Consider the following 57,671-nt stretch of genomic DNA (forward strand, 5'->3'; position numbering starts at 1 on the left):
CCGACGACGCCGATGGGCTTGTAGTGGAGTTCGGCGTACGTGTCGCCGTCGTCGACGATGACTTCGGGGGTGAGTTCGGTGGTGGCGGTGGCGCGCAGCCACGCGGCGCAGGCGCCGACCTCGAAGCGGGCGTTGGGTCCGTTCAACGGTTTGCCCTGTTCGCGGGAGAGGAGCCGGGCGAGTTCCTCGGCGGAGCGTTCGATGGCGTCGGCTGCCTTGAGCAGCGCGGCGGAGCGGGCGTCGTGGCCGGCGGCGGCCCAGGCCGCCTGCGCGGCGACCGCGGCCGCTACCGCCGTTTCGAGGTCCTCAACGGTGTGGACCGGTGCCTGCCCGACGACGGCGCCGGTGGCCGGGTCGAGGATGGTCCGGCTCTCCTGGCCGGGACCGGCAGTGACGGACGCGAGGAGGGCATCATAAGTTTCCAACAGGTACTCCTTCAGTGCTTGTGGTTGTCGCGAGGGTACTCCGTGGTGTTGAGTACCGTGAGCCGGGAGTTGAAGGGCAGGATCACAGGTTCGGCCGCTGGTTCGTCCCAGCCGAACATCCGCCCGATGGAGCGCTGCTCCCGCAGGTCGATGAGCAGGACGGCCTCAACCGTCATGACCTTTTCGGTCCAGAAGAATAGGTAGAGGTCCTCGGCGACGTCGAAGGCCATGCAGCGGTCCGTGTCGGCGAGACCGGCCTCGCCCCCTCGGAGGCAGTGCCACGTGAAGGTGCCCGCGTTCAGGTAGATGTGTTCATACGTTTCGACGTCGCTGTAGCGGTAATAGATGCGTTTGCCCACCAGTGCCGTCGAACGCAGGTGCACAGGCGCGGAACCGTTCACGTTTCCATGACTGAATCGTGTGGTGCTGCGGACCTTGCCGCCTTCGTTGACGAACGAAGTGACGGCTGTTGTGACGGCGCCGGTGTTGCTGTCGTAGATGATGGTCACGTTTTCGGCCGCGAGGTCTTCGCCGGTGACGAAGTCGATGATGAAGATCCCTGGCCGTGCCTCGATGGCCTTGTACCTGGCCGCACCGGCCTGGTCCAGGCCGCCGTCGGCTCGGGACCAGGTCAGGGAATGCGCGTCATGGAAGGTGCAGGTGGTTGGCCTGGCCCCGTCACCGGGAAGGTGCAGTACTTTTCCGGTCAGGGCGCTGGATGCGGGCAGGGTCTGGTTTCCGAATCCGTCGAGCATGGTGGACACGGAGGGCCATTCGTTTTCCGGTACGTAGTCCTGGATATCGGTCACGGTCATGGTTTTCCTTTGGCTCATGGTGCTTCTTGCTGAATGTGTTGGGCTTGTGAAGTTTCGGTGGGCGTCAGACGATCTCGGAGGCGTAGTCGATTGACGGTTTCCGGGATCCGCGGGCAATGCCTGCCACGAGGACGAGGGGGATGCCGAGGAGGAGCCAGCGGGCAATGCCCCCGGCGCCGCCGAGCAGGGCGTCGTAGTTGTCCAGGGTCAGGTAGCCGATGACGATGAAGGAAACGAAGGACAGGACCGGGGCGACCACGGTCACCCACAGGTTGTCGCGCATCTTTTGCCTGGCGAAGAAGACGATGATGGCGGCGGATGTGAGCAGGAGAATACTGATGAAGCCTGCAGTGCCGAGGGCGACGAACCACGCGAAGACGGTGGTGATGGGGTCTGCCCCCGAGACCAGGAAGGCGCTGATGACGGCCAGGACCACAAGGCCGTTGATGAGGCCTGCAAACGTCGGCGCACCCGTTCGGGAAACAGCTGCCAGCTTTGCCGGCAGGGCACCGGCACGGCCCAGCGCAAAGAGATACCGGGCGAACATGTTGGCCAGGCCCAGCATCATGGCGATGAAGCTGGTGACAACAAGGATCTGCATCGCCAGGCTGAGCCAGGAGCCCGCGCTGGCCTGGGCAAGGTCAAAGATCATGCCGGCCGGGTTCGCCGCGGCTTCGGACTGGACCCGGTCTATGCCGATAGCTCCGCTGATGGCCCACGTTGAAACCATGTAGAAGAATCCAACAAAGGCGATGACCAGATAGGCCGCGCGCGGAATCGTCTTTCGCGGGTCCACGGCTTCCTCGGCGAAGACCACTGTGGCTTCGAAGCTGGTGAAGCAGGCAAAGGCAAACAGCAGCGAGATGCCAAGACCGGGTCCCACGATGCTGGCGCCGGTGAACCCGGCAACGGTGAAGATGGCGAAGCCCTTCTGGGCGACAAGGGAGACGACAAGGGCGGCCACCACCAGGGTCTCGCCCAGGATCAGCACGCCCAGGACTTTCAGGCTGGCGTCCACGCCCTTCATGGTCAGGGCCGTGGCCAGCGACAGCACCACGACGATCCAAAAGAATGCGGGCAGGCCCAGCCCCGTCAGACTCTCAACGAGCTGCTGGGCGAAGACACCGAACTGGGACCAGAGCCCCACCTGCAGGCTGATGTAAGTCAGGATCGCTATACCTGCGCCGCCGGTGGCCCATTTCGTTCCAAGCCCCTTCGCGATGTAGGCGACGAAACCGCCCGCATTGGTGATGCTGTGGCTCATCCGGAGGTACCCCACGGAAAACAGGGCCACGAGCAGGGCGGCGATGACGTAGATAACAGGGGTTCCCGGTCCGCTGGCCGCGAAAAGGACGGGACTGGCCCCGACGACGGCCGCCATCGGGGCGGCAGCGGCGATGGCAAAGAAGGCTACCGCCAGGACGCCCAGCTTGTTCGGCCGGAGGCGGGCAGTGCCGGCGGCGGTTTCCGCGTTGGCGGGGATCTGTCCGGTTTGTTGATTCATGATGTGGCTCTTTCGCCAGGGCATGGACACTGAAGTCATGCCTCGTGAATACGTATGGGTTCCGCTTGGCAAGCACCCCCTCGTGCGCGCCTTTCGGGAAGAAATGGTGTGGAGCGGCACGTGAGCCGCATCACGGTCCAAACTATACAGATGTTTAGTTCTGGGCGTCAAGGGTTCAGGCGGCGCCGTCCGGCGAGGCTAAAATCGGCTTATGAGCCTTGAATCCCAGCGGTTGCCCTACGGGGACGGCCGCGACGCCCTGCTGGCCGCCGTCGTCGACGTTGTCGCGGAAAAGGGCCTGCGGGGCGTCACCTACCGTTCCGTTGCCGGCCGGGCGGGGGTGAACCACACCCTGATCACCCACCATTTCGGATCGATTGAAGGCTTGCTGGCCGCCACGCTCGAGTGGGCCGTGCAGCGGTCCATCGATGAAACCGGGCTCGCCCGGGTGGCCGATTTCGATGAGCAGTTCGCCGATGCCCTCCTGGACTCGGTGTCCTCCGAACCCGAGCTGCAGCTGTTCCAATTCGAGATGCTCCTTGAGGCGCGGCGGAAGCCGGAGCTCCGGGCCCTGCTTGACCGCCTTTACGACAACTACATCTCAACCGTTGAGTCGGCGCTGCGTGGGCGTTCCCTCCATACCGATGAAGAACTGTCCAGGGCCGTCTTCGCCGCGCTTGATGGGCTGATGCTGCAGTTCCTGACCTTCGGGAATCCGGCGAAGATCCGGGCCGCCGTCATTCAGGTCGGAAGGCTCCTTGAGTGTTCGGCCAAGGCCAGCGGCGCGAACGCCGCCGGCGTTTAGCCGCAGACGGCCTTTAGCGGCCGCCGCAGCCGTCGGGGTTGCGTCCGCTGACGATGTTCCGGGCTGCTTCCAGCCCGCTTTCAATGGCGCCGTCGATGAAGCCGCCCCAGCCGTTGGCGTAGTCCGAACCTGCGAAGAGGAGGCTCCCGTGCGGCTGCTGGAAGCTGCCCAGGGACTCTGTCAGGAAACCCGGCCGGTGCATGGGCCACGTTTCGCCGGAGAACGGGTCGCCGGTCCAGTCGTGGCTGGCGGCGTCCAGGACTTCAAGGTCCGGCAGGAGCCGGTCAAGGGCGGCCTGGACCTGCCGGACATCAGCGGCGTCAAGGCGGGCAGCGTCCGGTCCAAAGGCAACGAGGATGGTGTTTCCGCCGTGGCCGTATTCAGCCTGGACGAAGTTCAGCGGCCATCCGGCGGCCCCGAGGGCAATGAACGGTGCCACCTCTCCCTTGACGGTGATCCAGACCTTGATGCCCTTGGAGACCTGACCTTCGGAGATCCTCCTCCGGGCTGTGGCCGGTAGTTGAGGAGTGAATGCAATGGTGTCCATGGCTCCGAGTGGAAGGGTGCAGATTACATGTGCTGCCTGGAATTCCTCACCGTCGGCGGTGGTGACGCTGCAGTTCCCTTCGGCGTAGCTGACGGCAGCTACGGTCCTTCCGGGGCGGACGTCTGTTCCGGCGGCGATGCCGTTGATCAGTTTCCCGGTACCGCCTTCGATCTTGTACGTGGCGCAGGCCTCGAAGTTGACCATCCAGTCGCCGTTGGTCAGCGCAACCCACCGGAGGGCCTGGGTGTAGGCGGCATCGTCGATGGGGCCATTGAAGTTCAGTGCCCAGAAGGATTCCAATATGTCCCGGGCGTAGACCGTGAGCTGCAGGTCCGCGATTTTGCCGGGCAGTGAAACGTGGTCGATAGCCTTGATGTCCGGGTTGGTGAACGGGCTGAACGGCCGGGGGAAGTACTCGCGCGATTGTTCGACGAGCTTCCGGTTGGGTGCGTCGATGTCGGCCAGCAGTTGTTCCGGGCTGCCTTCGTGGCGTGATCCGTCAGCCCACCAGTAGGCCCGTTCCGGGACGGGGCTCTGGACGGTCCCGATGCCGTAGCGCTTCATTTCCGCCCAGACGTAGGGCTGGGTCCAGTGGACCCAGGTTCCGCCTATTTCCAGCGGACGGCCAAGCCGGTCGTCCAGCCAGGTGCGGCCGCCGATGCGGTCGCGGGCTTCAAGGACAATGACGGACAGGCCTGCCTGGCGCAATTCGCGGGCTGCTGTCAGGCCTGCAAATCCGGCACCGATGATGATGACGTCGGCATGCTGGGTGTTGTTGGTGGCAGTCACAATGAGCTTTCTGTTCCGGTCTTCTTATTGCTGGTCAGGAGTAGACGAAGAATTCCGTGGTGTCTTCCACGACAGTCCAGCGGGTCTGTGCGCCTTTGTTGAAGGAAGCAGCCGAGCCTGGCTTCAGGTCGAAGCTTTCCCCGCCCGCGACCTCGATATGCAGGTGGCCTTCGATGATGTGGATGGTCTCGTCCGCTTCGATGAGCAGGTCGAACGGCTCCGGCGCTTCGCCGGTGGTGACGTGCCAGAAGCCGGCTGACAAGGCGGGACGGTCGCCGTCTCCGGCGCGGCGCACCCACTGGACCTGACCCAGGGCGAAGGGTTCGTACTGCTGCGGGTCAAAGGCAGCATGAACGGTGTATTCGACGGCGTTCGTGGACGTGGGCATTGGATCCTCCTTGAGGGTGGAAACAACTCAGCAACTGCTCAGTTGTGTGATGTCTCACAGCTAAGCATTTGCTTAGGATGGAAGTCAAGGTCTTCTTGCGTGCCGCTAGAATCGGGGGCATGGGTGCGCAGAAACACAACGGCTACGGCACAGGGCGGGAGGCCTTGCTGGCTGCCACCGTCCACGTCGTGGCGCGCAAGGGACTGCGCGGCATGACTTTCAGGGCTGTTGCCGAGCATGCCGGTGTCAACAACACCTTGGTGGTCCATCACTTCGGCAAGCGCGATGCCCTCATTGAGGCCGCACTCGAATGGTCCGTGCAGCAGTCGATCGGCCTGTCACGGCTGGAAGCACTGCCTGCCACCGAGGAGGAGTTCTGCCAGAGCATCCTGTCGTTGATCGAGGACAATCCCGACATCCAGATCTTCCAGTACGAAATGATCCTTGAATCGCGGCGGCGCCCCGAACTGGCAGGGCCGGTACAGCACCTCTACGACAGCTACATCCAAGCGCTCTCCGCTGGCCTGGAACGGATTGGCTTCGGCGGGCAGGAGGGTGCTGCCCGGGCTGCCTTTGCAGCGCTGGACGGCCTGGTCCTGCAGCTCCTGGCCGGGGCCAACACCCAGGGTGTGGAGGCAGCCATCCGCTACCTCTGGGCCGCTTTGGGGGGACGCCTCAACAACCCGGCGGTCAACGCCGGCTGATACCGGACGGAGTCCCGCATGCGCGTTCTGGTCGTGAATCACGTCAGCCTCGACGGCGTCCTGCAGGGGCCGGGACGCCCGGACGAGGACACCCGTGACGGCTTTCGGCACGGCGGCTGGGCCCAGGAGGCCAACGACCCGGCAATGTTCACGGCCATGGGCGAGCGCATGGGCCGGGATTTCGCCTGGCTGTTCGGCCGGCGCAGCTACGAGGACATGCTCGGCTACTGGAACCAGGCCGGCGGCCCGTTCAAGGACAGCCTCAACGGGACACTGAAGTACGTCGCATCCTCAAACCCCGAGGCCCACCTGCCGTGGCCAAACACGACGCTTCTCAGCGGTGACGTGCCCGCTGCGGTCGCCGCACTGCGCCATCAGCCCGGCGGCAACCTCGTGGTCATGGGCAGCGGCCAGCTCGTCCGGTCCCTGCTCCCGCTGGGCCTCGTCGACGAACTGTTCCTGATGATCCACCCGGTGCTGCTCGGCTCCGGCCGCCGGCTGTTCGGGCCCGACGACGAGGCACACCGGCTGCGGCTGGTTGACTCGGTACCCACCGCGACCGGTGTGCTGATGGTGACATACCGGCCCGCCCAGCGGCTTTCCTCTCTGTGACATCCGCCCCATACTCAATCTAGGGTGGCGGATACCAACAGTTGGCGGGGATGATGACCGACGCGAGCAGCCGCAGGCTTGACCTGCCCCTGATCGATCACCACAGCCATGGTGTGGTCGATGCCGAACTGAACGACGACGGGTTCCGGAGCCTGGCCACGGAATCCGACTGGCCGGCACCGAAGGGCACGGACAGCCTCGAATCACCTTTCGGGCTGGCAGTGCGCCGCTTCTGCGCACCGGTCCTCGGTCTCGAGCCGCTGGCGCCGATGGACGAATATCTCGCCCAACGCAGGGACATCGGGGCGGCGCAAGCAAACCGGCTGCTGCTCGGCAGCACGGTAACGTCCGACTACCTCCTGGATACAGGCATACCGGATGGCCGGCTGCTGGTGCCGGCCGCGATGGCTGCCCGTGCCGGTGCCAGGGTTCGCGAGATCGTCCGGATCGAGCGGGTTGCCGAGCTCCTTGCGGCGGAGTCCACGGCAGCGGGTTTCGTTGCGAAGTTCCCGGAGGCGCTGGCTGCCATAGCCAGGGAGGCCGCGGGGTTGAAATCCATTCTTGCCTACCGTCATGGCTTCGACATCCCCGCTGAACCGCCATCCGGCCGTGAGGTGCTGAAGGCCGCTGATGAGTGGTTCCGCCGCGCCGAGAAGACCCGGACCTTCAGGATCACTGATCCGGTCCTGCTGCGCTTCGGTTTGTGGGCGGGAATCGGGACGGGCCTGCCGATTCAGCTCCACGCGGGATACGGGGACGGGGACATTGAGCTCTTTCGGGCTGATCCGTCCCGGCTCACACGCTTCTTCCACGCCACCAGGACACTGGGGGTCGACTTCATGCTCCTGCACTGCTACCCCTTCATCAGGGAAGCCGGAATCCTCGCCCAGGTCTTCCCGCATGTGTACCTGGACGTGGGCCTGGTGTCGCATTACCTCGGTCCAAGCGCCGGCACGGCCATCCGCCAGGCGATGGAAATCGCACCTTTCAGCAAGATTCTCTACTCATCGGATGCCTACGGCCTTGGCGAGCACTACGCCGTCAGCGCCGCCAACTGGCGAACCGCCCTGTCGTCCCTGATGGACGAATGGGTTGCATCCGGGTGGGCAACAGCCAACGACGCCGACAGCATCGCCAGCATGGTTGCCTCCGAAAACGCGAAGCGCGTCTACAACCTGAATCCTTAAGACGAATGCCCGGTCGCCTGAACTACGGAAGGAAATGCTGTGACTTCAAATCCAAAGGCGGACATGGATCTGCAGCATGTAAGAGCACTTGTCATTTCCTGCCTGGACAACGCAGGCATATCACGGGTCAAAGTCCTCCCGGGCCCCAAGGTGGAGGGCGCCTTTACAAACGGCTGCGGCGTCTCGGTCAGTGTCGGAGTCCTGCTGGCAGCTGACGACCACGTCACCCGGTCATCGCGGATCGACCCCATCGTCGGAGACCTGCGCGGCATGCCGGACCGCTCCGCAGTCGCCGTCGTCGACAAGGCAAGCGGCCTTGCCTGGGCACCCGCCGACCTGGTGGACCTGCACGGTGTCCCTTATCCGACCTGCCCGCGCACAGCACTCAAGCGTGTTGCTGCCGAATGGGCAGCAGCCGGACTGGAGGTTTCGGTCGGCTTCGAGCTGGAATTCACCGTGTTCAGCGGCAGCCCGGAAGCGCCCTTTCTGGCGCACCATGGCCCCGGCTATGGGGCGGCCGCATTCCTTCAGCTGGAAGCATGGAACCTGGAGGTGCTCACGGCGCTGGTGGACGCCGGCGTTCCGGTTGAACAGATTCACCCCGAGTACGGCCAGGGCCAGGTTGAAATCGCCCTGGGCCCGCGGGACCCGGTACAGGCCGTGGATGACTATCTCCTGGCCCGCTTCATCGTCGCGCGGGTTTCCCGCCGGCATGGACTGCATGTTTCCTTCTCGCCCATAGCGGATTCCAGAACGGCGACCAACGGATGCCACATCCATTTCTCCGCGCGAAACACGGAAGGCAGCGTTTTCCACGACCCTGAAACCGCGACGCGGATGGGCCCGGCAGGCGAGAGCATGATGGCAGGCGTGCTCGGCAAGCTGGCTGAAAGCGTGGCGCTGCTGGGCGGAAGCGCCCTGAGTTTGGCCCGGCTTCAGCCGCAACAATGGGCGGGCAGTTACATCTGCTGGGGTACGGGCAACCGGGAGGCTGCCATCCGCTTCGTGCCGGGGCTGAAGGGCTACGAGGAGCAGCAGTCGAATGTTGAAGTTAAATGCTGTGACGGTTCCGCCAACCAGTACCTTGCAGTGGCGGCGATTCTGGCGGCGGCATTGGACGGCTACCGGGGCCAGCTGCAGCTGCCCGCCGAAGTCACGGCAGACCCCGGAACATTGAGTGCGGCGGAGCGGAAAAGCCTGGACATCCGGGCGTTTGCTCCGGACATGTTGACGGCCTTGGATGATCTGGAGGGCAGCAGTCTCCTCCGCACAGCATTGGGGCATGAACTCCTGGAGGCTTATGTGGCAGTGCGGCGCGGCGAAGCCGAGAGGTTCGCCAAGCTTGACCGTGACGCCGTGATCGAAGCGCTGCGCTGGCGGTATTAGCGCTGGTTGCAGTTGCGGAGATCAATCAGGAATCGAGAAGCCCGCCCGCCGCGCTGCACGTAGGGTTTGGAGTGCGATCAAGCATCATGTGAAAAACGAGGCTCCAGGAGGGCGCATGCCATACACCGTAGACTTCCAGAACGTGTCCACCATCGGGTTGGAACCGTCCCCGGTGGCGGAAACGCTGGCGGGACTGCGCGCCAACGAGGCGCGCTATTTCAAGAACAAGTACGACCACGTCTTCACCGTCCAGCCGGCGGGCGACGCGCCCGAAACCCTCGAGTGGGTGAACCGCATTCTCGCCGAGGAACGCAACATCGTCATCGGATCCCGCCCGCTGGAGGTGACGTCCTTCGAGGTGGACGGTTACCGGATGGCCTACGTGTTCTACGAGTCCGGCCTGTCCATCAACGTGATGTACGGCATCGAGGACGGATCGAAGCGCGCCGTGGGCTTCAAGCTCTCAGACGGCATGGAGGTTCCCGGGGAACTCGCATCCACCTTCAAGTTCGCCCGCCAGAAGTCCAAGCTGGCAGGGGTGATCCGCGGCTCCTACTTCGTGATCAAGGGCGAGTACTGAGCAACCCGGCACGGGGCAGCCAGGGCAACCGCCCGCCGTCGTACTTCCGGGAGCTAACCGGCGGCGGGCGCCTTGGCGGCTTTGGCGGCCGCCTTGGCAGCCTGCTTGCTGGCCCGCACCTTGGTCAGTGATTCCGGGTCCACGATATCCGCGACGGAAAGATACGAACCCTCCTCGCCGTAGTGGCCGGCCGCCTCTCGCCAGCCCGGTGCCTGGAGTCCGCACTGCTTGCCAAGAAGCGCCAGGAAGATCTTGGCCTTCTGCTCGCCGAACCCCGGCAGTGCCTTTAGCCGGCGGAGCACTTCCTTGCCGTCCGGCTCATCGCGCGTCCAGATGGCCGTTGCCTCGCCGTTCCATTCGCTCTGCACGGCCTCGGCGAGCGCCTGGACGCGGCCGGCCATGGAGCCCGGGAAGCGGTGCACCGCGGGACGTTCCTTGAAGACCTCCACGAAGCCTGCAGGGTCATATTCCGCGACGGCGGCCGGGCTGATCGAGCCGATGCGCGTGCGAATCTTTTCCGGCCCGGCGAACGCCGACTCCATGGTCACCTGCTGGTCCAGCAGCATGCCGGTGAGCAGGGCGAAGGCGTCATCGCTGAGCAGTTTGTCGGCGGCGTCGTCGCCGGTGATGTGCAGTTCCATTTGCCCATCCTCCCATCTCCGGCCCGTGTCACGGGCACGGGAGGGTCAATCCGTGTCAGGATCAGTCATGGTCAACCGCCTGATGCTGCTGGATACCGCCTCGCTGTACTTCCGTGCCTTCTACGGGCTGCCGGACACCATCCGGCGCCCGGACGGCACGCCGGTGAACGCTGTCCGCGGCCTGCTCGACATGATCGCGCGGCTCACCACCGACTACGGGGCCACGCACCTGGTGGCCTGCTGGGACGACGACTGGCGCCCGCAGTGGCGGGTGGACCTCATCCCCACCTACAAAACGCACCGGGTGGCGGAGGTGGTGGCCGGCGGGGCTGATGCGGAAGTGGTGCCGGACGGGCTGGAGGTGCAGATCCCGCTGATCCGCCACGTTCTGGACCTTGCCGGCATCGCCGTCGTGGGGGCCGCAGAACATGAGGCCGACGACGTCGTGGGCACCTACGCCAGCCATGCCGGCCTCCCGGTGGACGTGGTGACGGGGGACCGCGACCTCTTCCAGCTCGTCGACGACGACCGCCAGGTGCGCGTGATCTACACCGCCCGCGGCATGAAGAACCTGGAGATCATGACTGACGCCGCCGTCGTCGGGAAGTACCGCGTGCTGCCGCAGCAGTACGCCGACTACGCGACGCTGCGCGGCGACGCGTCGGACGGGCTGCCCGGCGTCGCCGGCATCGGCGAGAAGACCGCCGCGGCGCTGCTGCTGGAACACGGCACCCTCGACGGACTGCTCGCAGCGGCGGCCGACCCCGCAGGCGGCGTGCCCGCCTCCGTGCGGTCCAAGCTTGCCGCCGCAGCCGGCTACCTCAAGGTGGCTCCCGCCGTCGTCAATGTGGTGCGCAACCTGGAGCTGCCGTCCCTCGAGGAGGCAGGCGCCGAACTGCGGCCCGTCGCCGGTGCACAGCGGGAGGAACTCGAACGGCTCGCCACCGAGTGGAACCTCGGCGGCTCGGTCCGGCGGCTGCTGCAGGCGCTGGACCGCCGCCCCTAATCACCCCGCCGGCCCGCTACTGTCCCGGCCTCCTACTTTCCCAGGCCCGCCTCCGCCATCAGCTCCGTCAGCCACGGCCGGTGCTCGCGGTGGAAGGTCAGACCCTCCGGCAGCCCCTGCACCGACGCCTCCGAACCGGTGATGTCGATGGTGATCCGGCCGGCCCCCATGGGTGCGTTGGTGATGTGCAGATCGCCGTAGGAGGCCGGCAGCACCGGATCCATCCACACGCCGCCGCGGGATACGTGCGCGTCATACCGCATCAGGCTGGTCACCAGCATGATGGGCGTGGTGGCCGCCCACGCCTGCGGGGAGCACGCCGTCGGATACGGCACCGGCTCCGTGACCTGATCCCGGCTGAAGCCGCAGAACAGTTCCGGAAGCCGGCCGTCGGTGTAGTCTGCCGCCTCAAGCAGGGCCGTGGCGATCCGCTGTGCCTCCTCCACGAAGCCGTAGCGCAGCAGGCCCACCGCGATGACCGCGTTGTCGTGCGGCCAGACCGAGCCGTTGTGGTAGCTGGCAGGGTTGTAGGCACCCATGTCGGTGGCCAGGGTCCGAACGCCCCAGCCGCTGAACATCTCCGGGGACATCAGCCGCTCGGCCACGAGCGGCAGCTTGTCGTCATCCACGATCCCGTGCCACAGGCACTGCCCCATGTTGGACGCGCACGCATCAACGGGCCGCTTGTCGCGGTCAAGCGCGATGGCGTAGTAACCGCGGTCAGGCAGCCAGAACTGCTCGTTGAATTTCCGCTTCAGCTCCGCCGCCTCATCGGTGAGCTGCGCTGCCAAAGATGTGTCGCCGGCGTCGTACGCCATCCATGCCCGGGACAAAAACGCCGAATACACGAGGGCCTGCACTTCACACAGCGCGATCGGAGGTTCTGCCAGCGTCCCGTCGGCAAAATTGATGCCGTCCCATGAATCCTTCCAGCCCTGGTTGATGAGGCCCTGGTCGTTGAGACGCTCATACTCGACAAATCCGTCGCCGTCCTTGTCGCCGTAATTCCGGACCCAGTCCAGAGCACGGTCGGCGTGGGGGAGCAGGGCGGCGATGGTGTCCCGGCCGAATCCCCACCGGCTGACAGAACCCAGTGCCATGACGAACTGCGGGGTGGCGTCGACGCTCCCGTAGTAGGCAGACTTGCCGCCCAGCGCCAGACCGCTGGAAACGCCCAGCCTGACCTCGTGAAGGATCTTCCCCGGCTCCTCCTCGCTCATCGGGTCCACCACCTTGCCCTGCCGGTCCGCCAGCGTCTGCAGGGTGCCCAGCGCCAGGGAGGGATCCACCGGCAGGGCCATTTCGGAGGCCCACAGCGAGTCCCGGCCAAACAGCGTCATGAACCACGGCGCACCCGCGGCCACCACGATCCGCTCGGGATGGGCGGGATCCTCGATCCGGAGCGCTCCCAGGTCGTCATAGCTGCGCCGCAGTGTGCGCTCGATGGAGCGGTTGCTCATGTGCAGCTTGGGTATCTTGGCCACCCATTCCTGGCGGCGGCGGTCGCTGGGTGATACCTCGCCAACCGGACGGACCAGGGACGACGGCGGGACCCCGCCGCCGTTGGCGGCAGGCGCCACGCTCACCCGCGAGCTCCATTCACCGCGTGCCGGCACCACCGTCCGGTAGGTGACGGAATCCGCCGTGACCTCGGCACCGCTGGCATTGACCACCACGCTCTTCACCAGGTCCTGCCAGCCTGCCTTGATCACCAGGGAATCGCCCTCGGGCTGGCGGGACTCCTCCCAGCGCCGCTGGACACGTGCCTCCTTCACCTCAAACAGATCCGCGAAGTCCGATTCCACGTTGAGCGAAACGACGCATTCGGTTTCCTTGGAGGAGTAGTTCCGGATGGTGATCTGCTCAAGGATGCCGGCACCGACCTCCCGCAGGCGCTCCACGATCAGGGGACTGTCTGCGTACCCGTCAGAACGGGGAACGCGGCCAATGAACAGCGCCCGGTATGGCTCCTTGGTCTCCGCGGTCAGCGCCTCCAGGGGCTGGCCGTTCACGGACAGGTTCCAGCGCGACAGGATGCGGGTGTCCTCATGGAAAACCCCGTGCGGATGCTCCGGATGGATGTCCCCGTTCGCCGAGGAAATGCAGAAGGATGAACCTTCCACCAGGGTAACCGTGCCCGACCCCACAGGACCGGCAGCCGTATCAGCATTCCAGCCAGCAGCCATTCCCGCCTCCTTCGACGGCTCAGCAAGGAGGCGGCGCCGTGCGGACCGGAGCCGCACTGCCTTTCGCCGCCTACTCCGTTGGGCATGACGCTACGCTCGAACGCCTCCCGATAAAAGGGTCTCTGGCGGCCCGGAGTAAACCCGGCGAGAATGGGTGCGTGCCCCAACTTCGCGCCGGGACGGACAGCGGGGCGATGAACCCGGCAGCCCGCAAGGTGCAGCGCATCTACCTGACGCTGACACTGGGCAATACCCTTGCGGCCTCCTTCATCTGGGGCATCAACACGCTCTTCCTGCTCGATGCCGGGCTGAGCAACCTGGAGGCATTTGCCGCGAATGCCTTCTTCACCGCCGGCATGGTCCTTTTCGAGGTGCCCACGGGCGTGGTGGCCGACGGCTGGGGGCGCCGGGTCTCGTTCCTGCTCGGCACCGCCACGCTGTCCGTCTCAACGCTGCTTTACTACCTGCTGTGGCAGGTTTCCGCGCCGTTCTGGTGGTGGGCGGCGGTCTCCGTGCTGCTCGGACTGGGCTTCACGTTCTTCTCCGGAGCGGTGGAGGCATGGCTTGTGGACGCCCTGCACTTCTCCGGCTACGACGGGGCATTGGAGACTGTGCTCGGCCGGGGCCAGATGGTGTCCGGCGCCGCCATGCTCATCGGATCGGTGGCCGGGGGCGTCATCGCCCAGGCAACAGACCTCGGAGTGCCTTTCCTGCTGCGGGTCGGCGTGCTGATGGCCATGTTCATGGTGGCCCTGTGGCTCATGCACGATGTCGGCTTCACCCCCGAACGCTCGGCGCATCCCCTGCAGGCGACGCGCGCCGTGCTGTCGGCGTCCATTGAGAACGGCCTGAAAAATCCGCCCGTACGGTACGTGATGCTGTCCGCACCCTTCACGGCCGGCGTCGGGATCTATGTCTTTTACGCCCTGCAGCCATTCCTGCTGGAGCTGTTCGGTGACCGCGGCGCCTATGCGATCGCCGGACTGGCGGCGGCCATCGTGGCGGGGGCCGAGGTCGTCGGAGGCTGGCTGGCACCCCGGGTCCGGGGCCAGGTCCGCAAGCGCACCACAGTGCTGATCCTGAGCGGAACCGGGAGCGCACTGATCCTGGTGGCGCTCGGCTTCACCAGGGACTTCTGGACGGCCCTGGCCCTCCTTGCCGTCTGGGCACTGGTGGCGGAGGTCGGGATCCCCGTGCAGCAGGCCTACCTCAACGACATGATCGACTCCAGGCAGCGGGCGACGGTGCTCAGCTTCGCGTCCCTCATGGGTTCCAGCGGCGGCGTCGTGGTGCAGCCGCTGCTGGGACGCAGCGCCGATGTGTATGGCTACTCCGCCTCGCTGGCTTTCAGCGGCGTGATCCAGCTGCTCGCCGTGCCGTTCCTGTACGCAAGCCGCCGGCAGGGCGCTCCAGCCGACGAATCACACGGGCGCTGAGCCGCTCCCACGTGAATATTCCGTTGAGAGTCCTTGCCCGGCGGAGTAGCGTGACAGTACCGTCAACCCGCACTGCAACAACCCGGGAGCGACCATGCCACATCTGAGAAGCCGAGTAGCTGCCGTCACCACGGCCCTGGCGTTGAGCGTGACGGCGGGGGCCGTCACCACCCCGGCGTCAGCTGATGAGCGGGTGAGAGACAAGACTGCCACTGCGAGGGGGTACGGCGGCGCGGTGAGCACCGTGGATCCGGAGGCTTCCGCCGCGGCCATCGAAATTCTCCGCAGCGGAGGCAACGCCGCAGACGCCGCCGTGGCCGCGGCTGCCACCCTCGGTGTGACCGAGCCGTACAGTGCCGGCATCGGCGGCGGAGGCTACTTCGTCTTCTACAGCGCACACTCCGGCCATGTGAGCACCATCGACGGCCGTGAGACAGCGCCTGCGGCCATGCCCCGCGACGCCTTTATCGATCCCAAGACCGGCAAGCCCTACAACTTCACCCCCGAGCTCGTCACCAGCGGCGTCTCGGTGGGCGTGCCGGGCACCCCGGCCACGTGGGAGCGCGCCCTGGACCGGTGGGGAACGAAGGACCTCGACGACGTCCTCGAGCCCGCGATCGAGGTGGCCGACCGCGGCTTCGTCGTGGACGATACCTTCCGCCAGCAGACCCTCGACAACAAGCTCCGCTTCGAGGCCTTCACCTCGACCAGCAAGCTCTTCCTTCCCGGCGGTGACGCACCCGCCGTGAACAGCATCTTCCGGAACCCGGATCTTGCGGCCACCTACCGGCTCCTGGCGGACAAGGGGACACGCGGCTTCTATCACGGCGCGCTCGCCAAAGAAATAGCGGCAACCGTCCAGGCACCGCCGAAAACCAGGACCACCAAGCTGCCCGTCCCGGCAGGCCATATGACGACGGCGGACCTCGCCAAGTACCGCGCCCTGAACCAGGCGCCCACCCATGTGGAATACCGCGGGCTGGACGTCTATGGAATGGCGCCGTCGAGCAGCGGCGGCACTACCGTGGGTGAGGCGCTGAACATCCTCGAACCGTTCAACCTTTCGGAAATGTCCAAGCCCAGCGCGCTGCACCATTACCTTGAAGCCAGTGCGCTCGCCTTTGCGGACCGCGGCAAGTACGTCGGCGATCCGGCATTCGTCGACGTTCCCACCAAGGCCCTGACCGACCCGCTGTTCGGCAAGGAGCGCTCCTGCAAGATCAACCCGAAGCTTGCAGCCGTGAAACCGGTGGCCCCGGGCGACGTGGCAAACTACGACGGCGCGTGCCCGGCCACCGCGGCGGTCCCGGCCCGCGAGACGGACACCGAGAACATCTCCACTACCAACCTGACCGTTGCCGACAAGTGGGGCAACGTCGTCGAGTACACGCTTACCATCGAGCAGACCGGCGGGTCAGGCATTGTGGTGCCCGGCCGCGGATTCCTGCTGAACAACGAGCTGACGGACTTCTCCACCGTGTACGACCCCAAGGACCCGAACCGGATTGAGCCCGGCAAGAGGCCGCGGTCCTCGATGTCTCCGACGATCATCCTCGAAGACGGCGAGCCGTTCCTTGCCCTTGGTTCTCCCGGCGGATCGACGATCATCACCACCGTCCTGCAGACGGTCCTGAACAGGGTGGACCTGGGCATGAGCATCTCGGACGCCATCAAGGCTCCTCGTGCGGCACAGCGGAATTCCGAGAAGGTGACGGCCGAGCCCGCGTTCATCGGGGCTTACGGAAAGGAACTGATGCCGTTCGGCCACCAGTTCACCCCCTCGGGTGATGCGTTCACGTCGGCAGCCGAGATCGGCGCGGCCACGGCCATCGAGTTCAGGTCCGGCGGACGCATGATCGCCGCGGCGGAGCCGGTGCGGCGCGGTGGAGGCTCAGCCATGGTGGTCAAACCCTCCCGGTGAGGGCCGTCGTCGGGGTCACGCTAGCCGGGATCGGGTCATGGAGTGCCGGGCACGGGAGGTACCTGTGCATTACGTTGAGCACGGTGACGGGGCGCCGGTCCTGGTGCTGCACGGTGCAGGCGTGGACCACCGGGAGATGCTCGGCGCCATCGAACCGGTATTCAACGGGCTGTCCAATTACCGTCGCGTCTACCCCGATCTGCCGGGCATGGGCCATACTCCCGCGCCCGACACGCTCACTGGCGCCGACGACGTCCTCGACGTCCTGCTCGCCTTCGTTGACGGTGTGATCGGTGATGGGCGGTTCCACCTCATCGGACACTCTGCCGGTGCATACTACGCCCGGGCCATCGCCGGCCGCCGTCCTGACCAGGTGGCCGGACTAGCGCTGATCTGTCCGCTGGGGGAAGAGGTGCGGGACCTGCCGGCGCGCCAGGTCCTGGACGCTGAGGTCGACCCTGATGAAACGCTCGGCGCGGCCGCAGCCAACGAATTCCGCGACTATTTCGTAGTGCAAACGCAGACCACGCTGGACCGGTACAAGGAGTATGTGCTCCCCGGCATGGGCCTGGCCGACGACGCCGCCCTCGAACGGATCGGCCGGCACTGGTCATTCAGCAGCGGTCCCGCGGAGGGGTTGCCGTACACCGGCCCCGTCCTGATCATCACGGGACGGCAGGACTCCACGGTGGGATACGCCAGCCAGTGGGATCTGCTCGGGCACCTTCCACGGGCCACCTTCGCTGTGCTTGACCGCGCGGGCCACGCGCTGCCGCACGAGCAGCCCGGCCTCATCAAAGCGCTGATCATCGAGTGGCTGGACCGTGTGCACGCGATGGACCCAGGCTAGGCCGTTTACGTTCCGGGGGAGGCTGCGGGCGGCAGCAACTGCCGGTTCCTGATCTGCGACGGTCCGAACTCCACCCGGAGCGGACGGATCTCCCACGATCCGCTCCGCTCCCGAGAGCGGCCTTGGTCCCTTGACCTTCCTTCCCCTGGGCTGCCCTCATGCTTTGGTTTGCCCACGGCCACGTGAGGGTGCCACCGCGGGTACCTGTAACCCAGTGCGCGGGAGCTGAGGATGAAGTCGTCAGGGTTGTCCACCAGCAAGTCATCCAGCAGTTCGCGGAGGGCCTGGACGAGCGAGACCTGGAATTCCCTGACGTGCTGGGGCACTTCCACCTCGAGTCCGGAGACTCTGCCGCCGCCGAACAGGACGAGTCTCTCCGCCGTTCCGGTAAAGCCCTCCAGGACAGGCAACGCGCGGAGCCAGTCCGCGGTTTTGACGGTAGCCGTGGCTGAATCCGTGGAGCCCTTGGTCCAGGCGGCAACGTCGGCGGCGAAGTCGTCGAGAATGCCGATATGAAGCAGGGTCATGTGGAGGCCCTGCGGCTTGCGCAGCCCGTCCGCGTACGCGGCGAGCTGTTCATAGTCGGAGGGCCGGTTGCCGACGCCGAGCACAGGAACCTCCACGGTGATTCGCGGTGGCCTCAACATCCGGACCTCCTTGTCCTGGGCGCTTGTCCTGGCCTTGTCCTGGCCCTTTTCCTGCGCTGACTAGCCCTGTGAGCCATTGGCCAGTCTGGCTCCTATTCGGCTGGCGTGGGCTGCCGTCGCAGCCTATTGCCTGTAGATGATGCCATTATGCGCTTCCGGAGCCGTCCGGTCTCCGGTGCCCTCCGAGCCTCCGGCTTAATTGTCAGTGCCCCTCCTCATACTGTGGATATGGATAACGGCATGGCTGTTGCGGAGGTGTTGGAGGCTATCGCTGCCTCGGCGTTGGCGATGGCTGCCGAGGTCCGCAGGGCCGCCGACCCTGGCTCGGGCGACGCCGGTTTGGAGTCGGTGCCGGATCCTGTTGACCCTTTGGGGGAGCAGGCGACTGTGTGCCTGGACGGTTTGACCGGGGTGGCGGGGATGGAGGCCTGGCTTGCGGCAGTGAAGGTGCACCTTGCTGCCGGGTATGTCACGGCGGACGCGGCGATGGCAGTCCCGGGTGCAACCCCGCAGGATGCGGCCATCCGGCAGATGGCCGTGAGGGCGGAGGTGGCCGGCGCGCTGACCATTAGCGAAGGTGCTGCCGAACGGTTGCTGGTGGAAGCGGGCCTGCTGACCACGGAACTGCCGGTGACTCTTGCCGCGCTGCAGGCGGGCCGTATTTCGTGGCAGCATGCCCGGATCATGTGTGATGAGACTGAAGGGCTGTCACCTGAAGCGGCCGCGGCGTTCGAGGCCCATTTCCTGGACCCGGACGCTCCCGGCGCGGCGCGGGGCTGCTTTGCGGGGGACCTGGCCCCGGCGAGGTTCCGGGCAAAGGCCCGATACTGGCGGGAACGGCACCACCAGGACAGCATCGAGAAACGGCACTCCAAGAGCGTGAAGGACCGGCGGCTGGAGTACACCCCGGACCGGGACGGCATGGCCTGGTTCTCGGCGTATCTGCCCGCTGACCAGGCCGCCGGGATCTGGAACCGCACCACCGCCATCGCACGTGGTCTTCAAGGGCCCACCGAAACCCGCACCCTCACCCAGCTCCGGGCCGATGTCTTTTCCACCACGCTGCTCACACCAAACCCCGGGGCAGCCGGAGTAGAGGGTGCGCTGGCGGGTGGTGGAACAGCAGGCTCCGTCCTCGCGGGTGATGTGCCATCCCCGGCAGCGCAGGTCCTGGTCACGGTGCCGGTGTTCTCGCTGCTCGGCCACACCGACGAACCGGCCACCCTGGACGGGTACGGGCCAATCCCACCCTCGATGGCCCGCCGGCTCGTCGCCGACGGCGCAACCTCGTTCCTCCGGGTCCTGGTCGACCCGCGGGACGGGGCGCCGCTGGAGATCGGACGCACCAGCTACCGGCTCACCAAACCCATGCGGCACTGGCTCCACCTCAGGGACGCCAAGTGCACGTTTCCCAACTGCAGCAACCATTCCCTGGACAACGACGCCGACCACATCCTCGCCTGGGCCGACGGCGGCGGCACCGGCGTGGCCAACCTCGGCCAGCCCTGCCCCAAGCACCACCGACTCAAACACGCCACCGCGTGGAGACCGGTCGGCGCCACCAAGAACAACCCGCCCGGCTGGACCTCACCCGCCGGGCGCCACTACCCGGCCGAACACCAGGACTGGGAACCACCCACCTGGCCCAAGCTGATGCCGGGTCAGGACTGCGCGGAACTGATGGCCAGCCAAGCCTGTCCGGAACCGCCACTTGTCGAAGACTGGCCGGAGCCGCCGGGCCGGTTCGGCGCGCCACCCGACCAAGACTGGCCGGAACCGCCACTTGTCGAAGATCGCCCGGGGCCGCCGGGCTGGTTCGGCGCGCCACCCGACCAAGCCTGCCCGGAGCCGCCGGGCTGGTTCGGCGCGCCACCGGAACAAGCTTTGCCAGAGCCGCCCGACTGGCTTGATTCTCCGGATCAGCCAGACGAGCCCGATGACTTCGACGGCTACCCGGGCCTGGCCAGCTACCGGGTTCCGGAATCTTCGGTAGCACCCGAGGACTCCGACAGTGATCGGTGGCTGCAGGCTGTGTACGGCCAAGGACTGCCGCTGCCGCCGGACCCATTGCCTGACTGGCCAACCCGGACGGCCGCCTAGGAGGACACCTGCGTGTAGCTGCGGCAGCCGTGAGGCTACCCGGACAGGATCCGCACGTCCTGCTGCCTGCAAGCCGGTGCCAGCACCCACCGCTGCCACCGGCACAATGGAAGGGTGACTTCCGCACCCCTCACGCAAGACGCTCCGCAAGACGCAGTGGCACATCCAGGCCTCTTCAACCTGAAGTCCATTGGCTCGGGGCTGGTCTTCGCGGAGTCGCTGCCAGAGCTGGCCGGCGTGCTTCAACAACAGGGGGCCGGCGGAGCCGCGGTGGTCCAGGCACCTCCAGGCACAGGCAAAACAACTTTGGTGCCTCCGCTGGTTGCCAACCTTGCACAGACTTCCAACGTGGATGGTCAACCACGCATCGTCGTGACGCAGCCGCGCCGGGTCGCTGCCAGGTCGGCGGCCCGGCGGCTGGCGGCGCTGGACGGAACCCAGCTGGGGACCAGGGTGGGATACACCGTCCGCGGCGAACGACAGGCCGGCCCCGGCACCCTCATCGAGTTCGTAACGCCGGGCATCCTGCTGCGGCGCCTGCTGGCTGACCCCGGCCTAGAGGGCTCGGCCGCCGTGATCCTCGATGAAGTTCACGAACGCGGCCTCGAAACCGACCTGCTGGTGGGCCTTCTCGCCGAGGTGCGCCAGCTGCGCGGGGACCTCATGATCGTTGCCATGTCGGCCACCCTGGACGCTGCACGGTTTGCCGTCTTGCTGGGCGCGGATACCGGCGGTGATGAGAAGGGGGAGGCCGACGGCGGCGGCCCGGCTCCCGTCGTCGACTGCCCTTCCGCGCTTCACCCGCTGGAAACTGTATGGGTTCCTTCCCCGGCGCCGCGCCTGGACGGGCGGGGCGTGACGCGCGCCTTCCTGGACCATGTGGCGGACACCGCCGCCGACGCCCACGCCGACGCCCTTGCCGCCGACCCGGGCACGGACGCCCTCGTGTTCCTGCCGGGCGTTTGGGAGGTGTCACATGTGGCCGGGCGGCTGCGCACCCGGGTGGGTCCCGGCGTCGAAATCCTGGAACTGCATGGCCAGGTGGGCCCGGCTGACCAGGACCGCGCGGTATCCGGCCGCCGGAAAGGGGATCCTGCCCGGATCATCGTGTCCACAGCGCTGGCCGAATCGTCGCTGACCGTGCCCGGTGTCCGGCTGGTGGTCGATGCCGGGCTGTCCCGTGAACCGCGCCGCGACGCGGGCCGCGGCATGACCGGCCTGGTCACAGTCTCCTGCTCCCGGGCCTCCGCGGAACAGCGTGCCGGCCGTGCAGCGCGGCAAGCGCCTGGAAAGGTGGTCCGCTGCTATGACCAGAAGACCCTCGGGGCCGCTCCGGCGCACCAGACTCCAGAGATCGCGGTGTCGGATCTGACGGGTGCAGCACTGCTCCTTGCCTGCTGGGGTGCACCGGGCGGCGTGGGGCTTGCCCTGCCCGACATGCCGCCGCAGTCGGCGATGGCGGACGCCATGGAGGTGCTGCGGGAGCTGGGAGCGGTGGACGGGGTCGGCCACGCTACGGCACTTGGCAAGGCACTCGCGCGCATCCCGGCCGACCCCCGTTTGGGTCGTGCCCTGCTGGTTGGATCGGGACTATTGGGTGCGCGGAAGTCGGGCGGCGGGACAGCGGCCGAGGTGGTTGCCGCCGTCGCCGGCGACCAGCGCGCCGCCGGCGCCGACCTGCCCCGTCTGGTCTCAACGCTCCGCAACGGGAAGGATCCCGCCGCCCGGCGGTGGGCGGAGGAGGCGCGGCGGCTGGACACGCTGGCCAGGCAGCCGGCGTCCGGCGTCGGACTGCCCGCGGTGGAGGTGCCGGCCGGGACCGCCGAACAGGTCGGTTTGGTCGTGGCCCTGGCCTTCCCGGACCGGGTGGCACGGCGCGTTTCCGGCAGCGGGCCGGAACGCTACCTGCTGACCTCGGGCACCCGGGCCGGGCTCCCGGCCGGCAGCCCGCTCGCGGGACATGAATGGCTGGCGGTGGCCGAGGTTGCCCGTGCGGACGGCCGTGACGCCGCCGGCACCGGCGCGGTGATCCGGTCAGCCGCACCGCTCACGGCGGACACAGCAGAGGCCGCCGCCGCCCACCTGCTGCGCGACTCCGTGGAGGCGGCGTTCAGCCAAGGGAAGGTGACGGCGCGCAGGGAACGCCGGCTTGGTGCCATCGTCCTTTCGTCCACACCGGTTCGGCCGTCAGCCGGAGAGGGCCACGCCGCAGTGACCCGGGCCCTGGAAGAACAGGGACTCGGCGTCATCGGATGGTCGACGGCGGCCGACGGTTTGCGCCGCCGGCTCGCCCTGCTGCATCGGGAACTGGGCGGGCCATGGCCGGATGTGTCCGAGGAGGCGTTGTTGGCCCGCCTCGATGATTGGCTTGGTCCCGAACTGGAGGCGCTGGCCGGCGGGGCGTCAACGTCAGGTATCGACCTGGCGGACCCGCTGCGGCGGCTCTTGCCGTGGCCGGATGCTGCCCGGTTGGGCGAGCTCGCTCCGGAGTTTCTGGAAGTACCCAGCGGTTCCCGGATCCGGATCGACTATCCGGCTGTGACGGACGACGGCGGCAGACCGGTGGTGGCCGTCAAGCTCCAGGAATGCTTTGGCTGGGACCGGACACCACGGCTGGCGGATGGACGGGTCGCAGTCCAGTTCCATCTGCTGTCGCCGGCCCGGCGGCCGCTGGCCGTCACGGACGACCTCGCCTCGTTCTGGTCGGGTCCCTACAGCCAGGTCCGTGCCGAGATGCGCGGCCGCTATCCCAAGCACCCCTGGCCCGAAGATCCCTGGACAGCGACGGCAACCGCGCGGACCAACACGCGGAAGTAGCTAGAGCCCGGAACCAGTTACAGCTTGGAGGTCACACCGATCAGCCGGGCATACAGGGCCAGATGGTCATCGACCATCCGCTCGGTGCTGAAGCGGTCCTCCGTCCGGGCCCGGACCGTCGCCCGGTCGAGGTCAGCCGCGCGCAGCAGGCGGCGGGCCAGTTCGTCCGGCGACGAGGCGAGGTAGCCGGTGACGCCGTCGTCGACGATCTCCGGCGCCGAGCCCATATGGGTGGCAACCACCGGGGTGCCTGTGGCCATGGCCTCGATCATCACCAGACCGAACGGCTCCATCCACTGGATGGGGTTGAGCAGGGCGACGGCGGCACCCAGCAGTTCGTACTTCTCCGCGCCGCCCACTTCACCGAGGAACTCAACGTCCGGCCGCAGCATAGGCTGGACCACGTCGTGGAAGTACTGCACCTCCGCGGGTTCCCGCATTTTCGCCGCTATGCGGAGCGGAATCCCGGCCAGCTGGGCCACCCTGATGGCTTCCACCACACCCTTGTCCGGGCACATCCGGCCGAGGAAGCACGCGTAGCCGCCCTGTCCCAGCCCCACCGGAACGGCGGCCACCTCCATGCCGTGCGGGATGACGGCCGCAACCCGGTCTGCCAGTGCGCTGCTGACCTGGCTCCTGGAGATGGCGATCAGGGTAGTGTCCCGGGCCGCTGCACCATAGACGGCGGTAAAGGATGGGTTGAGGTCACTGTGAACGGTGGTCACCACCGGCAGCCCCTCGGGGCGTCCCCGGTAGAGGGGCCCGACGAGCGTGTGGTCATGCACCAGGTCCACCATGCCGTCCATCCCGGCATATGCGTTGATGACATGGCTGAGTTCGGAGGAGGTGAATCCAACGAGGTCAGGCTCGGATGTGCGCATCCCCGGAAGCTGCGGCACCGGGCAGTTGCTGTCCGACGGCGCAGCGAGCAGCACCTCGTGGCCTGCCCGGGAAAATCCCCTGGCGAGGGCGTCGACCACCAGTTCGATGCCTCCGTACCCGGTGGGGGGAATCGGATACCAAGGCCCCGCAATTAAACCGATACGCATCCGCAGCTCCCTTGATGTCCGGATGATTTTGAGACCGTTTTAATTACTGAGACCGTTTAGTTGTGGGTGGGATGTGGAAAGCGCCCCCGCCAAAGGCGCAATGTATGTCAGGGCGCCATCAGCCGCGCCAGCGGCGGACGGGGCTCATGCAGCAACGTCAGTCCCTGGCGCAGGCCGTCGATCGAGCCTTCGGTGCCGGTGGCATGCACAGTGATCCGGGACTTGTCCATCTGAACGTGGTCCGCCCGGAAGTTGCCGAATGCAGCCGGAAGCACCGGCGCCAGGCACACCTCCTCGCGGGGCAGGAGGGGATCGAAGCGGAGCAGGACCCGCATGAGGTGCACCGGGGCCGCGGAGGCCCAGGCCTGCGGTGAGCACGACGTGGGGAAGGGGACCGGCTGGGGAAAATCGTCCCGCGAGAACCCGCAGAAGAGTTCCGGCAGCCGTCCGTCGAACTGCTCCGCCGCGTCAAACAGGCCCATGGCGATCCGGGTGGCCTCCTCGACGAACCCGTACCGCATCAGTCCGCCCGCTATCAGGGCTGTGTCGTGCGGCCACACTGAACCGTTGTGGTAGCTGACCGGGTTGTAGGCGCCCATATCGGAGGCGAGGGTACGGATTCCCCAGCCCGTGAACATCTCCGGCGACATAAGCCGCTCCGCAACCAGGGGCGCCTTGTCCGCGTCCACAATCGCCGACCACAGGCAGTGGCCCATATTGGAGGCGCAGGCATCCACCGGCTGTTTATCCTTGTCCAGGGCGACGGCGAAGTAGCCTTTCCTGGGGAGCCAGAATTTTTCGTTGAACTCTGCCTTGATGTCCTCGGCACGGCGGTTCCACTTGGCGGCCAGATCGGTGTCGCCCAGCTGCTGGGCGAGCAGCGCACGTCCGAGGTAGGCGCCATAGACGTAGCCCTGCACCTCGCAGAGCGCTATCGGGGCCTCCGCCATCCGGCCATCTGCGAAGTTGATGCCGTCCCAGGAATCCTTCCAGCCCTGGTTCAGCAGTCCGTGCTCGTTGGCGCGCTGGTATTCCACGAAGCCGTCGCCGTCCCGGTCACCGTAATTTTGCACCCAGTCCAGGGCCCGGTCAGCGTGCGGCAGCAGCGAGTCCAGCAGGTCGCCCGCCAGCCCCCAGCGTCCGAGCTCCGCCAGCAGCGCCACGAACAGAGGCGTTGCATCCGCCGTGCCGTAGTAGGCCTGGCTGCCGCCGAGTGCCAGCCCGGCGGTGACGCCCAGCCGCACCTCGTGCAGGATCCTGCCCGGTTCCTCCTCGGTGTCCGGATCAACTTTCTGCCCCTGCAGCGAGGCCAGGGTCTGCAGCGTCCCCGCCGCCAGCTTGGGATCCACAGCCAGCGCCATGTAGGAGGACAGGATGGAGTCCCGGCCGAACAGCGCCATGAACCAGGGGGCGCCCGCGGCGACGGCAGCCCGTTCCGGATGCTCGGGGTCGAAGATGCGGAGGGCGCCGAGGTCCTCCTGGCTGCGGGTGAGCACCTTTTCCACGTTCTTGTCCGTCACGGTGAGCCGCGGGACATGTTCCTCCCAGGCCGCATAGCGCTGCGCGCCAACGTGAAGGGCCGTCTCGTGGGTGAAGGGCTGCTCGGGCCCGGCGCCGTCCACCAGGGGAGTGGTGAAAACGGTGGCGGACCACTTGCCGCGCGGGGCCAGTTCGGCGTCGAACGTCAGGGCGTCCTCGGTGACCGCGGCTCCCTGGGCGCTGATCACCACGCCGCGGTGGATGCCGTTGCGGATGGCGTCGATCTGCAGGGCCTCCGCCCTGACTTTCCTGCTGTGCTCGGCAGACGGCACCACTTTTCCGCCCTTGACGTCGAACAGGTCGCTCAGGTCAGCGTCCACCTTGATTTGGATGCGGCAGGTCAGCGGTTTTTCCGAGTAGTTGTGGACCTGGATGTCGTCCCGCAGCCCGGGCCCGACCTGCCGGTTGTGCTCCACCACCAGAGGACTCTCCACGGCGCCGTTGGCGCCGCGGGGCCGGCCGACGAACACCGCCCGGTAGGGTTCGCGGGTCTGGCCGGACAGCGGTTCCAGCGGAACGCCGTCGACTGTCAGCTGCCAGCGGGAGAGTATCCGGGTGTCCTGGTAGAAAGCGCCTTGCGGCTGTCCGGGAAACACGTCGCCGCTCTCGGCGGAGATGCAGAAGGAGGAACCCTCCACCACGGTCACCGCTGTCAGCCCGGATGATCCGGCACCGATATTTTCATTCCACGCACTCATCGACTGCTCCCTGGCGATTGGTCGGATGGCATGGGCCGGCCCGTGCGGCCACGTTATCCATCGTCCCCCTACCGGGATGACGCCGCAACGGTTATTCCTCTCCACCGGAGAGGGCACGCAGAGCCGCGCCGCCACACCGCCGGACTCCTGCGCTTGGGGACGTGACCCCTTGCTGATCAGCGGCTTTGGGTGTCGAATCTTCTTACTAAGGCCGCTAGGCGGCTCACGACTAGCACGCCGGGAGATGGTCATGTCGGTTAAAGGCACTAATGGCCGGGGCAAGGGTCCGGGCCGCGGCAGTTCCGATGTCAAGCGGGCTGACGCGTCGGCCGGGGCTCCTGTGGACAGGCCGGAGGGCATCCGCAACGTCGCGCTGGTGGGGCATTCGGGAGCCGGCAAGACCATGCTGCTTGAGGCCCTGCTCGCCGCGGCGGGGACCATCCCGCGGATGGGTTCCATCGTTGACGGCAATACGGTCAGTGATGCGGAACCGTCGGAAATCCACCAGCAGCGTTCCGTGGTCCTGTCCGTGGCGCCGCTGGTTTACGACGGCGTGAAAGTGAACCTGCTGGACACGCCGGGTTACGGGGACTTCACGGGCGAGCTGCGGGCCGGGCTGCGTGCTGCGGACGCGGCGCTGTTTGTGGTGTCGGCCGTGGACGGCATCGATGCAGCCACCACCGCGCTGTGGGCGGAGTGCGCCCAGCTGGATACTCCGCGGGCGGTCGTGATCTCGCGGCTTGATCATCCCAGGGCGAATTTCGACGCCGCCCTGGCCGCCTGCCAGCGGGCCTTTGGCCAGTCGGTGGTGCCCGCCTACCTGCCGGTCCGGTCCAATGGTGGCATCAGCGGGCTGCTGGGGCTGCTGTCCGGCAAGGTTTCGGAGTACGACGGCGAGTCCCCGGAACCCGCGGTCCGGGACGCCAGCGCCGATGAGCTCGCCGCTGCTGAATCCGAGCGCGGCACCCTGATCGAGGGGATCATTTCCGAGAGCGAGGACGAGTCCCTGATGGACCGCTACCTCGGCGGTGAGGACATCGACGTCGATGTCCTGGTGGGCGACCTGGAGACGGCTGTGGCCCGCGGCTCGTTCTTCCCGGTGCTGGCGGCGTCGGCAGAAACCGGCCTGGGCATGACAGAGCTGCTGGAGATGCTGACGCGGGCGTTCCCGACGCCACTGGAGCACCCTGTGCCCGACGTGACGGACCTTTCCGGTGAACCGGCAGGACCGCTGTCCTGCGACCCGGAGGGTCCGCTGGCGGCAGAGGTGGTGCGCACCACCATCGACCCGTTCCTGGGCCGGGTCTGCCTGGTCCGCGTTTTTTCCGGCACCCTGCGCGAGGATTCGGCAGTGCACGTCAGCGGCCGGGGGCTGGCCGAACGCGGCCACGAGGACCACGACAGTGACGAGCGGCTGGCCCACCTCTATTCGCCGCTGGGAGCGAACCTGCGGCCCATTCCGTACTGCGTGGCCGGTGATATCTGCGCCATCACCAAGATCGGCAGCGCAGAGACCGGCGATACCGTGTCGGCAAAGGATGCCCCGCTGCTGATCACCGCCTGGGACATGCCGGAGCCGCTGATGCCGGTCGCCGTCGAGGCCGCCACCCGAAGTGATGAGGATGCGCTGGCCAAGAGCCTGGGCAAGGTGGCCGCCGGCGACCCGACCCTAAGGGTGGAACGCAACTCCGAAACCCACCAGCTGATCCTGTGGTGCATGGGTGAGGCCCACGGCGAAGTGGTGCTGGACCGGCTCCGTGACCAGGGCGTGAAGCTGCAGACCGTGCCGGTGGTGACCCCGCTGCGGGAAACGTTCGCCGCGCCGGCCGCCGGGCACGGCCGCTATGTCAAGCAGTCCGGCGGGCACGGCCAGTACGCCATCTGCGACATTGAGGTGGAGGCGCTGGAACGCGGCGCCGGCTTCGAGTTCGTGGACAAGACCGTGGGCGGCGTGGTGCCGAACCAGTTCATCGGCTCGGTGGAGAAAGGCGTGCGGTCGCAAATGCAGAAGGGCGTCTCGGCCGGCTTCCCGGTGGTGGACATCAGGGTGACCCTGGTGGGCGGCAAGGCGCACAGCGTTGACTCCTCCGACGCCGCGTTCCAGTCAGCCGGGGCACTCGCGCTTCGGGAGGCTGCGGCGGCCGGGCGCATCCAGCTGCTGGAGCCGGTCTCCTCGGTCACCATCAGCATCCCGGACGAGTATGTGGGCGCGGTCATGAGTGATCTTTCGTCCCGCCGTGGCCGGCTCACGGGGACGACGTCGTCCGGCGGGGACGTCACGGAGGTCACCGCCGAGGTCCCGGACGGGGAACTCCTCAGGTATGCGGTCCAGTTGCGGGCTTTGACCGCAGGCACCGGCCGGTTCCGCCGCAGCTACCTGCGGCACGAACCCGTTCCGGGCAACGTGGCCCCGGCGGCCGCGAACGCGTAATACTCCCCGCTCCGGTCCTCCTCAGGAATCCAGTACCCCCTGGCCGCGGCCAGTACGCCCTAGCCGCGGACGGGGCCGTTGGCACGCATAAACGCAGCGACCGGGGCCGCGAGCGAGGCACCGATGTCTTCGGCGCTGCGCTTGTTTCCGGCAACCGCGAATGAGTGGTCGCCGCCCTCGCACCACTGCAGCGTGGCGGTCGGCCCGATCTTGGAAACCACCCCTTCCAGCAGTTCCCGCGTGGCGAAGGTGTCGCGGGTCCCCTGGAGGAACAGCATGGGGGTTTCCAGCCCGTAGAGGTGCTCGTCGCGGAGCTTCTCCGGCTTGCCCGGCGGGTGCAGCGGATAGCCGAGATACACCAGGCCGGCTGCGGGCATGCCTTCCGCCACGGCCATGGAGGCCATGCGGCCGCCGAACGACTTCCCGGCCGCCCACACCGGCTCGCCTTCCCCAGCGGATCGGGCGGCCGCTTCGGCGATGGCCGCCCGCCAGGTGGCAATGGCCGCAGGCGGACGGTCCGGGAACTTCCGGCCGGCCTCGCGGTAGGGGAAGTTGAAGCGCAACGTGGCCACGCCGTCGTCGTTCAAAGCGGCGGTAAAGCCGCGCATGAAGGGGTGCTCCATGCCCGCGCCGGCGCCGTGGGCCAGCACGAGCGTTGCGAACGGTTTGGCCGGCCGCGCGTAGGCGCCGGAGACGTTGCCGTCGCCGACGGCGATGGTGACGGGGGTATCAGCTGTGGGCATGATTCCATCATGCCCGATCCGCAGCAGGAGACCTCAGGAAGGCGGGACCACCCGCAGCCAGGCGTAGTCCTGCGGACGCAGCACCAGCCCTTCGTCGATCCGGACCGGCTCCCCGGCAAACAGGTCCAAGGCTTCGGCCGCGAACCCGGACAGCGTTTCCGCCGACACCACCTGCGGGCTGTCACTGAAATTAGCCAGGGCCAGAACCACCGTTCCGTGGCCCGGACGCTGGTAGCCGAGCACGGCGGGATTATTCGTGGTGAACGGAACCAGCCGGGTACCGGCCAGCTCCGGAGTTGCGGCGCGGACCTCCGCCAGCCGCCTCAGTCCCGCGTACACGGCCCCTTCGGGCGTGGCCGGGTCCAGGCGCTTGGCGTACTTTTCGGCGGGGAACTGCGGCCGGTGAACCCACCGGCTGTCGGCCTCGTGGCCGTCCTCCTGCGCGTAGCCGTAGTCGTTGAGCTGGCCGACCTCGTCACCCAGGTAGAGCAGTGGGATGCCGCCGGTGCTGAAAGCCACCGAGTGTGTCAGCAGGACGCGGCGGATCGCCTCAGCCGAACCGTCCTCCAGGCCGCACAGGGACGCCGTCGTGCCGGAGATGCGGCAGTCGCCGGTGCGCGGGTTGTCCTGGAACGGCACGCCATGGGCGAAGCTGCCGGGGAACCGGTTGACGTAGAACGAGTTCAGGAACCGGCGGTGGTCGAAGCCGTTGATGCCGAACTCGGCGGCATCCTCGTCGGCGAAGGTCCAGCCGATGTCGTCATGGCTGCGCACGTAGTTCACCCAGGAGGTTCCCGGCGCGATGTTGTGTCGCCGCTCGAGGGCCTGTGCCAGCAGCGACACGTTCCGCGTGGCCAGGGCCTCCCAGGTCAGTGCCATCTGCAGCGGGTTGTAGGAGAGCTGGCATTCGGCCGGGTCGATGTACAGGGCCACCTCATCCGGGTGCACGATCGCCTCGGACTTGAACAGCAGCGCCGGCGCCGCGATCCGGCAGACGGCGTTGAAGGCCCGCAGCAGGGTGTGTGCCTCGGGCAGGCTTTCGCACGGCGTGCCCAGCTGCTTCCAGATGAAGGCCACCGCGTCCATCCGCAGGATGTCCACGCCCAGATTCGCCAGGAACAGCATCTCGCCGGCCATGGCCCGGAACACCTCGGGATTGGAGTAGTTCAGGTCCCACTGGAACGTGTGGAATGTGGCCCAGATCCAGCGGCCGTCCGGCAGCTGCACGAAGGAGCCGGGGTGGTCTTCGGGAAAGATCTCGCGCACGTCCTGTTCAAAGGCATCGGGCATGGTGCGGTCCGGGAAGATCCAGTAGTAGTCGCTGTAGCGCGAATCGCCCTCAGCCGCCCGCCGCGCCCACTCGTGCTCGTTCGAGGTGTGGTTGAAGATGAAGTCGACCACCAGGCTGATGCCGTTTGCCCGCAGTTCCGCGGCCAGGGCGCGGAGCTGGTCCATGGTGCCGAGCTTCGGATTCACCTCGCGGTAGCTGGACACCGCGTAGCCGCCGTCGGACAACGGCTCCGGGGCAAGGAACAGCGGCATCAGGTGCAGGTAGGTGAGGCCGAGTTCCTTGAAGTAGGGAATGCGGGCGCGCACACCCTCCAGGTCGGCCGCGTACCGGTCCACGTAGCAGACGCCGCCCAGCATGCGGTTGGACTGGAACCATTCGCTGTTCCCTTCCCGGCCGGCGTCGAGCTGCTTGAGGTCAGCCGGACGGTCCTGCCAGGAGCGGGCGATCTCCAGGACCAGCCCGCCTAGCTGCTCCTCGACATCCGGCCGTGATCCGTACAGCGAACGGAACAACCTGGACAGGTCGGGGTAATGCCGGTCGAAGCGCTCCACAAGCGCCCTCCAGTCACCGCTGCCCGTTACGAGGCCGGCCTGTGCGGCCGCCGTGCGGAACAGCTGCTGTTCACCGGGTTCCCGGGCGTCGAATGGTCCTTGGGTAGCGTCCAGACTCGCGGATTCAACCATGGAACGGGACTCCTTTGGATGCTCTGCGCCTGGCGGCGCCCGTGGGTTTCATCCTTACAGATGGTCCCGCCCCTGCCCAGAGAGCGGGCAGATGTTTCTGCGTGCCCGCCGCTCGATGCCCGACGGCGGGCCAGCCTCTGCGGGGCGCGCCTGGAAGGGCCGCGGGCTAAACTGCTGACGCCGGACGCCGGGCGGGGTAGGTTGTCCCCATGGCCAGTGAACAGACCACCATCAGTGTCGACGGGCCCGGCGGCCCGAGGGAAATGCGCATCTCCAGCCCGAGCCGCGTGCTGTGGCCCGAGCTGGGGCTGACCAAGCTGGACCTGGCACGGTACTTCGTGGATGTGGGGGAGGCCTTCATCCGGGCGAACGGCGACCGGCCGGTGGCCTTGCAGCGCTTTTCGGGCGACGTGGACGGCGAGATGTTCTTCTCGAAGAATCCGCCCAAAGGCGCTCCCGACTTCATCCGCACCGTGAAGGTGGTCTTTCCCAGCGCGCGCTCGCACCCCATGCTGGTCTTCGACGAGCCGGCCGCAGTGGTGTGGGCGGCGCAAATGAACACGGTGGTGTTTCACCCCTGGCCGTCCCACGCGGACAATTCTGACAACCCGGACCAGCTGCGCATCGACCTGGACCCCCAGCCCGGCACCGACTACGACGACGCCATCCCCGCCGCCCTGGAACTGCGGAAGGTGCTCGCGGAGGCAGGGCTGGACGCCTTTCTCAAGACGTCGGGAAACCGCGGGCTGCACGTCTATGCCCCCATCGAGCCTACCCGGGAGTTCCTGGACGTCCGCCACGCCGTGATCGCTGCCGCCAGGGAGCTGGAGCGGCGCATGCCGGACAAGGTCACCACGAACTGGTGGAAGGAGGAACGCGGCGAGCGCATCTTCGTGGACTTCAACCAGGCCAACCGGGACCGCACCATCGCCGGCGCCTACAGCCCGCGGGCCCTCCCGCACGCATCGGTATCCTGCCCCATCACCTGGGACGAACTGGCGGATGTCAGGCCCAAAGACTTCACCATCCTCACCGTGCCCGACCGGCTCAAAACGGTGGGGGACCCGTGGGCGGACATGCATGCGAAGCCGGGGACCATCGACACGCTTTTGAAGTGGTGGGAGCGGGACGTCAAAAACGGACTCGGTGAGCTGCCCTTCCCGCCGGACTATCCGAAGATGCCGGGCGAGCCGCCCCGCGTGCAGCCCAGCCGGGCGAAGAAGCCGGAGTAGGCGCGCCTGCCCCACCGTGCCCCTGCGCCACCCCGCCCCTACTCGAAGCGGGACGGATCGCCGGTGCCGCGGCGCACCACCTCGGCGGTGCCGTTGGAGAAGTCGACGACGGTGGTCGGTTCTGCGCCCGTATCGCCGGACTCGATGACCGCGTCCACCGCGTGGTCCAGGCGCTCCTTGATCTCCCAGCCCTGGGTTAGCGGTTCCTCCTCGTCCGGCAGCAGCAGTGTGCTTGACAGCAGCGGCTCCCCGAGCTCCGCCAGCAGCGCCTGCACAAAATTGTGCCGCGGGATCCGCACACCCACCGTCTTCTTCTTCGGGTGCAGCAGCCGGCGCGGCACTTCCTTGGTGGCCGGCAGGATGAACGTGTAGCTGCCCGGCGTGACGGACTTGATGCTGCGGAAGACGTCGTTGCCGATGTTCACAAACTGTCCCAGCTGCGCGAAGTCCCTGCACACCAGCGTGAAGTGGTGCTTGTCGTCCAGTTGGCGGATGCTGCGGATCCGGTCCAGTGCCTCCTTGTTCCCCAGCTGGGCGCCCAGGGCGTAGCAGGAGTCCGTGGGGTAGGCGATCAGCCCGCCCGATCGAAGGAGCTCCACGATCTGGGAGATTGCGCGGGGCTGGGGGTCCTCGGGGTGGACATCAAAGAATTTCGCCATGCGTTGAGCCTAGGGCCTGTGGCCGTTCCGCGCACCACCCGCCCCGGCGCACGCACCCCGGCCGGTGTCATCCCCGGGAAAGCATCACCCCACATGCGCCCACGGACGCCTGTGGGCCAGCCCACCGGGAAGACACCCGTGCCACGGAAAGGCGGTGCACAGGTGAAAGAATGGCGTCATGGCAGGGGAACGGATCGTCATTGGCCTGTCAGGAGGCCATGAGGGGGAGATCCTGATCCGCCGTGCCATGAAGGTCCTCGAGGGCACCGGCGGCGAACTGCTCGCCGTGCACATCCGTTCCGTGGAGGGTGCGACGCACGAATCAACCAGCACCCTCGAATCGCAGCGACGGCTGGTGGTGGAGCTGGGCGGCAGCTACCACACCGTCTCCGCCCAGGACACCGTCGAAGCCCTGCTGGAGTTCGCTGCCCATGTCGGCGCCAGCCGCCTGCTCATCGGCCAGTCACGCGCCTACCGCCTCTCGCATCTGCTGAGCGGCGGTACCGAAACACGGATCGTCCGCCGCGCCGGTGACCTCGACGTCCAGGTAGTGCCGCATCCCCTGGCCGGGCGCGGCACAGGGCGACGCCGCCAGCGGGACCTTGGCCGCGTCCGCGTCGCCGTCGGGTTCGTGCTGGCGGCCACCGTTCCCATCCTGATGCAGCTGGCGCTCGCCGTCATCGAACACAGCGTGGCCACCGCGGTCCTGGTCCAGCTCGCGGGCGCGGTGGCGGTGGCGCTCGTCGGCGGCCTGTGGCCCGCTGTCATGGGTGCACTGTGGAGCAGCCTGCTGGTCAATTACTTCTCCACGCCGCCCGTCGGTGACCTGGCCATCAGTGACCCGCAGGACCTGCTGTCGCTGGGTGTATTTGTCGGCGTTTCGGTGGCTGTGGCCGGCGTGGTGGACAGGTCCGCCCGGCGCTCCAAGGAAGCCGCGCGGTCCCGGGCCGAGGCGGCCACCCTCGGTGAGCTCGCCCGCGGAGCGACCCGCTCTGACGACACGGTGGGCAGCCTGCTGGAACAGGCACTGGACGTGTTCGGTGTCCGCGGCGCTGCCCTCTTCAGCGGCCCGCCGTTCCGGAACGTCACCGGCCCGGGTGGCGGGGTTGTAACAGGTGCCCAGCGGACTGCAGGAGACCACCGGATTGTTTCCGGTGGCCGGGCGGCTTTCGGTGACCGTCCGGCGCTCCGGCAGGGGGACGGCGAAACCGGGCGGAAGCTGCTCGCGTGGGCCGGTGAGCTGACCGAGTCTGAGCGGGACGGCACGGATTTCGGCGAACACACGGTGGAACCGCTCGACGACGGCACCTGGCTCGTGCTGTTCGGCCGGGCAGTGCCGGCAGCTGACAGCAGCCTGCTGGGCGCCTTCGCCGCCCACATGCTCGCCCAGCTCGAGCGCCGGCAGCTGGCCGCCAGCCGGCTGGAGGTGCTGCGGCTCGCCGAAGGAAACACCATGCGCACCGCCATCCTCCGGGCCGTCTCGCACGACCTCCGCACGCCGCTCGCGGGCATCAAGCTCGCCGTCGGAGGTCTCCTGCAGACCGCCGTCAGGTACACCCCCGAGGAGAAGCAGGAGCTGTTGGAAACCATCGACGAATGCTCGGACCGGCTGGACAGCCTGGTGGGGAACCTCCTCGACATGTCCAGGATCACCGCCGACTCTGTTCGCCCGCTGCTGAAGCCTGTCCGGTGGCTGGATGTTGTGCAGCCGGCGCTGCGCGGCCTTCCGCCGGGCAGGGTGCGGGTGGTGCTGCCGCCGAACCTGCCCGCCGTGGACGCCGACGCCGTCCTGCTGGAACGCGTCATCGCCAACATCGCGGAAAATGCCGTGAAGTACGCCCCCTCCTCCGACATCGTCGTGAGCTCCGCGGCGGGCGGGCTCAGCAGCGCCGTCCTCAACGGCCACCCGGCCGGTGAGCTGCGCATCGTCGACCACGGACGCGGCGTGCCGGACCGGAACGTGCCGGCGATGTTCCGCCCCTTCCAGCGGCTGGACGATCTTTCCCAGACAACCGGCGTCGGCCTCGGACTGGCGGTCGCCCGGGGCTTCATCTCGGCCATGGGAGGGAGCCTTGCGGCCGAGGAAACGCCGGGCGGCGGGCTCACCATGGTCATCCGGCTGCCCCTGTCCACAGGCCCCGACCCGACCGGGCCTGACTCCCTGGGACCTGACGCCTCACCCGCCGCTACCCGACAGGAGACGGCCCAGTGAGCAGTGTCCTCGTGGTCGACGACGACCAGCACCTGCTGAAGGCCCTGCGGATCACGCTGCAGGCGCACGGCTACACCGTGGAGACGGCGGCCGACGGCGAGGAGGCGCTGCTGGCTGCCGCACGCAATCCGCCCCAGCTTGTTGTGCTGGACCTCGGGCTCCCCGACATGGACGGCGCGGCGGTCCTTCGGGAGCTCCGGCGCTGGAGCACCGCCCCGGTCCTGGTGCTCTCGGCCCGGCACGGCTCGTCGGACAAGGTGGACGCCCTCGACGCAGGAGCCGACGACTACATCACCAAACCTTTCGGCCTGGAGGAACTCCTGGCCCGGCTGCGTGCCCTCCTGCGCCGCGCACCGGAAGCTCCGGAGCCATCAACGGTGGACACCGCGGAGTTCAGCGTGGACCTGGGACGGCGGATGGTCACCCGGCACGGAGAGCCCGTCCGGCTCACGCCCACCGAATGGAGCATCCTGGAACTGCTGGTGCGGAATCCCGGGAAGCTCATCACGCAGCAGCAGATCCTGGCCAGCGTGTGGGGGCCGGCCTACGAGAAGGAAGCGAACTACCTGCGGGTGTACATGGCCCAGTTGCGGCGCAAGCTGGAGGCGGACACGGGCAACCCGCGCCATCTGCTGACCGAGGCCGGCGTCGGTTACCGTTTCCGGCCCTGACCTGCACTCACGCCGGCTTGACCGGCTCCTGACCTGCAGCCGTGAACCTCCCGTGAACTTCCGTGGACCCCTATGAAGGGCAGCCGGATTCGGGCAACATGTGTAGTGCTGCGCCGCACACCGGGCGCCACACGTACAGCCGAAGGAGAACCGATCGTGTCCACTCTGCTCAACCCGTACATCAGCTTCCGTGACACCGCCCGCGACGCCCTGACCTTCTACCAGTCCGTGTTCGGCGGCGACCTGGCGCTCAGCACCTTCGGGGAATTCCACGCCAGCGAGGATCCGGCTGAGACGGACAAGATCATGCACGGGATGCTGACCACGGAGAAGGGGCTCGTGCTTATGGGGGCCGACACCCCCAACTCCATGGACTACTCGCCGGGAAACAACATCTCCGTCTCGCTGAGCGGCGACGACGAAGCCGAACTTCGCGGCTACTACGAGAAGCTGTCCGGCGACGGCGGCACGGTCACCGTTCCCATGGACAAGGCACCCTGGGGCGACATCTTCGGCATGTGTACCGATAAGTTCGGCATCGCCTGGCTGGTCAACGTCAGCGGAGCCTCGGCAGCTCCTGCTCCCTAAGCGCCCCGGAAACAGCAACGCGGGGTCACTTTCCGCCCAATAATGTGAGGTTATTGGGCGCGAAGTGACCCCGCGTTGCGGTTGCGGCCCTTGGTGCTGTTCGGCCGTTCAGGAAAGCGGCGGGGACCAGACCCAGTCGCGGATGTCGGGCAGGTCCTCGAAATGCTCCCGGATGTACTCGGCGTGGGCGTCCAGCTGCCGGTGGCAGTGCTCGGCCAGCGCCTCCGCGCCGTCGAACTGCCGCGGCATCCGGCGGAGGGCCGCCAGCGCCAGGTGGTAGCGGCTCATGCGGTTGACCACCACCATGTCGAACGGCGTGGTGGTGGTTCCCTGCTGGCTGTAGCCGCGGACGTGGAACCGTTCCGGGTTGGGCCGGCCATGCAGGAGCTGGTGGAAGGAACGGGCGTAGCCATGCCACGCCACCACCACTTCAGACGTGTCGGTGAACAGCGAACTGAACGTCCCGTCGTCGAGCCCGTGGGGATGCACCTCCCGCGGCGGAAGCACCATGGCGTCCATGACGTTCACCACGCGCACCGTGGCCTCCGGAACGTGGCGCTGCAGCAGCCAGCTGGCCGCCAGGGCTTCCTCCGTAGGGATGTCGCCGGCACAGGCGAGAACGACGTCCGGTTCAGCGCCGCCGTCGGTCTCGTTGCCGGCCCACTCCCAACGGGAGGCTCCGGCCTCCGCATGCGCCCGGGCCTCCTCGAGGGTCAGGTACTGCGGGTGGGACTGTTTGTCGACGACGACCAGGTTCACGTAGTCCGTGCTGCGGAGGGTGTGTTCGGCCGTGGCCAGGAGCGTGTTGGTGTCCGGCGGCAGGTAAATCCGGGTCACCTCGCCGGACAGGGACAGCACGGTATCGATCAGGCCCGGCCCCTGGTGGCTGAAGCCGTTGTGGTCGTTGCGCCAGCAGGTGGAGGTCAGCAGGATGTTCAGACTTGGCACCGGTGAGCGCCACTCCAGGTCGCGGGCGTGCTGCAGCCACTTGGCGTGCTGGACGGTCATGGAGGCGCTGACCATGGCGAACGCCTCATAGCTGGCGAAGAATCCGTGGCGGCCGGTCAGCAGGTAGCCCTCCAGCCAGCCCTGGCACAGGTGTTCGGAGAGGACCTCCATCACCCGGCCGTCCGCGGAGATGTGGTCGTCGCCGTCGCCGCCCGGCAGCAAGAGGCAGCGGTCAGTGGCCTCGAACACGGCACCCAGCCGGTTGCTGTTGGTTTCGTCCGGACAGAACAGCCGGAACCGCGGGTTGTCCTCCGTTCCGGTGTACAGGTCGCGGAACAGCTCGCCCAGGGGCTTGGTGGTTTCGACGCTGGTGGAGCCCGGCTGGCCGGGGTCCACGGCGTACTGCGCAAGGTCGGGAATCTCCAGCGGGACGGACGGCTGGCCGTTGGCCCAGGGAGCCGCCCCCATCCGGAGCTTGCCTTCGGGAGCCAGCGCAGCAAGTTCGGGCAGAAGCCTGCCGCCGTCGTCGAACAGCGTTTCCGGCTGGTAGGAGCGCATCCACTGCTCCAGCAGCGCCAGGTGCTCCGGGTTGTCCCGGACGCCGGACAGCGGAACCTGGTGCGCACGGAACGTGCCTTCCACGGGTTTGCCGTCCACCGTTTCCGGGCCGGTCCAGCCCTTGGGTGTCCGCAGGATGATCGCCGGCCAGCGGGCGGCCGTCGTCCGGTTGCTGCCGTTGCTGCCGGAGGCAGAGCCGTCGCCGGAACCGGTGGCCCGCGCCTCCTGCTGGATGGCCCGGATGGCGGCGTAGGCGTCGTCGAGCGCAGCGGCCAGGGCCCGGTGGACCTTCTCGGGCTCGTCGCCGGACACCGTCACCGGTTCCCAGCCGTTGGCACGCAGCAGGGCCTCGACATCCTCGTCCTGGCGGCGGCCCAGGACGGTCGGTCCGGAAATCTTGGCGCCGTTGAGGTGCAGGATGGGCAGGACCGCGCCGTCCCGTGCCGGGTTCAGGAAGAACGGCGCCGTCCATGAGGCAGCGAGCGGGCCGGTCTCGGCTTCGCCGTCGCCCACCACGCAGGCGGCGATGAGGTCCGGGTTGTCCATCACCGCACCGGTGGCATGCATCAGGGAGTAACCCAGCTCGCCGCCCTCGTGGATGGAACCGGGGGTGGCGGGGCCGACATGGCTTCCCACACCTCCCGGCGTCGAAAACTGCCGAGCCAGCCGGCGCAGGCCCTCGGCGTCGCGGCTGATGTCGGGGTAGATCTCCGAGTAGGTGCCTTCGAGGTAGACGTTCGCCACCACCGACGGTCCGCCGTGGCCGGGCCCGGCGATGAACAGGACCTCGGCAGAGGTGTTCCTGATCAGCCGGTTCAGGTGGGCGTAAATCAGTGACAGCCCGGGTCCGGTTCCCCAGTGGCCGAGCAGCCTCGGCTTGATGTGCTCCGGCCGCAGCGGCTCCCGGAGCAGTGCGTTTTCCTGAAGGTAGATTTGCGCCACTGTGAGGTAGTTCGCCGCACTCCAGTACCGCTGGAGGAGATCCAGTTCCTCGTCCGTCATCGTCCCGCTTGTCTCGGCCATGCCCATTGGTGTGCCTTCCGTCGGTTCGGTTCCCGCGCTGACGGGCACAGTCTACCCCGGCGTTTTGTGCACTCTCAGATCCACTTCGGGGCGGCGGGCACCTCATCCGCGGCCACTACCGCCCGCGTGGATCCAGGCTTCGCGGGTGCGCATCCGCACGGTCTCGGACGCCGGGACCGTGCGGCCTTGGATGGTCTTCACCTCATTGGCCAGTTCCGGTCCGGCAGGTCGCGCCATTCCACGTTGAGGTGCACGGCAGAGTGATGGCGGTCTTCAAGGCGTCCCCGCCTAGCGGTAGCCTTGCCCCTCCGGGGCCGGGTCCGTAGCGTTTCCTCCAGAGCAGGCGCTGGAGGAAACGCAGTGGAAAATGCAGTCACCCTGTACCTCGATGTGGACGGCGTCGTATGCCCCTTCGGCCCAACGGGCACAACACCCTGGGGATCAGCGTGGCGGCACGCCTATGCCGGGATGCTGGAAGTGGCCTACGCGCCGGAGCTGGTGACGGAACTGAACCTGCTGGCGCAGCGGCCCGGCCTCCGCTGCGTCTGGCTCACCAGCTGGGAAGAACTGGCACCCGCCGTGCTCTGCCCGGCCACGGGCCTGGCGGGAAGCCAATGGCCTGTGCTGACCGCGGACGGTCCGGGCGGCGGCGCCGAATGGTGGAAGCTGGAAGCCCTCCAGGCGGATGTGGGCAGGAACACGCCGGAGCGGATCATCTGGGTGGACGACCAGCTCGCCTTCGAGGGGCGGGCACAGGCATGGGCGCGGATCCTTGGCCGCCGCGCCCTGCTGGTCTCACCGGACCCGCGGACCGGCCTTTCGCCCGGCGACCTGGAGGCAATCCTTGCCTTTGCCCCGCCTCCGCAGCCGCAGGTGTGACAGGCCGCATGCGGCGCAGGTTGGACCTCGCCTGCAGGGCGCGTAACATCGATAAGGTTTCAGGCCCGCTCTGCAGCTCCGCTACCTCCACCCTTTTAACACCTCCTGAACACCGGGTGAACTATGCTGTGCAGTGCAGGCAGGGGAAGTGGAACTGCTGTACGTAGACTCTGCAGATTGGGCAACAGGTGGACATCACCTTCATGGTGGCGCTGGTCATAGCGCTGGCATTATTTTTCGACTTCACGAACGGTTTCCATGACACCGCGAATGCGATGGCCACGCCCATCGCCACCGGTGCAATCAAGCCGAAGACTGCGGTTGCCCTCGCGGCGGTCCTGAACCTGATAGGCGCGTTCCTGTCCACGGAAGTGGCCAAGACGGTCTCGGGCGGGATCATCCGCGAGGGGTCCGGCGGCGTGCAGATCACCCCGGACATCATTTTTGCCGGTCTGATGGGTGCCATTCTGTGGAACATGATCACCTGGCTGAAGGGACTGCCCTCCAGTTCATCGCATGCGCTGTTCGGCGGCCTCATCGGCGCCGCGGTCATCGGCATCGGTTTCCACTCGGTCAACCTCGAGACGCTGCTCCAGAAGGTGATCCTCCCTGCCATCTTCGCCCCGGTGATCGCCGGGCTCGTGGCCTACGTCTGTACCCGTATCGCCTACGGGCTCACGGCCCGGCATGATCCGGAGACCGGCAGCAAGCTCACGCAGAAGCGCGGCGGCTTCCGCACCGGCCAGATCTTCACCTCCAGCCTGGTCGCGCTGGCCCACGGCACCAACGACGCCCAGAAGACCATGGGCATCATTACCCTGGTGCTGATCGCAGCAGGAACGCAGGAGCCCGGCTCAGGCCCGCAGCTGTGGGTGATCACGGCATGTGCCCTCGCCATCGCCATCGGAACCTACGCCGGCGGCTGGCGGATCATCAGGACCATGGGCGCCGGACTCACCGAGGTCAAGCCCGCACAGGGCTTCGCCGCCGAGTCGAGCACGGCCTCCGCCATTCTGGCCTCCTCGCACCTGGGCTTTGCCCTGTCCACCACCCAGGTGGCCTCCGGCTCCGTCATCGGCTCCGGCATGGGCCGCCGGGGCACCACGGTCCGCTGGGGCATGGTGGGGCGCATCGCCCTCGGCTGGCTCTTTACGCTGCCCGCTGCCGGTATCGTCGGTGCCCTGACAGCGCTGCTGGTCAAGACCGGCGTCGTCGGCGTGGTGATCGCCGCCGTGGCCGGCATCGGCGCCGTGCTGTACATGTTCCTGGTATCCCGCAAGTCCCAGGTGGGCCACCACAACGCGGTGGAGGTCGAAGAGGCCGGACAGGCTGTCCGCTTCGCCAAGAAGAAGGCCCGCGCCAGGGCACGCGCCGCCCAGCGCGCCAAGAACAACAACCCGAAGGGCCCGCAGCGATGAAGTGGCTGGAACTCCTCACCGTGGCCGGCGCCACCCTGGTCGCCGCCGTGACCGTCGTGGTCCTCTATTCCCTCGGCGTCCGGCTCACCGCCATCGCCGGTGACCGCCAGGTCGGTGCCCCGGCGTGGGTCAAGTACCTCTCCTACGCCTGCTTCGGGCTGTGCGGCCTCGCCGTGCTGTTCGGGCTCTACCTGATCATTCCGTACTTCAGCGGGTAGCCGTTTCCTCTGGGAAGAGGGGATGGGAGTAGCTAGGCTGGGCGCATGCCGACTGTCCAGTATTACGTTGCGTCCTCCCTCGACGGCTTCATCGCCACCGCGGACGATGACTTAGCCTGGCTGCTGCAGTTCGACGGCTTCGAAGGCGGCAAGGAAAGCTACGACGCCTTCATCGCCGGCATCGGCTGCATCGTCATGGGCGGGACCACCTACGAGTGGCTGATGGAGCACGAGCCCGGCAACTGGCCCTACCCCGGGACGCCCTGCTGGATCTTCACCCACCACGAGTTCAGCGCCCCGTCCGGGGCCGACATCACGTTCGTCCGCGGCGACGTGACCGAATTCATCGATGACCTCCGGCGGGATGCCGGCGGTAAAAACATCTGGGTGGTGGGCGGCGGCGAGCTGGCCGCCGAATTCGCCGGCGCCGGCCTGCTGGACGAGCTGATAGTCTCCGTCATCCCCGTGGTGCTGGGCGGGGGAAAGCGGCTGCTTCCCCTTGAGCAAGGCCCGACGGCGCCACTCGAGTTGCAGGAAGCACGCACCCAGGGGCGGGGGATCGTGGAGCTCCGGTACCGCTGGGCCCCCCGTTAGTTTTCACCCCCGTCCGTTAGCTTTTACCGAAAGCCAGCGCTGCTGCGGGCCGCTACAGGATGAGGTTGGTGATCCGCGCCGTGGACAGCCGGCGTCCCTGCTCGTCGGTCATCACGATCTCGTGCGTGGTCAGCGTGCGTCCCAGGTGAATGGCCGTGCAGGTTCCGGTCACCGTTCCGGCGGAAACAGCGCGGTGGTGCGTGGCGCCAACCTCGATGCCCAGCGCCTGGCGGCCCGGACCGGCGTGCATTCCGGCGGCAAATGACCCCAGCGTTTCAGCCAGCACCACATGCGCGCCGCCGTGCAGGATCCCCGCCACCTGGGTGTTCCCCTCCACGGGCATCGTGGCCACGCACCGTTCGGGGCTCATCTCCAGGAAGCGGATTCCCATCTTCACCACCAGCGCGCCGATGCCGTACCCGGCAAGCCAGCCGTGCAGGTGTTCGGGGACGCCGGCTGCAGCCAGCTCTTCCCGGAAACGCGTCTCCGCGGCGGCTTCCACGGCGGCGGGAGCTGCAACTGCTTCAGCCGCTTCCGTGCTCCGGCCGGACTCTGTGGGGCTGGCCTCACCGGCCGGGCCGGGCGTGAAATTGTCCATCATGGCAACTAGGCTGGCACCTGTGAGTGAAACAACCAAACCGGCCCCAAATACGTCCACAACCCAGACCCTTCCGGACATTGCAGTGTCCGATCCCGCCGTCACTTCGGTGTCGGCCACCGAGGCCCCCGTCGTTCCCATGACGCAGCAGCCCCGGCTTCTGGTGCTGGACGGGCACTCCATGGCCTTCCGTGCCTTCTTCGCGCTTCCGGCGGACAAGTTCTCCACCGCCCGGGGCCAGCACACCAACGCGATCCACGGCTTCACCTCCATGCTGATCAACCTCATCAAGGAGCAGAAGCCCACCCACATCGCGGTCGCCTTCGACGTCTCGGATGACACCACTCACCGCAAGGCCGAGTACAGCGAGTACAAGGGCGGCCGCAACGAGACTCCGCGGGAAATGAGCGGCCAGATCGACCTCATCGACAAAGTCATGGGCGCCTGGGGCATCAAGACCATCAAGATGCCCGGCTACGAGGCGGACGACATCCTGGCCACGCTCGCGGCCATGGGCGAGAAAGCCGGCCACGAGGTCCTGCTCGTCTCGGGTGACCGGGACGCCTTCCAGCTCATCACCGACAACGTGTTCGTGCTCTACCCGAGGAAGGGCGTCAGCGACATTCCGCGGATGGACGCTGCCGCCGTCGAGGACAAGTACTTCGTCAGCCCCTCCCGGTACTCGGACCTCGCGGCCCTGGTGGGCGAGACAGCGGACAACCTGCCGGGCGTTCCCGGCGTCGGGCCCAAGACGGCAGCCAAATGGATCAACCAGTACGGCGGCCTCGAGGGCGTGCTGGAACACCTCGATGCCATCGGCGGGAAGGTGGGGGACGCACTGCGCGCCAATGTGGACGCCGTCAAGCGCAACCGCAAGCTCAACCAGCTCCACACCGACCTCGACCTGCCGGTGACGCTCGACGAGCTGGCCGATCCGCGGCCGGACCAGCAGGCACTCGAAGAGCTCTTCGACGAGCTCGAATTCAAGACCATCCGCGCCCGGCTTTTCGACCTGTACGCCAGCGAGGTCACGGAAGCCGAACGCGAAACCCTGGAAAGCCGCGAGTTCGCAACCTTGCAGGACGCCGCCTCGCTCAGGGCCTTCCTCGAGGCAGGTGCCGGCCAGCGCTCCGCCCTCGCTGTTGACGTGCTGGCCGGCCGGATCGGCGAGGACGCCGACGCCGTCGCCATCGTGCGGGACGATGCCGCCGCCTACGTGGACCTCACAGGATTGGACGCAGAAGCTGAAAATGTCCTGGCCCAGTGGCTCCGGGACGCCGAATCCCCGAAGGTGCTTCACGGCTACAAAGCGGCCCTGAAAGCGCTGGCCAACCGCGGATTTGGCCTGGAAGGCGTCGTGGATGACACCTCCATCTCCGGCTACCTCATCGAACCGGACCGCCGCACCTACGAACTGGCAGAGCTGGCCCAGCACCACCTGAACATCCACGTTTCTGCAGAAGCCGCAAAGGCGGGCCAGCTGGAACTGGAGTTCGACGACGACGCTGCCGCGGCGTCCGGTGCGCTGGTCCAGGTGGCCGCCGTTGTCCACAAACTGAGCCGGTTCTTCGAATCGGAACTGCAGGAACGCAAGGCCGGGGACCTGCTGGCCACCCTGGAACTTCCGGTGGCCCGCGTCCTGGCCGACATGGAGACAGCCGGCATTGCGGTCTCCATGGACCTGATGGACGAGCAGCTCACGGACCTCGCCCGGGTGATCGACGACGCCCAGGAGCGGGCGTTCGCGGCGATCGGCCACGAGGTGAACCTCGGTTCGCCCAAGCAGCTGCAGACTGTCCTGTTCGAGGAACTCCAGCTGCCCAAGACCAAGAAGATCAAGTCCGGCTACACCACCGACGCGGCATCCCTGAAGAACCTGCTGGAGAAGACCGGGCATGAATTCCTGGTCCAGCTCATGGCGCACCGGGAGTCGGCGAAGCTGCGGCAGATGGTGGAAACGCTGAAGAAGTCCGTGGCCGAGGACGGCCGCATCCACACCACCTACGCCCAGAACGTGGCCGCCACCGGGCGGATCTCGTCCAACAACCCCAACCTGCAGAACATCCCGATCCGCAGCGAGGAAGGCCGCCGCGTGCGCGGGATCTTCGTGGTCAGCGACGGCTACGAGTGCCTGCTGTCCGCCGACTACTCGCAGATCGAGATGCGCATCATGGCGCATCTGTCCGGCGATGCCGGGCTGATCCAGGCTTACCGTGAGGGTGAGGACCTGCACCGCTTCGTGGGTTCGTCCATCTTCCACGTGCCGCCGGCCGAGGTGACCAGTGCCATGCGCTCCAAGGTCAAGGCCATGTCCTACGGCCTGGCCTACGGGCTGACGTCCTTCGGGCTGTCCAAGCAGTTGGAAATCTCCGTGGATGAGGCCAGGAACCTCATGAAGGACTACTTCGACCGCTTCGGCGCTGTCCGCGACTACCTGCGCGGCGTGGTGGATCAGGCCCGCGTTGACGGCTACACGTCCACGATCGAAGGCCGGCGCCGGTACCTGCCTGACCTCACCAGCACCAACCGCCAGCTCAGGGAGAACGCTGAACGCATCGCGCTGAACTCACCCATCCAGGGGTCCGCCGCGGACATCATCAAGCGCGCCATGCTCGGTGTGCATTCGGAACTGGCGGCCCAGGGACTGAAGTCGCGCATGCTGCTGCAGGTCCATGACGAACTCGTGCTGGAAGTCGCCGCGGGCGAGCGGGATGCCGTTGAAAAGCTCGTCACCGAGCAGATGGCCGCCGCCGCGGACCTCAGCGTACCGCTGGAGGTCCAGATCGGCGTCGGCACCAGCTGGTACGACGCGGGTCACTGATGCCGGACCGGTATGAAGTCAAGAGATTCCGTACGGCTCCGGACGGTTCCCCTGACACCGCCTTGGCCAGTGCGTGGGTCAAGGCGGTGGGCTCCGGGTTCCACGACAGCAACCGGAACGACACGTTCGTGGACAAGATCCTGGCCATGTACCGGACGGACGATCGTGAACTGACCGGCATTTACCAGGCGGCGCCGGTGGCGCCCCACTCCCTGGGCCCGGACGTTCCGGTGGCCACGTTCGCCACTCTCCGCAAGGACCTGAACATCGGGTACGGCCGGCAGCTGGAAACGCAGCTTGTCACCGCGGTGACGGTCCGCGGCACGCACCGGCGGCAGGGACTCCTCCGCCGGATGATGACCGAAGACCTGGGGGCGGCCAAAGCCGCCGGCGTCGCGCTGGCGGCCCTCACCGCTTCGGAGGGTTCCATCTACGGGCGCTTTGGCTTTGGCGTTGCCACGTTCGAGCGGAGCATCAAGGTGGACACCGGTCCGAGGTTCAGGATCCGCCACGCGGCCACCGGCAGCGTGGAAATGGCCGACCGGAGGGTGCTCCTGGACCTGGCGGCCGGCGTCTTCGACCGGGTCCACCGGCTGACGCCCGGGTCCATCGTGCGCCAGGAGGCCTACCGGCACACCGTGTCGGGTGCCTTCGGCCGTGACGGTTCAGAGGATGATGCCATCCGGTGCGCCCTGCACTACGACGCGTCCGGCCGGGTGGATGGCTACGCCTCCTACAGGTTCGCCGGCTGGGACGCGAAGCCGTACACCATCGAACTTGTGGATCTCGTGGCGGCCACGGGCCCGGCCTACCTCGAGCTGTGGCAGTTCCTGGGCGCCATCGACCTCTCCGAACGCGTGAGCTGGGAGTCGGCTCCGGTGGATGACCCCCTGGCGTGGGCGCTCGAGGATCCCAGGTGCATTGAGTCGGCGGACCAGCGGGACATGCTCTGGCTGCGGATCCTGGACGCCGGCCAGGCCCTGGCCGCGCGGCGTTTCTCCGCTGACGGAACCCTGGTGCTCGAGGTGGCCGACACCCTGGGCCTCGCGGGCGGCACGTACGTCCTGAACGTCAGCGGGGGAGATGCCCGGGTCGTGGAGGCGCCCCCGGGCACGGTGCCGGATCTGTCGCTGGGCGTTGCCGAACTTGGGTCCATCTACCTGGGCGGGGTCAGTCCCGTGATCCTCGCGGAGTCGGGGCGCATTCTGGAGCACACACCCGGGGCGGCGTTCCGCGCCGCCCTGATGTTCGCCGTCGAACGTCCGCCGCACTGCCTGACACATTTCTAGCGCTTTGACCCTGCTTGGCGCTTGCCACTAGAATAAACGGGCGGATACTACGTGCCCGCATTTTCTTCAATCCACAAAATCAGGATGACCAGGCACTTCCTTGCGGAGTGCCCGCACTGCGCCTGCGTTCCATAGCGCGGGCGCGGCGGTTTGCCTGACCGACTAACTATCCACAACGGAGCCCCTACTACATGACCATCACCTCCACCGAGAAGCCCGGTACCCCGCAGGTCGCCATTAACGACATCGGTACCGCTGAGGACTTCCTCGCAGCAGTCGACGCCACCATCAAGTACTTCAACGACGGGGACCTCGTCGAAGGTACCGTCGTCAAGGTCGACCGCGACGAAGTTCTGCTCGACATCGGTTACAAGACCGAAGGTGTCATCCCCTCCCGCGAGCTTTCCATCAAGCACGACGTTGATCCCGGAGAAGTTGTCTCCGTCGGCGATCAGGTCGAAGCCCTGGTGCTCACCAAGGAAGACAAAGAAGGCCGCCTGATCCTCTCCAAGAAGCGTGCTCAGTACGAGCGTGCCTGGGGCGACATCGAGAAGGTCAAGGAAGAAGACGGTGTTGTCACCGGTACCGTCATCGAGGTTGTCAAGGGTGGTCTTATCCTCGACATCGGTCTGCGCGGCTTCCTGCCCGCATCCCTCGTCGAGATGCGCCGTGTGCGCGACCTGGCTCCGTACATCGGCCAGCAGATCGAAGCCAAGATCATCGAGCTGGACAAGAACCGCAACAACGTTGTGCTGTCCCGCCGTGCATGGCTCGAGCAGACCCAGTCCGAGGTCCGCTCCACCTTCCTCAACAAGCTGGAAAAGGGCCAGGTCCGTCCCGGCGTTGTTTCCTCCATCGTCAACTTCGGTGCCTTCGTGGACCTGGGCGGCGTAGACGGCCTGGTTCACGTTTCCGAGCTGTCCTGGAAGCACATCGACCACCCGTCCGAGGTTGTCGAGGTCGGCCAGGAAGTCACCGTCGAGGTCCTCGAAGTGGATCTGGACCGCGAGCGTGTCTCCCTGTCCCTCAAGGCTACGCAGGAAGACCCGTGGCAGACCTTCGCCCGCACCCACGCCCTCGGCCAGGTTGTTCCGGGTAAGGTCACCAAGCTCGTTCCGTTCGGTGCATTCGTCCGCGTCGAAGACGGCATCGAAGGCCTCGTTCACATCTCCGAACTGGCCGTCCGCCACGTTGAGCTGGCTGAGCAGGTTGTCTCCGTTGGCGACGAACTGTTCGTCAAGGTCATCGACATCGACCTCGAGCGCCGCCGCATCTCCCTCTCCCTCAAGCAGGCCAACGAGGGCGTTGACGCCGACAGCACCGAGTTCGACCCGGCTCTGTACGGCATGGCCGCAGAGTACGACGAAGAGGGCAACTACAAGTACCCCGAGGGCTTCGACCCCGAGTCCAACGAATGGCTCGAGGGCTACGAGGCTCAGCGCGCCGCCTGGGAGCAGCAGTACGCTGATGCCCAGACCCGCTGGGAAGCCCACAAGAAGCAGGTTGCCCAGCACGCTGCCGACGACGCTGCTGCAGCGACGTCCGGCGACAGCGACTCCGGCGCCACCAGCTACTCCTCCGAGCCGGCTACCACTGACTCCGGTGCAGGCACGCTTGCTTCGGACGAGGCTCTTGCCGCTCTGCGTGAGAAGCTGACCGGCAACTAATTGCCCGGCGCTGGCTGACAGCTGAAAGCCAGTAAAAAGGTGGCCGTCCCCGAAAGGGGGCGGCCACCTTTGTTATTGCCGGCGGTTCATGGTGCCGGGTTATGGATTCTGAGGGATCAGGCCGTCTGGCCGGCGTGCTCACCTTCCGCGATTTCCTCCAGCACTTTGTCATTGAACGCAGGAAGGTCGTCCGGCTTCCGGCTGGTCACAAAGCCCTGGTCCACCACCACTTCCTGGTCGCTCCAGTTGGCGCCGGCATTCCGCAGGTCCGTGGCCAGCGTGTGGTAGGAAGTGAGGTTCCTGCCTTTGACGACGCCGGCGTCGATGAGCAGCCACGGGCCGTGGCAGATGGCCGCTACCGGCTTGTGCTGCTCGAAGAAGCTACGCGCAAACGCCTGCGCATCCTTGTCCACCCGCAGATGGTCAGCGTTCACCACGCCCCCGGGAATCACCAGGGCGTGGAAGTCCGAGGCGTTGGCGTCCTTCAGGACCAGGTCCACATCGAAGGTGTCGCCCTTCTCGACGCCCTCAAATCCCTGAAGCTTGCCGCTTTTCGGGGCTACCAGAACGGGCTCGCCGCCGGCGTTCTTGACGGCGTCCCACGGGCTGGTCAGTTCAACCTGCTCCACGCCGTCTGTCAGCAGAAATGCGACCCTCTTGCCGTTGATGTTGTGCTCTGACATGAGTCCTCCTTTTCCTGTGATGCCTTACAGGTCCACCCTAGGAAAGCCGAAACTCATAAGCAAGCTGATTATTTACGCCGGCAAGGCCGGCGCGGTGGTTAGCGCGGGATGTCAATCCATTCGGTGCCCTCAGGCTGAAGGGCGGCGCTGCCGGCGGTCAGGGCCGCCAAGCGGTCCGCGGCTTCCGCCAGGTCACCGGGCGCATCCGGCAGGGCAAGGCGAAGCACCGTGGACTGGGCTTCGTAGCCGGTTTCCGCCATGGCATAGCCCGCACTGCGCAGGTCGTTTTCGAGGCGCCCGGCCGCGGCATGCGGGACCCGCACGGCACAGATGCGCAGGCGCCGGCGCTGCACCATCGGAGCAAGCTCCAGCGCCGTTGATACCGAATCGGAGTAGGCGCGCACCAGTCCGCCGGCGCCGAGCAGGATCCCGCCGAAATAACGCACGACGACGGCACTCACGTCGCTGAGGTCCGTCACCCCGGGCGCGGTTTCCCGCCGGATCAGGGCCTCCAGCATCGGGATCCCGGCGGTGCCGGAAGGTTCGCCGTCGTCGCTGGAACGCTGGATGTCGCGGTCAGGCCCAAGCACGAACGCGGAGCAGTGGTGCCCGGCGTCATGGAATTCCCGGCGCAGCTCGGACACCAGGGCACGGGCGCCGTTTTCGCTGTCCGCCCGCCGCAGCACGGTGATGAACCGGGACCGCTTAACCTCGATCTCGTGGCGGAAGCCGCCGCCGGCGGCCAGCGTCGTGTATGCCGATGACCTGCTCTCTTGCTCTTGCACCGCCCAAGTCTAGGCGAGATTGGGGAGGCAGCGGATGGGCCCACGCTGCCGAGGGGCCCCAATCGAGCTTGCCGGAGTGGGGCTGCAGTGGATGGGCCCACGCCGCCAGGGTTCCCTGGCCGAGCGGAGCGAGGTTAGGAGGACGGTGGATGGGCCCACGCCGCCAGGGTTCCCTGGCCGAGCGGAGCGAGGTTAGGGAGGCAGTGGGGATTAGTCTTGGGGGGTGCTGAAGATTGGGTTGACAGGCGGGATCGCGTCGGGGAAGTCGCTGGTGGCAACACGCCTGGAGGAACTGGGCGCCGTGCTCGTCGATGCCGACGCGATTGCCCGCGAGGTCGTGGAACCCGGCACCCCGGGCCTTGCCGCCGTCGTGGCTGCTTTCGGGCCGGAGATCCTCGACGGCGACGGACGGCTCGACCGGCCACGCCTCGGAGCCATCGTGTTCCGGGAGCCCGAACGGCGCGCGGAGCTGAACGCCATCGTCCACCCGCTTGTGCGTGAACGCGCTGCAGCGGTGATTGCTGCCGCCCCGGAGGGCGCGGTAGTGGTGCAGGACATTCCACTCCTGGTGGAAACCGGGCAGCAGAAGAACTTCCATCTTGTGCTCGTGGTGGATGCGCCGGAGGATATCCGGCTGCAGCGCATGATGGAACACCGCGGAATGACGGAGGCGGACGCCCGTTCGCGGATGGCCGCGCAGGCGTCCCGCCAGGACCGCCTCGACGCAGCGGATGTGGTTCTGGGCAATTCCGGCACGCCCGATGAGCTGCTGGCCTCGGTCGACCGGCTGTGGCACGGGCGCCTCCTGCCCTTCGCCCGGAACATCAGCCAGGCAACGGTGGCAGCCCGCAGCGGTGCCCCCGTCCTGACGGAACCTGACGCGGACTGGCCGCGCCAGGCGTCAAATCTGGCCGGGCGGCTGAAGGCAGCGGCCCCGGATGACGTCCTGGCCGTCGACCACATCGGCTCGACGGCCGTTCCCGGCCTCGAGGCGAAAGACGTCATCGACCTCCAGGTCGCCGTGCCGGACCTCGCCACGGCCGACCGTATCGCGCCGCTCCTTGCTGCCGCCGGGTTCCCGCCCTGGCCGGGAATCCTGATGGACAGCCCCCTGCCCGGACGTCCCGACCCCGCGGCCTGGTCCAAGCGCCTGCACGGCAACGCCGATCCCGCGCGCCCGGTGAATCTCCACGTCCGGGTGGCAGGCTCGCCCGGGTGGCGGTTTGCCCTGTGCTTCCGCGACTGGCTGCGCGCCGACCCCGCCGCGCGCGGGGAGTATGCCGCGGAGAAACGGCGCGTGGCCGCGCTGCATGCTTCCGATGACACCACCGCCGGCTACGCCGCGGGCAAGGAGGACTGGTTCCGCGATGTCGCGGTTCCCGAAATGGAACGGTGGGCTGAAAGCAGCGGCTGGCGGCCGCCGTCGTATGTGCCCACGGGTGTTGCGCGTACAGCCCAAAGCTGAATCGGACATCCCTGTCAGTGCCCGGCGGTAGATTAGATGCATGAGTCTTGCGCAGGAGATCAACCGCGTCGTTGCCCCGTTCGAGGTCATCAGCGAGTTCAAGCCGGCCGGTGACCAGCCGGCGGCGATCGCCGAACTCACCGAACGCATCAAAAACGGTGAAAAGGACGTGGTCCTGCTCGGCGCCACGGGCACCGGCAAGAGCGCCACCACAGCATGGCTGGTGGAGCAGGTGCAGCGGCCCACACTGGTGATGGTCCAGAACAAGACCCTCGCCGCGCAGCTGGCCAACGAGTTCCGCGAGCTGCTCCCCAACAATGCGGTGGAATACTTCGTTTCCTACTACGACTACTACCAGCCCGAAGCCTATGTCCCGCAGACGGACACCTTCATCGAGAAGGACTCCTCGATCAACGAGGAAGTGGAGCGGCTCCGGCACTCCGCGACCAACGCCCTCCTGACCCGGCGTGACGTGATCGTGGTGGCCACCGTTTCCTGCATCTACGGCCTTGGCACGCCCGAGGAGTACATCGCGGGCATGGTCACCCTGCGCCAGGGCCAGGAAATGAACCGCGACGACCTCCTGCGGAAGTTCGTCTCCATGCAGTACGTCCGCAATGACATGGACTTCCACCGCGGAACGTTCCGGGTCCGCGGCGACACCGTGGAAATCATCCCCATGTACGAGGAACTCGCCCTCCGGATCGAGTTCTTCGGCGACGAGGTGGAAAGCATCCACACGCTGCATCCGGTCACCGGCGAGGTCCTGCGCGAGGAAACCGAGATGTACGTCTTCCCGGCGTCGCACTACGTGGCCGGTCCGGAGCGCATGTCCAGGGCCATCTCCGCCATCGAGGACGAGCTGGCGGAGCGGCTCAGCGTGCTCGAGGGGCAGAACAAGCTGGTCGAGTCCCAGCGGCTCCGCATGCGCACCACCTACGACCTCGAAATGATGCAGCAGATGGGATTCTGCAACGGCATCGAGAACTACTCCCGCCACATCGACGGGCGCCCGGGCGGGAGCGCGCCGCACTGCCTCCTGGACTACTTCCCGGACGACTTCCTGCTGGTCATCGACGAATCGCACGTCACCGTGCCCCAGATCGGTGCGATGTACGAGGGCGACATGTCGCGCAAGCGCACCCTGGTGGACCACGGCTTCCGGCTGCCGTCAGCTATGGACAACCGGCCCCTGAAGTGGGACGAGTTCCTGGAGCGCGTAGGCCAGACCGTGTATCTGTCCGCCACGCCCGGAAAGTACGAGCTCGGCAAGGCCGACGGCTACGTGCAGCAGATCATCCGTCCCACGGGCCTGGTGGACCCCGAGGTCATCGTCAAACCCACGAAGGGCCAGATCGACGACCTCCTGGGCGAGATCCGGACCCGGGTGGAAAAGGACGAGCGCGTCCTGGTGACCACCCTGACCAAGCGCATGGCCGAGGACCTCACGGACTACCTCCTGGGCCACGGCGTCAAGGTCGAGTACCTGCACTCGGACGTGGACACCCTGCGCCGCGTGGAGCTGCTGCGCGAACTCCGGCTGGGCACCTTCGACGTCCTGGTCGGCATCAACCTCCTCCGTGAGGGCCTCGATCTGCCCGAGGTGTCGCTGGTGAGCATCCTCGACGCCGACAAGGAAGGCTTCCTGCGTTCCTCCACGTCGCTGATCCAGACCATCGGCCGTGCCGCCAGGAACGTGTCCGGACAGGTGCACATGTACGCCGACCGGATCACCGACTCCATGGCGCAGGCCATCGAGGAGACCAACCGCCGCCGCGCCATCCAGGTGGCCTTCAACAAAGAAAACGGTGTGGACCCGCAGCCGCTGCGGAAAAAGATCGCCGACATCACAGACCAGCTGGCGCGCGAGGATGCGGACACCGATGCGCTGCTGGGCAGCTTCGACTACGGCAAGGGCAAACGCGGCATTACCGGGGCCCCCAAGCCCGGCGCCAAGGCCGGCAAGGGGGCCAAGAAGGGCGCCGCCATGGTCCGGGCCGACGGGCTGGCGGCCGCGCCCGCCGAGGACCTGGTGGGCCTGATCGAACAGCTGACCGAGCAGATGCACGGGGCGGCTGCCGAACTTCAGTTCGAAGTGGCTGCCCGGATCCGTGACGAAGTTTCCGAGCTGAAGAAGGAATTGCGCCAGATGCAGTCGGCAGGGCACGCCTAGCCGTACCGCCACAGCAAGTGCAGGCCCGTGGCGCGTCCCGCGTTACTGGCCTGCATGTCTGGCGTCACCTGGCGCGGCGGGCGCCGTCTCTAGGGTAAAGTTGAGGTCACGTAGGGGAGTATCCCAAGCGCTACGAACGTCAACACGCAGGGCACAGATGCCTTGCCGGGCGTAGCGGGCAGCCACATCAGCACAAAGTGCACAGGTTCGCCGGAGAGACTTACACCGGTTTTTTGTACCCTGCGAAAGGCATTTTTGTGGAACTTCCCGTCTGGTTCGAGGTCGGCTCGTTCGTCGTCCTCGGCATCATCCTCCTTATGGACCTGCTTCTGGTGGTGCGCCGTCCGCACGAGCCCTCCATGAAGGAAGCCGGCCTCTGGGTGGCCTTCTACGTGGCACTGGCCCTCGTGTTCGCCGGTGCCATGTTCATGTTTACGGGACCCGAGTACGGGAGCCAATTCGTAGCCGGGTGGGTGACTGAGTACAGCCTCAGCATCGACAACCTCTTCGTTTTCATCATCATCATGGCCCGCTTCTCGGTGCCCCGTAAGTACCAGCAGGAGGTGCTGATGGTGGGCATCATCATCGCGCTGATCCTGCGCGGCATCTTCATCATGCTTGGCGCCATCGTGATCGAGCAGTTCAGCTGGGTCTTCTACATCTTCGGTGCCTTCCTCCTCTGGACTGCCTGGAAGCAGGCGCAGGACGAGGGTGAAGACGAAGAGGACAAGGAAAACGCCCTCATCGCCAAGCTCCGCAAGGTCATCCCGATGTCCGAGAAATTCGACGGCGGCAAATTGCGCACCACGGTGGACGGCAAGAAGGTCTTCACCCCGATGGTCATCGTCTTCATCACCATTGGCATGACGGACCTGCTGTTCGCCGTCGACTCCATCCCCGCCATCTTCGGGCTGACGCAGAGCGCGTTCATCGTCTTCACCGCGAACATCTTCGCCCTGATGGGCCTGCGGCAGCTGTACTTCCTGCTCGGCGGCCTCATGAACCGCCTCATCTACCTGAAGCACGCCCTGTCCATCATCCTGGCCTTCATCGGCGTGAAGCTGATCCTGCATGCCATGCACGTCAATGAACTGCCGTTCATCAACGGCGGGCACCACATCGAGTGGGCCCCGGAGATCCCGACGTACGTGTCCCTCGCGGTGATCATCGGCACCATCATCATCGCCGTGATCGCCAGCCTGGTCAGCTCCGGCGCGCAGAAGGCAAAGCTGGACGAGCGCCTGGAAGAGGACGCCCGGAAGAGCCTGAGCGACGTCGACTAGGATCCCGCTCCGTGCCTGACAAAGCAACCCCGGCCATCAGATGCCCGGGGTTGCTTTGTGTTGTCACGGGTCTGTCGGGGCCTCAGCGGGCGGAGCGCACCATCCCGAGTAGCCGGCCGAAGATGGCCTCCCCGTCGTCGGCGATGCCGTCGTGGTGGAACTCGCCTGTTTCCCAGGTGTTCAGCTTGCGGACGGCGGCAGCTGTCTCCATGGAGAGCCCGTGGTCCACATAGATATCGTCCCGGTAGACCGCGGCCGCAGTCGGAACGATATTGGCGGCGAGCTGGTCGGGGTCATACAGCGGCTTCCAGTCGGCTTTGGCTGCCAGGAGCTCTGCCACGTCCTTGAGCGGGCGGAGGGCGGGGTCCTGTTCGAAGTACCACGGGTAGACCATCTCGCCCGTCAGGAGAACTTCCGCTGCGTCCGGGCGGAATTCGGGGAACTCCTCGAGGACCCGCCAGGCGGCCCAGCCGGTGGCCTCGTCCTGGCCGTAGATGGACTCGTGCATCAGTGCGTACAGGGGGTTGGCCGCGCGCGAAACCAGTGTACGGATCTGCTCCAGGAACGGGTCGGAGAGCCGCGGACCGCCGGAGGTGTCCACAAAGGCGTCCTCCAGCAGATTGTGGAGGCTGTCCACCCGGGTGTTCCCGCCGAGGAAGGACCCCACCATCTGGAAACGCTCGACCGTGAGGGGAGAGCCGTCCGGAAGGCATTCAGCTGTGCTGCGGAGGTGCTCGGCGATCCGGTTCACGGCTTCCCGGTCCTCGGGGTACCAGCCGAAGTACTCGGCGTTCCGGGCTGCGACCCGTTTGAAGGTCTCGCGGTAAACGCGGTCGGGGGATCCCGCCAGCGGCGCAAGGCCGCCGGTGATCAGCACCTCACGCAGGCCGGTGGGCGCGAACGACAGGTACGTCAGCGCGCAAAAGCCGCCGTAGCTCTGCCCGTAGACGGTCCACGGCCCTGAGCCGAGGGCCTGGCGGATGAGCTCGGCGTCGGCAACGATTGAATCCGCCCGAAAGTGCTCAAGGTATCTTGCCTGTGCTGCGGCGTCCCCGCGCAGCGGCAGGGTGTTGCGGTCAACCGCGGAGGAGAGGCCTGTGCCCCGCTGGTCCAGCATCAGGATCCGGAAGTCCTTGGCCGCAGCCTTGCTCCAGCCGCCCAGGGATGCGAAGCGGTTGCCGCGGCCGCCCGGACCGCCCTGCAGGTACAAAAGCCACGGCAGCCGCGCGGCCTCCGCCTCGCTGTGCTCGGCGGACACATATTCGCGGGCGAAGACCGTGATGGTCTCGGCCGCGTCCGCTCCGTCCGGGCCGGCGAAATGGTCCAGGGGCACCGTGAAGTAGTGCTCTGCAGTACGCATGCCGCGGAATTTGTGCCGGGCGCGCACTGTATGGACTGGTCGCTGTTGCACGGCGCCGCCCTTCTGGGTGCTGGCGTCCAGCGCGGCCTCAGCCATGGACACCGGCCTTGCTGCGGCTGCCGAATCCGGCCAGCGCCGCTCCGGTAAGCCGGAATGTCGACCATTCCTCCATCGGGAAGGCCCCAAGATTCCGGTAAAAGGCGATCGACGGTTCGTTCCAGTCCAGGACACTCCACTCAACGCGGGCATAGCCCCGTTCGACGGCGGTCGCCGCCAGATGCTGCAGCAGCGCCTTGCCGTGGCCCTCACCACGGGCCTCCGGGGTGACGTAGAGGTCCTCCAGGTAAATCCCGTGCACGCCCTCCCAGGTGGAATAGTTGAGGAACCAGAGGGCGAAGCCCCGGACCTGCCCGTCCTCGTTCTCGGCCATGTGGGCGTAGACGCGCGGGTTGCTGCCGAAGAGCACCTCGGTGAGCATCTCGGGGGTGTTCCGGACGGCGTCCGGCTCCTTTTCGTAGACGGCCAGCTCGTGGATCATTTGCAGGATTACGGGAACGTCGGCGGGTGTTGCGGGACGGATTACACTCATGATTCCGAGCTTACTGCGTCCCGGAGAGGCCGCACGCCGGCCGGGGCCGCGGGCGCATAGGCTGATGACCCGATAACAGTGCAGCAAGCTTTCGGAGGCGGTGTGGAAAGACGGGCAGAGCCAGGTCTGGACGGGATCCTTCCGGCTGCCGCGGGACTGCCTGCCGCGGGACTGGCTG

At 66.9% G+C, this 57,671-nt stretch carries 47 protein-coding genes and 1 pseudogene (1 of these 48 running past the window's edge); 28 read left to right on the plus strand and 20 right to left on the minus strand.

What is annotated here, in order from left to right:
• The 3 genes from ACFUTU_RS12025 to ACFUTU_RS12035 form a co-directional block, all read right to left on the minus strand.
• A partial coding sequence (locus ACFUTU_RS12025; RefSeq protein ID WP_377964482.1) for an aldehyde dehydrogenase family protein occupies positions 1-425 on the minus strand: 425 nt, incomplete at its 3' end.
• Between the two features lie 11 nt (positions 426-436).
• On the minus strand, positions 437-1,258 hold the full coding sequence (locus tag ACFUTU_RS12030; protein ID WP_377964484.1) for a MoaF C-terminal domain-containing protein: 822 nt from the start codon (positions 1,256-1,258) through the stop codon (positions 437-439).
• A 46-nt stretch (positions 1,259-1,304) separates the two neighbouring features.
• Complete coding sequence (locus ACFUTU_RS12035) at positions 1,305-2,744, minus strand: APC family permease (protein WP_377964486.1); 1,440 nt, start codon at positions 2,742-2,744, stop codon at positions 1,305-1,307.
• A 211-nt stretch (positions 2,745-2,955) separates the two neighbouring features.
• Here ACFUTU_RS12035 and ACFUTU_RS12040 point away from each other — a divergent pair, with 211 nt between their 5' ends.
• The gene (locus ACFUTU_RS12040) at positions 2,956-3,549 is read left to right on the plus strand and encodes a TetR/AcrR family transcriptional regulator (protein WP_377964488.1); all 594 of its coding nucleotides are present in this window, start codon (positions 2,956-2,958) and stop codon (positions 3,547-3,549) included.
• Positions 3,550-3,562: 13 nt separating this feature from the next.
• Here ACFUTU_RS12040 and ACFUTU_RS12045 read toward each other — a convergent pair whose 3' ends face one another.
• Positions 3,563-4,885, minus strand: coding sequence for a flavin monoamine oxidase family protein (locus tag ACFUTU_RS12045; protein WP_377964490.1), 1,323 nt, complete (start codon positions 4,883-4,885; stop codon positions 3,563-3,565).
• Positions 4,886-4,919: 34 nt separating this feature from the next.
• Positions 4,920-5,273, minus strand: coding sequence for a cupin domain-containing protein (locus ACFUTU_RS12050; RefSeq protein ID WP_377964492.1), 354 nt, complete (start codon positions 5,271-5,273; stop codon positions 4,920-4,922).
• A gap of 119 nt (positions 5,274-5,392) precedes the next feature.
• Here ACFUTU_RS12050 and ACFUTU_RS12055 point away from each other — a divergent pair, with 119 nt between their 5' ends.
• The 5 genes from ACFUTU_RS12055 to ACFUTU_RS12075 all read left to right on the plus strand — a co-directional run bounded on the left by ACFUTU_RS12055 (position 5,393) and on the right by ACFUTU_RS12075 (position 9,742).
• The gene (locus ACFUTU_RS12055) at positions 5,393-5,977 is read left to right on the plus strand and encodes a TetR/AcrR family transcriptional regulator (RefSeq protein WP_377964494.1); all 585 of its coding nucleotides are present in this window, start codon (positions 5,393-5,395) and stop codon (positions 5,975-5,977) included.
• Positions 5,978-5,995: 18 nt separating this feature from the next.
• On the plus strand, positions 5,996-6,589 hold the full coding sequence (locus ACFUTU_RS12060; protein ID WP_377964496.1) for a dihydrofolate reductase family protein: 594 nt from the start codon (positions 5,996-5,998) through the stop codon (positions 6,587-6,589).
• Between the two features lie 53 nt (positions 6,590-6,642).
• The gene (locus ACFUTU_RS12065; protein WP_377964498.1) at positions 6,643-7,776 is read left to right on the plus strand and encodes an amidohydrolase family protein; all 1,134 of its coding nucleotides are present in this window, start codon (positions 6,643-6,645) and stop codon (positions 7,774-7,776) included.
• 39 nt (positions 7,777-7,815) lie between these two features.
• The gene (locus ACFUTU_RS12070; RefSeq protein ID WP_377964500.1) at positions 7,816-9,162 is read left to right on the plus strand and encodes a hypothetical protein; all 1,347 of its coding nucleotides are present in this window, start codon (positions 7,816-7,818) and stop codon (positions 9,160-9,162) included.
• 115 nt (positions 9,163-9,277) lie between these two features.
• Positions 9,278-9,742 carry a phage tail protein gene (locus tag ACFUTU_RS12075; protein WP_377964502.1) on the plus strand — a complete coding sequence of 155 codons (465 nt, stop codon included), beginning with the start codon at positions 9,278-9,280 and terminating at the stop codon, positions 9,740-9,742.
• Positions 9,743-9,795: 53 nt separating this feature from the next.
• On the opposite strand, the gene ACFUTU_RS12080 is transcribed toward ACFUTU_RS12075, so the two are convergent.
• Positions 9,796-10,383, minus strand: coding sequence for an HhH-GPD-type base excision DNA repair protein (locus ACFUTU_RS12080; RefSeq protein ID WP_377964504.1), 588 nt, complete (start codon positions 10,381-10,383; stop codon positions 9,796-9,798).
• Positions 10,384-10,450: 67 nt separating this feature from the next.
• Here ACFUTU_RS12080 and ACFUTU_RS12085 point away from each other — a divergent pair, with 67 nt between their 5' ends.
• The gene (locus tag ACFUTU_RS12085) at positions 10,451-11,389 is read left to right on the plus strand and encodes a 5'-3' exonuclease H3TH domain-containing protein (protein WP_377964506.1); all 939 of its coding nucleotides are present in this window, start codon (positions 10,451-10,453) and stop codon (positions 11,387-11,389) included.
• 32 nt (positions 11,390-11,421) lie between these two features.
• Here ACFUTU_RS12085 and ACFUTU_RS12090 read toward each other — a convergent pair whose 3' ends face one another.
• The gene (locus ACFUTU_RS12090; RefSeq protein ID WP_377964508.1) at positions 11,422-13,575 is read right to left on the minus strand and encodes a glycogen debranching N-terminal domain-containing protein; all 2,154 of its coding nucleotides are present in this window, start codon (positions 13,573-13,575) and stop codon (positions 11,422-11,424) included.
• A 194-nt stretch (positions 13,576-13,769) separates the two neighbouring features.
• Here ACFUTU_RS12090 and ACFUTU_RS12095 point away from each other — a divergent pair, with 194 nt between their 5' ends.
• The 3 genes from ACFUTU_RS12095 to ACFUTU_RS12105 all read left to right on the plus strand — a co-directional run bounded on the left by ACFUTU_RS12095 (position 13,770) and on the right by ACFUTU_RS12105 (position 17,782).
• Positions 13,770-15,011 (plus strand): MFS transporter, encoded by a 1,242-nt coding sequence (locus tag ACFUTU_RS12095; RefSeq protein WP_377964585.1) that lies wholly within the window; start codon positions 13,770-13,772, stop codon positions 15,009-15,011.
• Between the two features lie 94 nt (positions 15,012-15,105).
• On the plus strand, positions 15,106-16,932 hold the full coding sequence (gene ggt, locus ACFUTU_RS12100; protein WP_377964510.1) for a gamma-glutamyltransferase: 1,827 nt from the start codon (positions 15,106-15,108) through the stop codon (positions 16,930-16,932).
• A 64-nt stretch (positions 16,933-16,996) separates the two neighbouring features.
• Entirely contained in the window at positions 16,997-17,782 is a 786-nt protein-coding gene (locus ACFUTU_RS12105) for an alpha/beta fold hydrolase (RefSeq protein ID WP_377964512.1), read from the plus strand.
• Positions 17,783-17,787: 5 nt separating this feature from the next.
• Here ACFUTU_RS12105 and ACFUTU_RS12110 read toward each other — a convergent pair whose 3' ends face one another.
• Positions 17,788-18,429, minus strand: coding sequence for a hypothetical protein (locus tag ACFUTU_RS12110; protein ID WP_377964514.1), 642 nt, complete (start codon positions 18,427-18,429; stop codon positions 17,788-17,790).
• A 240-nt stretch (positions 18,430-18,669) separates the two neighbouring features.
• On the opposite strand from ACFUTU_RS12110, the gene ACFUTU_RS12115 reads away from it, so the two are divergent.
• Positions 18,670-20,529: a DUF222 domain-containing protein gene (locus tag ACFUTU_RS12115; protein ID WP_377964516.1), complete on the plus strand. Its 1,860-nt coding sequence runs from the start codon at positions 18,670-18,672 to the stop codon at positions 20,527-20,529.
• A gap of 156 nt (positions 20,530-20,685) precedes the next feature.
• Positions 20,686-23,346 (plus strand): ATP-dependent helicase HrpB, encoded by a 2,661-nt coding sequence (gene hrpB, locus ACFUTU_RS12120; RefSeq protein ID WP_377964518.1) that lies wholly within the window; start codon positions 20,686-20,688, stop codon positions 23,344-23,346.
• A gap of 17 nt (positions 23,347-23,363) precedes the next feature.
• Here the strand turns inward: hrpB and ACFUTU_RS12125 are convergent, their stop codons facing one another.
• Positions 23,364-24,395 carry a glycosyltransferase family 4 protein gene (locus ACFUTU_RS12125; protein WP_377964520.1) on the minus strand — a complete coding sequence of 344 codons (1,032 nt, stop codon included), beginning with the start codon at positions 24,393-24,395 and terminating at the stop codon, positions 23,364-23,366.
• Between the two features lie 107 nt (positions 24,396-24,502).
• On the minus strand, positions 24,503-26,632 hold the full coding sequence (locus ACFUTU_RS12130) for a glycogen debranching N-terminal domain-containing protein (RefSeq protein WP_377964522.1): 2,130 nt from the start codon (positions 26,630-26,632) through the stop codon (positions 24,503-24,505).
• 250 nt (positions 26,633-26,882) lie between these two features.
• On the opposite strand from ACFUTU_RS12130, the gene ACFUTU_RS12135 reads away from it, so the two are divergent.
• Entirely contained in the window at positions 26,883-29,063 is a 2,181-nt protein-coding gene (locus ACFUTU_RS12135) for an elongation factor G-like protein EF-G2 (protein WP_377964524.1), read from the plus strand.
• Between the two features lie 59 nt (positions 29,064-29,122).
• Here the strand turns inward: ACFUTU_RS12135 and ACFUTU_RS12140 are convergent, their stop codons facing one another.
• Both ACFUTU_RS12140 and ACFUTU_RS12145 read right to left on the minus strand, forming a co-directional pair.
• Positions 29,123-29,806, minus strand: coding sequence for an alpha/beta fold hydrolase (locus ACFUTU_RS12140; protein ID WP_377964526.1), 684 nt, complete (start codon positions 29,804-29,806; stop codon positions 29,123-29,125).
• Between the two features lie 33 nt (positions 29,807-29,839).
• Entirely contained in the window at positions 29,840-31,780 is a 1,941-nt protein-coding gene (locus ACFUTU_RS12145; protein WP_377964528.1) for an alpha-amylase family protein, read from the minus strand.
• 209 nt (positions 31,781-31,989) lie between these two features.
• Between ACFUTU_RS12145 and ligD the strand changes: the two genes are divergently transcribed.
• The gene (ligD, locus tag ACFUTU_RS12150; protein ID WP_377964530.1) at positions 31,990-33,012 is read left to right on the plus strand and encodes a non-homologous end-joining DNA ligase; all 1,023 of its coding nucleotides are present in this window, start codon (positions 31,990-31,992) and stop codon (positions 33,010-33,012) included.
• 38 nt (positions 33,013-33,050) lie between these two features.
• Here the strand turns inward: ligD and ACFUTU_RS12155 are convergent, their stop codons facing one another.
• Complete coding sequence (locus tag ACFUTU_RS12155) at positions 33,051-33,671, minus strand: L-threonylcarbamoyladenylate synthase (protein WP_377964532.1); 621 nt, start codon at positions 33,669-33,671, stop codon at positions 33,051-33,053.
• Positions 33,672-33,849: 178 nt separating this feature from the next.
• Here ACFUTU_RS12155 and ACFUTU_RS12160 point away from each other — a divergent pair, with 178 nt between their 5' ends.
• The 3 genes from ACFUTU_RS12160 (at position 33,850) to ACFUTU_RS12170 (ending at position 37,142) form a co-directional block, all read left to right on the plus strand.
• Positions 33,850-35,883, plus strand: a complete 2,034-nt coding sequence (locus ACFUTU_RS12160; RefSeq protein ID WP_377964534.1) for a DUF4118 domain-containing protein — start codon at positions 33,850-33,852, stop codon at positions 35,881-35,883.
• Positions 35,880-36,554, plus strand: a complete 675-nt coding sequence (locus ACFUTU_RS12165) for a response regulator (protein ID WP_377964536.1) — start codon at positions 35,880-35,882, stop codon at positions 36,552-36,554. The genes ACFUTU_RS12160 and ACFUTU_RS12165 overlap by 4 nt, the downstream gene beginning before the upstream one ends.
• A gap of 156 nt (positions 36,555-36,710) precedes the next feature.
• Entirely contained in the window at positions 36,711-37,142 is a 432-nt protein-coding gene (locus ACFUTU_RS12170) for a VOC family protein (RefSeq protein WP_377964538.1), read from the plus strand.
• Between the two features lie 108 nt (positions 37,143-37,250).
• On the opposite strand, the gene ACFUTU_RS12175 is transcribed toward ACFUTU_RS12170, so the two are convergent.
• Positions 37,251-39,671: a phosphoketolase gene (locus ACFUTU_RS12175; RefSeq protein WP_377964540.1), complete on the minus strand. Its 2,421-nt coding sequence runs from the start codon at positions 39,669-39,671 to the stop codon at positions 37,251-37,253.
• Between the two features lie 123 nt (positions 39,672-39,794).
• Positions 39,795-39,934 (minus strand): annotated as a pseudogene (locus ACFUTU_RS12180) (maleylpyruvate isomerase N-terminal domain-containing protein); the annotation flags it as partial.
• Positions 39,935-40,031: 97 nt separating this feature from the next.
• On the opposite strand from ACFUTU_RS12180, the gene ACFUTU_RS12185 reads away from it, so the two are divergent.
• The 4 genes from ACFUTU_RS12185 (at position 40,032) to ACFUTU_RS12200 (ending at position 42,780) form a co-directional block, all read left to right on the plus strand.
• The gene (locus ACFUTU_RS12185) at positions 40,032-40,550 is read left to right on the plus strand and encodes an HAD domain-containing protein (RefSeq protein ID WP_377964542.1); all 519 of its coding nucleotides are present in this window, start codon (positions 40,032-40,034) and stop codon (positions 40,548-40,550) included.
• 188 nt (positions 40,551-40,738) lie between these two features.
• Positions 40,739-41,968 carry an anion permease gene (locus ACFUTU_RS12190; protein ID WP_377964544.1) on the plus strand — a complete coding sequence of 410 codons (1,230 nt, stop codon included), beginning with the start codon at positions 40,739-40,741 and terminating at the stop codon, positions 41,966-41,968.
• Entirely contained in the window at positions 41,965-42,186 is a 222-nt protein-coding gene (locus tag ACFUTU_RS12195) for a hypothetical protein (protein WP_377964546.1), read from the plus strand. Before ACFUTU_RS12190 ends, ACFUTU_RS12195 begins: the two co-directional genes overlap by 4 nt.
• Positions 42,187-42,231: 45 nt before the next feature.
• Positions 42,232-42,780: a dihydrofolate reductase family protein gene (locus tag ACFUTU_RS12200; RefSeq protein ID WP_377964548.1), complete on the plus strand. Its 549-nt coding sequence runs from the start codon at positions 42,232-42,234 to the stop codon at positions 42,778-42,780.
• 52 nt (positions 42,781-42,832) lie between these two features.
• On the opposite strand, the gene ACFUTU_RS12205 is transcribed toward ACFUTU_RS12200, so the two are convergent.
• A complete protein-coding gene (locus tag ACFUTU_RS12205) occupies positions 42,833-43,381 on the minus strand; it encodes a hotdog fold thioesterase (RefSeq protein ID WP_377964550.1) in 549 nt (182 codons plus the stop codon).
• Between the two features lie 178 nt (positions 43,382-43,559).
• On the opposite strand from ACFUTU_RS12205, the gene polA reads away from it, so the two are divergent.
• The 3 genes from polA to rpsA all read left to right on the plus strand — a co-directional run bounded on the left by polA (position 43,560) and on the right by rpsA (position 49,155).
• On the plus strand, positions 43,560-46,199 hold the full coding sequence (gene polA / locus ACFUTU_RS12210) for a DNA polymerase I (protein WP_377964587.1): 2,640 nt from the start codon (positions 43,560-43,562) through the stop codon (positions 46,197-46,199).
• On the plus strand, positions 46,199-47,488 hold the full coding sequence (locus ACFUTU_RS12215; RefSeq protein ID WP_377964552.1) for a GNAT family N-acetyltransferase: 1,290 nt from the start codon (positions 46,199-46,201) through the stop codon (positions 47,486-47,488). Before polA ends, ACFUTU_RS12215 begins: the two co-directional genes overlap by 1 nt.
• A 191-nt stretch (positions 47,489-47,679) precedes the next feature.
• Positions 47,680-49,155, plus strand: a complete 1,476-nt coding sequence (gene rpsA / locus ACFUTU_RS12220; protein ID WP_377964554.1) for a 30S ribosomal protein S1 — start codon at positions 47,680-47,682, stop codon at positions 49,153-49,155.
• A gap of 116 nt (positions 49,156-49,271) precedes the next feature.
• On the opposite strand, the gene ACFUTU_RS12225 is transcribed toward rpsA, so the two are convergent.
• Both ACFUTU_RS12225 and ACFUTU_RS12230 read right to left on the minus strand, forming a co-directional pair.
• Positions 49,272-49,838 (minus strand): type 1 glutamine amidotransferase domain-containing protein, encoded by a 567-nt coding sequence (locus tag ACFUTU_RS12225; RefSeq protein ID WP_377964556.1) that lies wholly within the window; start codon positions 49,836-49,838, stop codon positions 49,272-49,274.
• 98 nt (positions 49,839-49,936) lie between these two features.
• Positions 49,937-50,623, minus strand: coding sequence for an IMPACT family protein (locus ACFUTU_RS12230; RefSeq protein WP_377964558.1), 687 nt, complete (start codon positions 50,621-50,623; stop codon positions 49,937-49,939).
• A 223-nt stretch (positions 50,624-50,846) separates the two neighbouring features.
• Here ACFUTU_RS12230 and coaE point away from each other — a divergent pair, with 223 nt between their 5' ends.
• From coaE to ACFUTU_RS12245, 3 genes are all read left to right on the plus strand, one after another.
• On the plus strand, positions 50,847-52,088 hold the full coding sequence (coaE, locus tag ACFUTU_RS12235) for a dephospho-CoA kinase (protein ID WP_377964560.1): 1,242 nt from the start codon (positions 50,847-50,849) through the stop codon (positions 52,086-52,088).
• A gap of 40 nt (positions 52,089-52,128) precedes the next feature.
• Positions 52,129-54,261, plus strand: coding sequence for an excinuclease ABC subunit UvrB (gene uvrB, locus ACFUTU_RS12240; protein WP_377964562.1), 2,133 nt, complete (start codon positions 52,129-52,131; stop codon positions 54,259-54,261).
• 257 nt (positions 54,262-54,518) lie between these two features.
• Positions 54,519-55,544 (plus strand): TerC family protein, encoded by a 1,026-nt coding sequence (locus ACFUTU_RS12245; RefSeq protein ID WP_377964564.1) that lies wholly within the window; start codon positions 54,519-54,521, stop codon positions 55,542-55,544.
• A gap of 82 nt (positions 55,545-55,626) precedes the next feature.
• On the opposite strand, the gene ACFUTU_RS12250 is transcribed toward ACFUTU_RS12245, so the two are convergent.
• Both ACFUTU_RS12250 and ACFUTU_RS12255 read right to left on the minus strand, forming a co-directional pair.
• Positions 55,627-57,000, minus strand: coding sequence for an alpha/beta fold hydrolase (locus tag ACFUTU_RS12250; RefSeq protein WP_377964566.1), 1,374 nt, complete (start codon positions 56,998-57,000; stop codon positions 55,627-55,629).
• Positions 56,993-57,493, minus strand: coding sequence for a GNAT family N-acetyltransferase (locus ACFUTU_RS12255; protein ID WP_377964568.1), 501 nt, complete (start codon positions 57,491-57,493; stop codon positions 56,993-56,995). The genes ACFUTU_RS12250 and ACFUTU_RS12255 overlap by 8 nt, the downstream gene beginning before the upstream one ends.
• Before the next feature lie 102 nt (positions 57,494-57,595).
• On the opposite strand from ACFUTU_RS12255, the gene ACFUTU_RS12260 reads away from it, so the two are divergent.
• On the plus strand, positions 57,596-57,671 hold the start of the coding sequence (locus ACFUTU_RS12260; RefSeq protein ID WP_377964570.1) for a 4'-phosphopantetheinyl transferase family protein. It continues 737 nt past the right edge of the window; the window shows 76 of its 813 coding nt (coding positions 1-76); its start codon is at positions 57,596-57,598; its stop codon lies beyond the right edge, outside the window.

Source organism: Arthrobacter sp. NPDC057388 (genome assembly GCF_042668165.1).
Lineage (GTDB): Bacteria > Actinomycetota > Actinomycetes > Actinomycetales > Micrococcaceae > Arthrobacter.

Coding starts and splice junctions, on each gene's coding strand:
- ACFUTU_RS12030 (WP_377964484.1), bottom strand. CDS start 1,258: ATGAGCCAAAGGAAAACCATGACCGTGACCGATATCCAGGACTACGTA.
- ACFUTU_RS12035 (WP_377964486.1), bottom strand. CDS start 2,744: ATGAATCAACAAACCGGACAGATCCCCGCCAACGCGGAAACCGCCGCC.
- ACFUTU_RS12040 (WP_377964488.1), top strand. CDS start 2,956: ATGAGCCTTGAATCCCAGCGGTTGCCCTACGGGGACGGCCGCGACGCC.
- ACFUTU_RS12050 (WP_377964492.1), bottom strand. CDS start 5,273: ATGCCCACGTCCACGAACGCCGTCGAATACACCGTTCATGCTGCCTTT.
- ACFUTU_RS12055 (WP_377964494.1), top strand. CDS start 5,393: ATGGGTGCGCAGAAACACAACGGCTACGGCACAGGGCGGGAGGCCTTG.
- ACFUTU_RS12060 (WP_377964496.1), top strand. CDS start 5,996: ATGCGCGTTCTGGTCGTGAATCACGTCAGCCTCGACGGCGTCCTGCAG.
- ACFUTU_RS12065 (WP_377964498.1), top strand. CDS start 6,643: ATGACCGACGCGAGCAGCCGCAGGCTTGACCTGCCCCTGATCGATCAC.
- ACFUTU_RS12075 (WP_377964502.1), top strand. CDS start 9,278: ATGCCATACACCGTAGACTTCCAGAACGTGTCCACCATCGGGTTGGAA.
- ACFUTU_RS12080 (WP_377964504.1), bottom strand. CDS start 10,383: ATGGAACTGCACATCACCGGCGACGACGCCGCCGACAAACTGCTCAGC.
- ACFUTU_RS12085 (WP_377964506.1), top strand. CDS start 10,451: ATGGTCAACCGCCTGATGCTGCTGGATACCGCCTCGCTGTACTTCCGT.
- ACFUTU_RS12090 (WP_377964508.1), bottom strand. CDS start 13,575: ATGGCTGCTGGCTGGAATGCTGATACGGCTGCCGGTCCTGTGGGGTCG.
- ACFUTU_RS12095 (WP_377964585.1), top strand. CDS start 13,770: ATGAACCCGGCAGCCCGCAAGGTGCAGCGCATCTACCTGACGCTGACA.
- ggt (WP_377964510.1), top strand. CDS start 15,106: ATGCCACATCTGAGAAGCCGAGTAGCTGCCGTCACCACGGCCCTGGCG.
- ACFUTU_RS12110 (WP_377964514.1), bottom strand. CDS start 18,429: ATGTTGAGGCCACCGCGAATCACCGTGGAGGTTCCTGTGCTCGGCGTC.
- ACFUTU_RS12115 (WP_377964516.1), top strand. CDS start 18,670: ATGGCTGTTGCGGAGGTGTTGGAGGCTATCGCTGCCTCGGCGTTGGCG.
- ACFUTU_RS12125 (WP_377964520.1), bottom strand. CDS start 24,395: ATGCGTATCGGTTTAATTGCGGGGCCTTGGTATCCGATTCCCCCCACC.
- ACFUTU_RS12130 (WP_377964522.1), bottom strand. CDS start 26,632: ATGAGTGCGTGGAATGAAAATATCGGTGCCGGATCATCCGGGCTGACA.
- ACFUTU_RS12135 (WP_377964524.1), top strand. CDS start 26,883: ATGTCGGTTAAAGGCACTAATGGCCGGGGCAAGGGTCCGGGCCGCGGC.
- ACFUTU_RS12140 (WP_377964526.1), bottom strand. CDS start 29,806: ATGCCCACAGCTGATACCCCCGTCACCATCGCCGTCGGCGACGGCAAC.
- ACFUTU_RS12145 (WP_377964528.1), bottom strand. CDS start 31,780: ATGGTTGAATCCGCGAGTCTGGACGCTACCCAAGGACCATTCGACGCC.
- ligD (WP_377964530.1), top strand. CDS start 31,990: ATGGCCAGTGAACAGACCACCATCAGTGTCGACGGGCCCGGCGGCCCG.
- ACFUTU_RS12155 (WP_377964532.1), bottom strand. CDS start 33,671: ATGGCGAAATTCTTTGATGTCCACCCCGAGGACCCCCAGCCCCGCGCA.
- ACFUTU_RS12160 (WP_377964534.1), top strand. CDS start 33,850: ATGGCAGGGGAACGGATCGTCATTGGCCTGTCAGGAGGCCATGAGGGG.
- ACFUTU_RS12175 (WP_377964540.1), bottom strand. CDS start 39,671: ATGGCCGAGACAAGCGGGACGATGACGGACGAGGAACTGGATCTCCTC.
- ACFUTU_RS12195 (WP_377964546.1), top strand. CDS start 41,965: ATGAAGTGGCTGGAACTCCTCACCGTGGCCGGCGCCACCCTGGTCGCC.
- ACFUTU_RS12200 (WP_377964548.1), top strand. CDS start 42,232: ATGCCGACTGTCCAGTATTACGTTGCGTCCTCCCTCGACGGCTTCATC.
- ACFUTU_RS12205 (WP_377964550.1), bottom strand. CDS start 43,381: ATGATGGACAATTTCACGCCCGGCCCGGCCGGTGAGGCCAGCCCCACA.
- polA (WP_377964587.1), top strand. CDS start 43,560: ATGGCCTTCCGTGCCTTCTTCGCGCTTCCGGCGGACAAGTTCTCCACC.
- ACFUTU_RS12215 (WP_377964552.1), top strand. CDS start 46,199: ATGCCGGACCGGTATGAAGTCAAGAGATTCCGTACGGCTCCGGACGGT.
- rpsA (WP_377964554.1), top strand. CDS start 47,680: ATGACCATCACCTCCACCGAGAAGCCCGGTACCCCGCAGGTCGCCATT.
- ACFUTU_RS12225 (WP_377964556.1), bottom strand. CDS start 49,838: ATGTCAGAGCACAACATCAACGGCAAGAGGGTCGCATTTCTGCTGACA.
- uvrB (WP_377964562.1), top strand. CDS start 52,129: ATGAGTCTTGCGCAGGAGATCAACCGCGTCGTTGCCCCGTTCGAGGTC.
- ACFUTU_RS12250 (WP_377964566.1), bottom strand. CDS start 57,000: ATGGCTGAGGCCGCGCTGGACGCCAGCACCCAGAAGGGCGGCGCCGTG.
- ACFUTU_RS12255 (WP_377964568.1), bottom strand. CDS start 57,493: ATGAGTGTAATCCGTCCCGCAACACCCGCCGACGTTCCCGTAATCCTG.